This is a genomic window from Chitinophagales bacterium (assembly GCA_041392475.1).
Taxonomy (GTDB): domain Bacteria; phylum Bacteroidota; class Bacteroidia; order Chitinophagales; family UBA2359; genus JAUHXA01.
Window position 1 is genome coordinate 1,350,857 of record JAWKLZ010000002.1, and the last position, 57,671, is coordinate 1,408,527.

The 57,671-nt window shown below is 40.0% G+C and carries 35 protein-coding genes (2 of these 35 running past the window's edge); 18 read left to right on the forward strand and 17 right to left on the reverse strand.

What is annotated here, in order from left to right:
• A protein-coding gene (locus tag R3E32_18795) for a TerB family tellurite resistance protein (GenBank protein MEZ4886783.1) crosses the window boundary here: on the reverse strand, nucleotides 1–645 show its 5' portion. It extends 39 nt beyond the left edge of the window; 645 of the gene's 684 nt are visible here — the first part of the coding sequence; it begins with the start codon at nucleotides 643–645; its stop codon lies off the left edge, out of view.
• Between the two features lie 443 nt (nucleotides 646–1,088).
• Between R3E32_18795 and R3E32_18800 the strand changes: the two genes are divergently transcribed.
• From R3E32_18800 to R3E32_18810, 3 genes are all read left to right on the forward strand, one after another.
• Entirely contained in the window at nucleotides 1,089–3,575 is a 2,487-nt protein-coding gene (locus R3E32_18800) for a T9SS type A sorting domain-containing protein (protein MEZ4886784.1), read from the forward strand.
• 105 nt (nucleotides 3,576–3,680) lie between these two features.
• Nucleotides 3,681–4,691: a hypothetical protein gene (locus R3E32_18805; GenBank protein MEZ4886785.1), complete on the forward strand. Its 1,011-nt coding sequence runs from the start codon at nucleotides 3,681–3,683 to the stop codon at nucleotides 4,689–4,691.
• Between the two features lie 154 nt (nucleotides 4,692–4,845).
• A complete protein-coding gene (locus R3E32_18810; GenBank protein MEZ4886786.1) occupies nucleotides 4,846–5,175 on the forward strand; it encodes a four-helix bundle copper-binding protein in 330 nt (109 codons plus the stop codon).
• Nucleotides 5,176–5,333: 158 nt separating this feature from the next.
• Here the strand turns inward: R3E32_18810 and R3E32_18815 are convergent, their stop codons facing one another.
• Nucleotides 5,334–6,041, reverse strand: coding sequence for an outer membrane beta-barrel protein (locus R3E32_18815; GenBank protein MEZ4886787.1), 708 nt, complete (start codon nucleotides 6,039–6,041; stop codon nucleotides 5,334–5,336).
• Between the two features lie 37 nt (nucleotides 6,042–6,078).
• Entirely contained in the window at nucleotides 6,079–9,936 is a 3,858-nt protein-coding gene (locus tag R3E32_18820; protein ID MEZ4886788.1) for a T9SS type A sorting domain-containing protein, read from the reverse strand.
• Between the two features lie 367 nt (nucleotides 9,937–10,303).
• Here R3E32_18820 and tatC point away from each other — a divergent pair, with 367 nt between their 5' ends.
• Together tatC and R3E32_18830 are read left to right on the forward strand one after the other, a co-directional pair.
• A complete protein-coding gene (gene tatC / locus R3E32_18825; GenBank protein ID MEZ4886789.1) occupies nucleotides 10,304–11,134 on the forward strand; it encodes a twin-arginine translocase subunit TatC in 831 nt (276 codons plus the stop codon).
• A gap of 69 nt (nucleotides 11,135–11,203) precedes the next feature.
• Complete coding sequence (locus tag R3E32_18830; GenBank protein ID MEZ4886790.1) at nucleotides 11,204–11,587, forward strand: RidA family protein; 384 nt, start codon at nucleotides 11,204–11,206, stop codon at nucleotides 11,585–11,587.
• Between the two features lies 1 nt (nucleotide 11,588).
• On the opposite strand, the gene R3E32_18835 is transcribed toward R3E32_18830, so the two are convergent.
• From R3E32_18835 to R3E32_18845, 3 genes are all read right to left on the reverse strand, one after another.
• Nucleotides 11,589–12,173 (reverse strand): TIGR00730 family Rossman fold protein, encoded by a 585-nt coding sequence (locus tag R3E32_18835; protein MEZ4886791.1) that lies wholly within the window; start codon nucleotides 12,171–12,173, stop codon nucleotides 11,589–11,591.
• A 190-nt stretch (nucleotides 12,174–12,363) separates the two neighbouring features.
• Nucleotides 12,364–13,455, reverse strand: a complete 1,092-nt coding sequence (locus R3E32_18840; GenBank protein ID MEZ4886792.1) for a mannose-1-phosphate guanylyltransferase — start codon at nucleotides 13,453–13,455, stop codon at nucleotides 12,364–12,366.
• A gap of 136 nt (nucleotides 13,456–13,591) precedes the next feature.
• Nucleotides 13,592–14,566, reverse strand: a complete 975-nt coding sequence (locus R3E32_18845) for a KpsF/GutQ family sugar-phosphate isomerase (GenBank protein ID MEZ4886793.1) — start codon at nucleotides 14,564–14,566, stop codon at nucleotides 13,592–13,594.
• 261 nt (nucleotides 14,567–14,827) lie between these two features.
• Here R3E32_18845 and recQ point away from each other — a divergent pair, with 261 nt between their 5' ends.
• The 4 genes from recQ (at nucleotide 14,828) to R3E32_18865 (ending at nucleotide 25,714) form a co-directional block, all read left to right on the forward strand.
• Nucleotides 14,828–17,038 carry a DNA helicase RecQ gene (gene recQ / locus R3E32_18850; GenBank protein ID MEZ4886794.1) on the forward strand — a complete coding sequence of 737 codons (2,211 nt, stop codon included), beginning with the start codon at nucleotides 14,828–14,830 and terminating at the stop codon, nucleotides 17,036–17,038.
• A 188-nt stretch (nucleotides 17,039–17,226) separates the two neighbouring features.
• Nucleotides 17,227–18,051, forward strand: coding sequence for a prohibitin family protein (locus R3E32_18855; protein MEZ4886795.1), 825 nt, complete (start codon nucleotides 17,227–17,229; stop codon nucleotides 18,049–18,051).
• Nucleotides 18,052–18,539: 488 nt separating this feature from the next.
• Nucleotides 18,540–19,271: a T9SS type A sorting domain-containing protein gene (locus tag R3E32_18860; protein MEZ4886796.1), complete on the forward strand. Its 732-nt coding sequence runs from the start codon at nucleotides 18,540–18,542 to the stop codon at nucleotides 19,269–19,271.
• Nucleotides 19,272–19,345: 74 nt separating this feature from the next.
• Nucleotides 19,346–25,714 carry a fibronectin type III domain-containing protein gene (locus tag R3E32_18865; protein ID MEZ4886797.1) on the forward strand — a complete coding sequence of 2,123 codons (6,369 nt, stop codon included), beginning with the start codon at nucleotides 19,346–19,348 and terminating at the stop codon, nucleotides 25,712–25,714.
• A gap of 269 nt (nucleotides 25,715–25,983) precedes the next feature.
• Here the strand turns inward: R3E32_18865 and R3E32_18870 are convergent, their stop codons facing one another.
• Entirely contained in the window at nucleotides 25,984–28,917 is a 2,934-nt protein-coding gene (locus R3E32_18870; protein MEZ4886798.1) for a tetratricopeptide repeat protein, read from the reverse strand.
• A 363-nt stretch (nucleotides 28,918–29,280) separates the two neighbouring features.
• Here R3E32_18870 and R3E32_18875 point away from each other — a divergent pair, with 363 nt between their 5' ends.
• The 3 genes from R3E32_18875 (at nucleotide 29,281) to ybeY (ending at nucleotide 33,879) form a co-directional block, all read left to right on the forward strand.
• Complete coding sequence (locus R3E32_18875) at nucleotides 29,281–32,652, forward strand: DUF4175 family protein (protein ID MEZ4886799.1); 3,372 nt, start codon at nucleotides 29,281–29,283, stop codon at nucleotides 32,650–32,652.
• A gap of 195 nt (nucleotides 32,653–32,847) precedes the next feature.
• Nucleotides 32,848–33,285 carry an ATP-binding protein gene (locus R3E32_18880; GenBank protein ID MEZ4886800.1) on the forward strand — a complete coding sequence of 146 codons (438 nt, stop codon included), beginning with the start codon at nucleotides 32,848–32,850 and terminating at the stop codon, nucleotides 33,283–33,285.
• Between the two features lie 138 nt (nucleotides 33,286–33,423).
• On the forward strand, nucleotides 33,424–33,879 hold the full coding sequence (gene ybeY / locus R3E32_18885) for an rRNA maturation RNase YbeY (protein MEZ4886801.1): 456 nt from the start codon (nucleotides 33,424–33,426) through the stop codon (nucleotides 33,877–33,879).
• Nucleotides 33,880–33,967: 88 nt separating this feature from the next.
• On the opposite strand, the gene R3E32_18890 is transcribed toward ybeY, so the two are convergent.
• Together R3E32_18890 and R3E32_18895 are read right to left on the reverse strand one after the other, a co-directional pair.
• Nucleotides 33,968–35,650, reverse strand: coding sequence for a sodium:solute symporter (locus tag R3E32_18890; GenBank protein MEZ4886802.1), 1,683 nt, complete (start codon nucleotides 35,648–35,650; stop codon nucleotides 33,968–33,970).
• Between the two features lie 190 nt (nucleotides 35,651–35,840).
• A complete protein-coding gene (locus R3E32_18895; GenBank protein ID MEZ4886803.1) occupies nucleotides 35,841–36,698 on the reverse strand; it encodes an alpha/beta hydrolase in 858 nt (285 codons plus the stop codon).
• 232 nt (nucleotides 36,699–36,930) lie between these two features.
• Here R3E32_18895 and R3E32_18900 point away from each other — a divergent pair, with 232 nt between their 5' ends.
• Nucleotides 36,931–38,052 carry a sorbosone dehydrogenase family protein gene (locus tag R3E32_18900; protein MEZ4886804.1) on the forward strand — a complete coding sequence of 374 codons (1,122 nt, stop codon included), beginning with the start codon at nucleotides 36,931–36,933 and terminating at the stop codon, nucleotides 38,050–38,052.
• Between the two features lie 46 nt (nucleotides 38,053–38,098).
• Here R3E32_18900 and R3E32_18905 read toward each other — a convergent pair whose 3' ends face one another.
• From R3E32_18905 to R3E32_18925, 5 genes are all read right to left on the reverse strand, one after another.
• Nucleotides 38,099–39,589 (reverse strand): HAMP domain-containing sensor histidine kinase, encoded by a 1,491-nt coding sequence (locus tag R3E32_18905; GenBank protein MEZ4886805.1) that lies wholly within the window; start codon nucleotides 39,587–39,589, stop codon nucleotides 38,099–38,101.
• A 134-nt stretch (nucleotides 39,590–39,723) separates the two neighbouring features.
• Nucleotides 39,724–40,614 (reverse strand): hypothetical protein, encoded by an 891-nt coding sequence (locus R3E32_18910; GenBank protein MEZ4886806.1) that lies wholly within the window; start codon nucleotides 40,612–40,614, stop codon nucleotides 39,724–39,726.
• Nucleotides 40,611–42,293 carry a class I SAM-dependent methyltransferase gene (locus tag R3E32_18915; protein ID MEZ4886807.1) on the reverse strand — a complete coding sequence of 561 codons (1,683 nt, stop codon included), beginning with the start codon at nucleotides 42,291–42,293 and terminating at the stop codon, nucleotides 40,611–40,613. Before R3E32_18915 ends, R3E32_18910 begins: the two co-directional genes overlap by 4 nt.
• Before the next feature lie 54 nt (nucleotides 42,294–42,347).
• A complete protein-coding gene (locus R3E32_18920; protein ID MEZ4886808.1) occupies nucleotides 42,348–43,547 on the reverse strand; it encodes a phospholipase D family protein in 1,200 nt (399 codons plus the stop codon).
• 55 nt (nucleotides 43,548–43,602) lie between these two features.
• Nucleotides 43,603–47,067 (reverse strand): lamin tail domain-containing protein, encoded by a 3,465-nt coding sequence (locus R3E32_18925; GenBank protein MEZ4886809.1) that lies wholly within the window; start codon nucleotides 47,065–47,067, stop codon nucleotides 43,603–43,605.
• Nucleotides 47,068–47,627: 560 nt separating this feature from the next.
• Here R3E32_18925 and R3E32_18930 point away from each other — a divergent pair.
• Nucleotides 47,628–49,010, forward strand: coding sequence for a reverse transcriptase family protein (locus tag R3E32_18930; protein ID MEZ4886810.1), 1,383 nt, complete (start codon nucleotides 47,628–47,630; stop codon nucleotides 49,008–49,010).
• Nucleotides 49,011–49,041: 31 nt separating this feature from the next.
• Here R3E32_18930 and R3E32_18935 read toward each other — a convergent pair whose 3' ends face one another.
• The 3 genes from R3E32_18935 to uvrA form a co-directional block, all read right to left on the reverse strand.
• Nucleotides 49,042–50,205 (reverse strand): DUF3095 family protein, encoded by a 1,164-nt coding sequence (locus R3E32_18935; protein ID MEZ4886811.1) that lies wholly within the window; start codon nucleotides 50,203–50,205, stop codon nucleotides 49,042–49,044.
• 130 nt (nucleotides 50,206–50,335) lie between these two features.
• Entirely contained in the window at nucleotides 50,336–51,394 is a 1,059-nt protein-coding gene (locus R3E32_18940) for a tetratricopeptide repeat protein (protein ID MEZ4886812.1), read from the reverse strand.
• A 102-nt stretch (nucleotides 51,395–51,496) separates the two neighbouring features.
• A complete protein-coding gene (uvrA, locus tag R3E32_18945) occupies nucleotides 51,497–54,280 on the reverse strand; it encodes an excinuclease ABC subunit UvrA (GenBank protein ID MEZ4886813.1) in 2,784 nt (927 codons plus the stop codon).
• A gap of 799 nt (nucleotides 54,281–55,079) precedes the next feature.
• Here uvrA and R3E32_18950 point away from each other — a divergent pair.
• The 4 genes from R3E32_18950 to R3E32_18965 form a co-directional block, all read left to right on the forward strand.
• The gene (locus tag R3E32_18950; protein MEZ4886814.1) at nucleotides 55,080–55,658 is read left to right on the forward strand and encodes a sigma-70 family RNA polymerase sigma factor; all 579 of its coding nucleotides are present in this window, start codon (nucleotides 55,080–55,082) and stop codon (nucleotides 55,656–55,658) included.
• Between the two features lie 112 nt (nucleotides 55,659–55,770).
• Nucleotides 55,771–56,013, forward strand: coding sequence for a hypothetical protein (locus R3E32_18955; protein MEZ4886815.1), 243 nt, complete (start codon nucleotides 55,771–55,773; stop codon nucleotides 56,011–56,013).
• A gap of 206 nt (nucleotides 56,014–56,219) precedes the next feature.
• On the forward strand, nucleotides 56,220–57,542 hold the full coding sequence (gene murF, locus R3E32_18960; GenBank protein ID MEZ4886816.1) for a UDP-N-acetylmuramoyl-tripeptide--D-alanyl-D-alanine ligase: 1,323 nt from the start codon (nucleotides 56,220–56,222) through the stop codon (nucleotides 57,540–57,542).
• 26 nt (nucleotides 57,543–57,568) lie between these two features.
• A protein-coding gene (locus tag R3E32_18965; GenBank protein ID MEZ4886817.1) for an NAD-dependent epimerase/dehydratase family protein crosses the window boundary here: on the forward strand, nucleotides 57,569–57,671 show its start. Its footprint extends 875 nt past the window's final position; the window shows 103 of its 978 coding nt (coding positions 1–103); its start codon is at nucleotides 57,569–57,571; its stop codon lies beyond the right edge, outside the window.

The following is a 57,671-nucleotide window of genomic DNA, read 5'->3' on the forward strand; positions in this document are numbered from 1 at the left end:
CAATTCACTCAACATAAGGGCTTCACTGCTATCAATATTTCCATCTGCTTGTGCAATTGCAAATAAATATTTAAAGATCAGTAACTTCCCCTCCTCGTTCAATACATCATTGAGTATCACCGCCAAGTCACGAATAGATGGTACATCTTTCTGTTCGTTCAGCATCATTCTAAATTTGGCTTCATCGAAGTCTTTAAATATTTTTTCACCAATTTCTTCTGCTTGTTTAATCTCCGATTCCTCCACTTTTCCATCTGCCTTAATCATGCTGATAGCCAATGCATAACCAATTTGTGTCAAATTAATGGATTCAAGGTTTTCGGGAATTCCAACTTCCTTCAGTTTTGCTTTCACCTTTTGAGGATTGTACTTCAAAAATGCTGCTTGTATCAAATTATAGACAATCAAGAAAGGATTGATAAGGAAGGCTGTAATGCTAAACCAACCTATCAAGGCAGAAATACCTGCCTCCCCCAACAATTTTTTACGAACACAAGGCACGCAGCCAATAAACGAATTGTGTCCAATCTGATAAGCCAATAAAAAACCACGCACATAAGGAGCTGTTGCAACAGTTTCTAATTTTTCCTTTTGACAATAAGGGCATTTATGTTCGGATTTTGTAGTGTAAGTTTCTTGACTCATAAAAAATATCTTGGTTTACAGTTAAAAAAAAACGAACAAATGTAGTTTTTAAGATAATATTTACAAAATACTGATTGTCATTTTTTTTTACGCTATTTGTAAAAAAAAAGATAGAAAATGCCGCAAGGAAGGAAATATTTGGTTATAACAAAACCATACACTGATGAATTAATATTTTTTAACAAAAATTTAACATAAAAAAGTCTGTTAAAACCTAAAAATTTACAGACTAAGGAAATTTTATAACCGCTAACAATTCACGTGATTGCATATAGATTTTTACTTAAAAAACAGCACATATCTCTCTTTTCAAATTTAATTTTTGTTAAAAAACTGCTCTAAACTCTTTTTAACATTAGGTTACATTTGCAATAGGAGATAAAACAAGCTATTCAGTTATTTGTACTTAATTTTATTTTTAATCAACAAAACCTTCTAATTACATGAAGAAACTTTCTGCCCTTTTATTAGTAATTTGCTGCATGGTATGCAGCAATACTGAATTGTTTTCCCAAACAACTCGTAATTGTGGAACGATGGGTCATCTCGAAATGCTTCAACAAAAGCACCCAGAGATTGTCAAAAACATGCAACAAATCGAAGCCCACACCAACAAAGTACTACAGAATAACAGTAGCGAACAAAAAGTAAATGGTGTCATCAACATTCCCGTAGTCGTTCATGTATTGTACAGAACATCAGCAGAAAACATCAGCAATGCCCAAATCCAATCTCAGATTGATGTATTAAATGAAGATTTTCGTCGTTTGAATTCAGATGCGTCCAATACACCTTCTGACTTTCTGGGAGTTGCTGCAGATTCACAAATCGAATTTTGTTTGGCAACAACAGATCCGAGTGGAAATTCGACCACTGGCATTACTCGCAAATCAACTACCAAAACTACTTGGGGTACCAATGATGCAATGAAAAAAAGTAGCCAAGGCGGTGTAGATCCTTGGAATACTAGTAATTACCTCAATATCTGGGTATGTAATATTGGTGGCGGTATATTGGGTTATGCACAGTTTCCTGGTGGTCCTGCTGCAACAGATGGTGTTGTCTGTTTGACTACTGCATTCGGAACAACAGGGAATGTAAATGCTCCCTTTGATCTTGGTAGAACAACAACTCATGAAGTAGGTCACTGGTTGAATCTTCGCCACATCTGGGGTGATGGTGGTTGTAGTGTAGATGATTTTGTATCAGACACTCCAATTGCAGGTTCAGCTAACTATACAGGCTCACCTTGTAACTATCCTGGCCCTAATACCTGTAATAGTGGTAGTGGTGATCTTCCTGATATGTTCCAAAACTACATGGATTATTCTGACGATGGCTGTATGAATCTTTATACAACTGGTCAAAAAAACCGTATGCGTGCTTTGTTTGAAGTTGGTGGTGCAAGAGTGAGTTTACTTAGCTCAAATGGTTGTGGTACACCTGCTCCTAACCACTGTACAAATGGAACACAAGATAGCGATGAAACAGGCGTTGATTGTGGTGGTGCTGATTGTCCTGCCTGCCCAACAGTTTGTACTGACAATGAAGTGACTTTGACTATTGTACTGGACAATTACCCAGAAGAAACAAGCTGGTCATTGAAAAATGCAAGTGGAACAACAATAGCATCAGGCGGCACTTATGGCAGCTTGGCAGACGGTTCTACAGTTTCTGAAACATTCTGTTTGGCAGATGGTTGCTACGATTTTACCATCAATGATGCGTATGGTGATGGTATCTGTTGCTCTTATGGCAATGGTTCTTATAGCATTAGTGGAACTTCGGTTTCTGGTGGTTCTTTTGGATCTTCTGAAACCACTAATTTCTGCTTGGGTTCTGGTCCTGCGCCAACTTGTAGTGATGGTGTTCAAAATGGCAACGAAACAGGTGTTGATTGTGGTGGTTCTTGTACTGCTTGTCCAACTTGTTCTGATGGTGTTCAAAACGGTAACGAAACAGGTGTTGATTGCGGTGGTTCTTGTACTGCTTGTCCAACTTGTTCTGATGGTGTTCAAAACGGCAACGAAACAGGTGTTGATTGCGGTGGTTCTTGTACTGCTTGTCCAACTTGTTCTGATGGTGTTCAAAACGGTAACGAAACAGGTGTTGATTGTGGCGGTTCTTGCGCTCCTTGCGGCGGAGGAGGTTCTTGTACTTATGGTACTATTGACTTCGATGACTTTGAAGCGGGATGGGGAATCTGGAACGATGGTGGTTCTGACTCTTATCGAGGTGCCAGCAGTTATTCTTATAGTGGCAGCTACAGCATTCGATTGCGAGACAATACCTCTACCTCTGTGATGACAACCGATAATTTGAATTTATCTGCTTACGACGAATTGACCGTTTCCTTTATCTTTCAAGCCGTAAGCATGGAAAGTGGTGAAGATTTCTGGTTGCAGATTTCAACGAATGGTGGCTCTACCTATACAACTGTTGCAGCTTATGCACAAGGAAGTAGCTTCAATAACAATACCTACTATACAGATGATGTGGTTATCTCAGGTCCATTTACTTCTAATACAAGATTGCGTTTCCGTTGTGATGCTTCTGGAAACAATGATTATGTGTATATTGATGATGTATTGATTGAAGGTTGTTCTTCAAGTGGAAGTAGAAATGACGGCAATGCAACTGAATTAGCAGAAAACATTGAAACCATCCAAACGACTGCTGATTTGGCTATGAGATTGTTCCCCAATCCTGCTAAAAATATTTTGAATGTAGCGTTTGACAATGTTTCTAAAGAAGCTATGTATATCACCGTGTACGATTTAACAGGACGAGTGGTATTGCAGCAGGCTGTAAATTCGCCTACTATCAACAACAAAATACAATTGGACATCAGCAAATTGCAGAAAGGTTCTTACCTATTGCAGTTGAACAGTGATACACAAAACACTGTTCAAAAGTTCTTTGTATATTAAACGAAATGTGTAAATAGGTTCTTTTAAACAGCAATTTTTAACATTTAGTGATATAACCTCCTTTTTTCAGCTTGAAAAAGGGAGGTTTTTTAATATTTTTACTACATGAAAAAAATCATTCTTTCTATCTCTTACTGTTTGTTAATAAGTGCTTGTTTTATGATGGGCATCAAAGGCAAAAAAGGCATTGAATATGTATTGCAGTTATCGGATAATGGCAATATCAATCAGTTACAAGAAAAAACCATTGAAATTCTATCTGAAAGATTAACAGGCTATGGTTATGCGGCAAAGCAATTTACCTTCAATTCTGTGCCAAACAATCAATTGAAGGTGGTTATTGAAACCGTAGATGACTCCGAAAGGGTCAAAAAGTTGCTCACCGAGAGAGGGTATTTTTCGATGCAAGAATGTTTTAACAAAGAGGAAATTTTTACCGATAATTCTGCTGAAACAATTGACAAGTTGCTGCAATCCGAATTTCAAAGAAAAGTCGATGCCCTTCAACAAACAGGTGACACACAGGCGGCGGCGGATGTGGAGAAAAACGTTCAAACCTTATTCAGTCGATTGTTTGAGGTGAGTAAGAAGGGTGATTTTGCAGAATTAGGTTTAGCTTCTGCAAAAGATACAGCACAGATAAATCGCTATCTCGTGAACACTCATATCCGAAATTTATTCCCAAATAATGCCACCTTTATATGGAGTCGTTCGCCCAATCAATATTCAGAACATAAAAATCAGTTCACCCTTTACGCTGCAAAAGTGCCTGCTAATGAGGATGAATACTTAAACAACAACGATATTTCGGAAATTCGCTCAGACAAAGACTATAACAATCTTCCTATTGTCAGTTTGGTCTTCAAAGAATCGGGCCACAAAAAATTGGAAAAATTGTCTGATAGGAACATAGACAAAGCTATTTTGATAACTCTTAACAATCAAGTTGTTTCTGCTCCCATTGTTCGAGAAAAATTGACTGGCGGAGCAGCTCAAATAAGTGGCAACTTTACCGAAACTGAAACAATGGATTTGGTGAATATGCTCAGCAAAAAACATTTGCCTGTCGAGATTGAATTGTTGTCGGCGAAGGTGAAGGATGCTAAAGAAAAATAAATGACGAGGTGAACATAATTCTTTTGGTTACGTTTTAATTCAACTTATATACATCTGATAAATATAGTTATTACCTCATTCAAACTCAAAAATGGGGTAAATATATTTTGTTGGATTTATTTATTTCTTGAACCTTATAAAACAGCTAAAGACCATGAATAACCAAGAATTATCCAGAAAATTGGCGGATTGTATTGCCGCTTGTGAAAACTGTGCTACTCAGTGCTTGAATGAAGAGAACATACAGATGCATGTGAAATGTATCAAAACCGATCGTGACTGTGCAGATATTTGTGCTTTGACCTTAAAGCTGGTCAATCGCAATTCTCATCAACTAAATGAAATATTGAAAGTTTGTATAGTGACCTGTATTGCTTGTGAGCAGGAATGTCGTAAACATGATAGAGGACATTGTCAGAAATGTGCGGATGCGTGTCATACTTGCCATCAAGCTTGTGAAGAATATCTATCTGTTGCAGCTTAAGGATTGCTAATAAAGTAAATTCTGTTTTACAACATGGCTCAACTTCTTTCAACGTTTAGTACTGGACTGGATAGAGTTTGAATGTTGACTTTTAAAAAAAGGAGCGTATTTTTTAATACGCTCCTTTTTTTTTAAATCACTTCAATTTCATTGATTTTCTATCCTCCAATATTGTAGCTAATGCCGATATCCACTCCACCTGTTACCGCTCGTCCATCAGGTCTGTCTGATAGCCAATGATTGTTTTGGTCTTTGTTTTCTACATCTCCTAAAGAACCATCAAAGCGGAAGGAAGTGTTGAGAAACAAATTTTCGGCAATAGTGAAACGCGCTCCAATGCTCATCACTGCGCCAATATAACTTTGCTCATACAAGTCTTTCAGCGTATAACCATTGAAGGATTCTGCAATATCATTGACGGTTGATTCCGCAGATGTCAAGAAAGCAAGTTGAGGACCAATGGTGAACAAAAAGGCTGTTCCTGCATCAGGATTAGAGTTGAATTTCAATAATAAAGGGATTTTTAAGTAGGTTAAATCCACGACTCTATCTGTACCTATCCAACTACTCGGTAAAGCCGAACCAAATGCACCACTTCCATCTGAATCATAGTCCTGACCTTGTTTAGAAATGATAAGACCTGTTTGTAAGCCTATTGTATTACTGAAATTGAAACCCACTTTTGCTCCATACGCAAACGAATATTTTGGCACATAATCCAAGCGTGCGCCTTGATCTGAGTCGTCTTTATTGAAGACCCAAACTGATTGTGGCATCACAAATACGCCTAATTCAATTCCTGCCTGACTAAATGCAGGTAAACTCATTAACAATGCAAAAAATGCAAATACTGTATTTTTAATCATAGACATAGTTATTGATTTTTTAAGTTATATACTATGGTTATTCTTTCACAAATTTTTGTGTTTGAACAGCTTCTCCATCAGAAATACGCACGAAGTAAACACCCATTGGATAGCTACCGACGTTTACCTCCGCATGATTGATTCCTTCTTTGCTCTCTGTTGTTTGACGGATTAACTGCTGCCCTGTAATGTTGTAAACACTTATCTCAACGGTTCGTTCTGTATTTATCGTAAAGTTGATGTTCAATCTGTTTTTAGCAGGATTTGGATAAACTTCAATCAATTCAAAGCCTCTTTCTCCTCTTTGAAGAGAAATCGTATAGGAAGTTGTACTGAGTCCATTCAAATCGGTTTGACGCAGGCGGTAATAGCTAACCCCTTGCAGTGCAGTTCGATCCAAGAAATCATACGACTGCAAATCAAAGCTGTCTCCTTGACTGTTTATTGTAGCAATCGCTTCAAAAGCTTTTCCATCAATCGAACGCTCCAAAGTGAAATAATCATTGTCTGTTTCGGAGGCTGTTACCCATTGCAGCAAGTTCCCTTCTCCCAAAACCTCACCTTCAAAGGATAGAAGTTCGATAGGGTTTTTAGTACATACAAAAGGATCCCCCACTACATCTGCATTACAAAAACCATCCGTTACGTGAAGTTCAAATACATCACCGTCATTCAGCATAAAATTGAATGAACCCCCTACATTTTCTATTACCCCATTGAAGGTGCCATTCTCGAATAAGTAAAAACCCTCTGCTGCAAAGGCTGGATAACCACCAAATACTTGCCCCGCTAACATTCCATCACCAGTAGTCTCGTCACAAGAAATCTCCAGTACCAGTTCAATCGGCTCTAAAAATACCACAGGTGTACCCGCTGCTGCCAAAGTACATTCATTGTCCGAATCAGGAATACCATCGCTGTCATTGTCTGGCCCAGCTACTGATGAAATGTAATAGACCGTATTGGTGAGGATATTCATGCCCGAAGTTGCAGTAAAAACACCTGCATCCGTATTGACTGCCAACACATTGCCCAACTCCGATGCTGCATTGTCGTGCAATACATAAATCAATACGTCTGCCTCACCCAAGTTAAAGCCTGTGCTGTTGAAGTTCGTTGCATCACCATCACAAATAGGGTGCGTTTTATCCAATTGAGGCATCGTTCCTGGATTGGCAAAACAAGGCAAAGGACAAGGGGAAGTACCCTGCACAATTTCAATCAGCGTGCCGTCAGAAGCTTCAAAAGAGAAAGGTTGTCCACAAGGAATTGGGTCGCTGACAAATGTATTGCCATCCACAGGATTACCGTCAATAGTATAGTCGCCACTGCCACCAGACATTGTAATCGTCACTGTATAACTCAAGCCATCTGCTGCCACTGTAATATCAAAATCCACAACAAATGGGTCGCCTACACAAGAAGGATGATCGGCAGGTAAAACCGTTACAACAATAGGTGTTGCAACTATCTCAGCACACAGTTGGTTGTTATCAATCAAGTCCAATAAGTCTGTAAAAATACCATTCAAAATCACCTCATTGATTTTCAATTCATCCTCTTCTAAGAAATTGATGGCGTAAAATTGAAGTGTACCAACTGGTAAAACCTGAACTACATTGTCTTCAATGAAGGCAGAAATGGTCAAATCACTTGGAAGCACCCCTAAAAACTGTGTATTGAAGCCCGTGCTAGTATTGTCACCTTCTACTTGAAAAGTTAGTGCTTCTCCAAAACAAATTGTCACATCTGTTGGAGGATTCACCACTGTCCCCACATTTGCTTCACACACAAAACACGCATCATCGGTAGTCGGCAAAAAGGTGACAGTCGTTCCTTCAGCTTCAATCATTCCACAAAAACTGCCATTGTCAATTAAGGCCTGCAAGTCATTGACGGAAGCCCCTGCTGCAATTTGTGCAATGATATTGGTCTGTGCTGTTTCCACAAAATTGAAGGAGTAGAGTGTGTAAGTGCCTGCTGCAAAACAAAAATCTCCTACCGAAGCGGTATCAATAATAGCTGTTGTGTTATCGCCTTGCGTCACCAATAAAAGTGTTTTGAAACCTTCATTTTGATTGTCACCTGCTACACTCACTGCAATGCACTCGCCCTCACATATAGTGCTGATGGACACCGAAGAATTGCCAGCACTGGGGTCGCAAGCCACACAATCGGGATTGTCAGCAGGTAATACCGTAATAGACAAAGGCGTAGCTACCATAGCTGCACAAATTTCGTCAGAAGTCACAAACACTGCAATGTCTGCTCCTGCATTGATGGCATCTGTCAAGGCAACTCTATCTCCCACAGATACATTGACTACAAAAATGGTAAAATCGCCTCCGCTAAGGCCCAAAAGTAGAGGGTCAAAAACGATGGCGGGAACATTTGAAGGGAAAAAACCGCCGAAAGTAAGGTTGCCATTTTGCTCATAGTACCACACATTCGCAAAACCGCTGCCTGTATTTGCACCGTTTATCGTAATAGTCAAACTTTCACCCGTCACCGCACAAACGGTTGTGTTTTCTGCTGAAATAGAAGTAATTGCAGCTTCACAACAATCTGGAGATCCGTCAAAAAGTACGGTAATCGTTGTGCCTACTTCCTGTATAGCCGCACAAACATTGAGTCCATTCAGTTCTTCAATTGTCGTTGCACCATTGACTGCATCCGTATCTCCGTTGTCAAAATTAATCGCATAAATTGTATAAGTGCCTGGTGCTAAATTTATATCTCCTGGAGCTACAATGTTTACAATTATACCCATTTCGTTTACCACCACAAAACCAGAAGTAAAGCCATTCGTTGAAGCCCCCGTAAGGGTGAAATTGAAGCTCGTGCCTTCGCAAGTTGTGGTTTCTCCTGCAAAGTTGACCGTACCAAAATTGGCATCACAAGGCGGTGCGGTTTCGGTGATTTCCATGCAGAACTGACCTGACTCATTGTTAAAGCCATCCACCATGATGAGGTAAGTTGTACCTTCAATGGTTGGAAATTCGGTGATGCTTGACAGCAAATTGCCTCCACCAATGTCGTCATTACAAGCCACTTGTGTCAAACCATTGCAGCCGCCCGTGTAAATCGCCATTTGACTATCCGAAATCAAAGCATTTGCAGCTGCACAAGCATTGACGCTAATGGTGTATTCTCCGCCTGTTCCTTCAAAACTGAACCAGACAGTATTTGCGGTATTGTTATCCAAAAAGCAATTAGGTACTTCCAATTCGCCTTCTCTCGTTGCACAAACATTGGAGTAAACGCTATCGGCTAGGGTTGGAAAGACAACTGTTCCTGCTTGTAGTGTCAATGATATTGCGTCTATACATTCGTCATTGGCTTCAAAAGCATCGCAATCGCTATCGCATTGAGTAGGATTGTCTTCTGGCACTAAAAAGGTGATACAAGGGTAATCCAAACCGACTGCAATGCCTGTGCAATCGTCTTCAATGGCCAAACCACTGGTATCGCCGTCAATAATGGGTACTAAGCAAACAGTTATTTCCGATTCGCCAGGACTCGGTAAGTTGGCAAAACTAAAGTCTGCTTCTCCTCCTCCAATGATGACATTTCCATCGGGATCTCGCAATACTACAGGGCGTTTGCAGGGATCACTATCAGGATTCATGGTGGTAGGTTGACAATCATAGACTGCCCATATAATGCCAGGGTTGGGTTGTCCGATACCTGGCTGAAAATTTAGATTGGGAAGGGTTACTGTTTGGTTGATACAAACGGTTGCATTGTCACCAATGGTAATGGTGCCATCAGGTGTGTCAATCGTAAAATTAGAGAAATCTATCGTACATTCCTGTGCCATGATTGCATTGCAGCTAAGGAATAAAAAGAGGGACAAGATAAATCTAAGGACAGCATAAGTAGATTTTGGCTTCATGAATGTAATTTTTAAACTAATAAATAGTTACTTTGCAGAGATAATGATAAGTGCTGAATGATGCGAAAGATCATTCTTTAACCTATAACGATAAAAGGAATTGAAACGAATAGCATTTGTAAGAAAAAAAATACTTTTTATTGCTTTTCGCTACTAAATTTCATTCTTGGTGTTTAGTCGACTATATGATTTTTTTCAATAACAAAAGTAGTTATTTTTAGTGTCTATCAGACGATTTAACAAATCCAAAACACAGTTTCGTTGTTCATTTCTTATCGTTCCTAAAAAGATGCAAGTTACTAATGTTTTTATGAAAATAAAGTGCAGGGTTTACTTTACTATGACCGTTTTAACAATATAGCATTATATGAGCAAACAAGCAGAAATGTCTTTTATCGAACACTTGGAAGAACTGCGGTGGCATATTGCACGCTCATTGGTGGCAATTTGTGTTTTTGCTGTTCTCGCATTTCTTGCCAAAAGTTTCATTTTTGACACCTTACTATTTGGCCCCAAAGAGGCTTGGTTTCCTACTTATTCAGCACTTTGCAAGGCTTCACACTACTTTGGCATGGGAGAAAGTTTGTGTTTTTCTCCACAGCCTTTCAAGATTATTGTAGTAGAACCCATGGCGCAGTTTTTATCCCATATCAAGGTGTCAATAGTCTTGGGACTGATTCTTGGTTTTCCCTATATTTTTTATGAGATGTGGAAATTTATTGCGCCAGCTTTGTACGACAATGAAAAAAAATATACCAGAGGAATTGTATTCATTAGTTCGCTCTTGTTTTTGATAGGTGTTGGGTTTGGTTATTTTGTGTTGTGTCCTTTTTCGCTTAACTTTTTTGCGAGTTATTCGGTGAGCGAGGAGGTTACCAATACTTGGGGATTAACGGATTATGTTTCATTGATAGCTACTTTGGTTTTGGCAGCGGGGGTAATGTTTGAATTGCCGATGGTCGTGTATTTTCTCTCCAAAGTCGGTATTGCTACGCCCGAAAGTATGCGTGAATACCGCAAACACGCTTTTGTAGCTATTTTGCTTTTGTCCGCCATCATTACCCCGCCGGATGTGGTTTCGCAATTGTTGGTCGGATTGCCTGTCTATATGCTCTATGAAATGAGCATTTTTATTTCGGCTAGTGTTCAGAAAAAGGAAATAGCCTTGGAAAAAGCGGAGGAGGCGAAATTGAAGTAAAACATTGAATAGTGGTTGCTAAATTTATTGACGGATTATTGGTTTCTCAAAACTTTAGTTATCAAGTAAATGAAACGACAAAATATATCTTCTAATACGAAATGGGAAAGCATAGTTGGTTATTCGAGAGCTGTAAGAGTCGGCAACATCATTGAAGTGGCTGGCACGACTGCTTTGGACGGCGAAACGGTGATTGCTCCAAAAGATGCGTACGAACAAACCAAATTCATTTTTCAGAAAATAGAAACTGCCCTAAAAGAAGCCGGAGCGGGGCTTCAAGATGTGGTTCGTACTCGAATGTTTGTGACGGATATTGGGTATTCGGAGGGGGTCGGACGAGCGCACAGTGAATTCTTCCATGACATTCGTCCTACTGCTACGATGTTAGAAATCTCGAAATTGGTGGATGAAAATTTAGTAGTAGAGATTGAAGTTACTGCGATTGTTCAGTAATTTAAGTCCTTGTCCTATCCAACCATTTTTCTTGCTCTGCAATGGGTTGATAATTGAGCAATTGCTTCAATAAAACATCAGGCTTGGGAGAAGCATGCAACATTTCATAGTTACTTTTGCTCAAAAATCGCTCTTGTACCATGTTTTCAAAGAAAGCCAATAAGTGGTCATAATATCCTCCCACATTCAAGATGCCAAAGGGTTTGGGATGCAAACCCAATTGTCCCCAAGTGAAAATCTCGAAAAACTCCTCCATCGTTCCGATTCCGCCAGGCATGGTGATAAAAGCATCCGATAAGTCTGCCATCAACTCCTTACGCTGGTGCATGGTTTTGACCAGTTTCATTTCGGTCAAACCTGTATGGCCTACTTCTTTATCCATCAAAAAATGAGGAATTACCCCAATTGCCTCTCCTCCTTTTTCAAGCACTGCATCTGCAATGATGCCCATTAAACCCACATTGCCGCCCCCAAAAATGAGGCGGATATTGTTTTCAACTAATAAATATCCAAATTGCTTGGCTGCCTCTATATATTCAGGCTTAGTTCCTGCATTGGAGCCACAAAAAACACATATACTTTTCAAAATCAATAATTTTAGAAATGAATTCTTTTAGTTTACCAAAGATTTTGGCGGTAGTAGCCTTTCAAGTTTATTCCAAAAAAGTCGAAGAATTCTGAAGATTCAGGCATTTTCTTAAAAAAAACTTCAAAAGTCTTCACCATAAAATCTATTACCCATAACTGTTCATCTTCCTGCGTCAAATATTCACCGTTTACAAATACAGTGTTCCTTTTGTGTCTTTAATATCCGCATTGATTTGTTTGATTTTTTGCTCATCCTTCATCTTACAAATCATCAATACATCTTCCGTATCTACTACACATAAGCCTTTCACTCCCTGCAATACCACCATTTTCTGATTAGGAGCCATCACCACACAATTTTGGGTATCATATAGCATTACATTCTCGCCCTCTACGGCATTGCCGAAGTAATCCTTGTCGTGATTTTCCCAAAGCGAAGTCCACGTTCCTAAGTCATTCCAACCAAAACTTGAAGGCAAAACATACACATTTTCAGCGTGTTCCATAACGGCATAGTCAATCGAAATGTTTTTGCAGAGAGAATAGGTTTTATGGACAAAATCCGTTTCTTTGTCTGTATTGTAAACCGCCTCTTTTACTCCGACTTCAAACAATTCATTGATCTCAGATGCATAATTTCGGAAAGAAGCAATGATATGCTGTACATGCCAAATAAAAATACCTGAATTCCACAAAAAATCTCCACTCTTCAAAAATGCCTCTGCAAGCTCCAGATTTGGTTTTTCGGTAAATGTTTTCACTTTATACAGTTCGTCAACTTGCTTATCTTCATCGTATTGAATATAGCCATAACCCGTATCAGGGCGGTGTGGCTTGATCCCCAAAGTCACCAAAGCATCTTTATTGGCTGCAAAATTTAGTGCCTTGTGAATATGCGCTGCAAAAGCATCTGCTTCAAGAATCAAATGATCCGAAGGTGCTACAATAAAAGTCGCATTGGGATTGATGGCAGCCAATTTATAGGCAATATAGGCGACACAAGGCCCAGTGTTTCTTCGAGCAGGTTCTGCCACTATTTGAAAATCTTGAATAGTAGGCAGTTGTTTTTTCATTTCCTCCACATACATTTCACCTGTAATAATGTAGATATGGTCTTCAGGAACAATTTTGGCAAATCGCTCATAGGTCATTTGAATGAGGGTTTTTCCTGTTCCCAAAATATCCAAAAACTGTTTAGGACGGTGTACTCGACTTTGAGGCCAAAAACGACTGCCGATACCACCAGCCATGATTGCCACATAAAAATTATTGTTATCCATTGGAATTGTTTGTTTTAGAAGATAAGTGAGTTGAAAAAAATAATTTATATGCTAAAAAATACGCACTTAATAGGTTCAACTCAAAACAAGTTAGATTTGTTTAAACTCGTACAAATATGATACCTTAGTCTGTTTTCTAAACCAGTCCTTCTCGAATTAAATCGTGGATATGTACAATACCCACATACTGACCTGCTTCAACAACTACCAATTGTGTGATTTTGTGTTGTTTCATTCGTTCCATTGCTTCGACTGCCATTGCTTCTTTTTCAATCGTTTTCGGATGCAGCGTCATAATGTCTTGAGCCGTGAGTTCACCAAGCGAGGTATATTTTTGAAGTGTGCGCCGCAAGTCACCATCTGTAATTACCCCCATCAATACGTCTTGTTCATTTACAACAGCAGTTGCACCCAACATTTTTGAGCTGATTTCGATGATAACGGATTTAATATCTGCCGTATGAAGCACTTTTGGAGGAGTATTTTGGGCATATACATCCGATACACGCAGATAAAGTTGTTTTCCCAAAGCTCCACCTGGATGAAATCGGGCAAAATCTTCGGTGCTAAAACCCCTCAACTCCAAAATACAAACCGCCAGAGCATCTCCCATTGCCATTTGGGCAGCGGTGCTAGCCGTTGGAGCGAGGTTATGAGGACAGGCTTCTTGTTGGACTGTTGTATTAATAGCAAAATCGACCTGTTGGGCAAGGTAAGACTGCATATTTCCTACCAAAGCAATCAAAATACTACCCACGTTTTTAAGCAAAGGAATCAGCACTTTAATCTCGGCAGTTTCGCCACTTTTGGAGAGGCAAATCACCACATCCCCTTTTCGGATCATTCCCAAATCACCGTGGATGGCATCTGCTGCATGCATAAACAAAGCAGGCGTACCAGTCGAATTGAAGGTAGCCACTATTTTTTGGGCAACAATTGCACTCTTTCCGACACCTGTAAAAACAACTCTTCCCTCGGTGGCTAAAATGGTTTGAACGCTCTGGTAAAAATTTTCTTCAACAAAACCCTTCAATGTTTCGATGGCTTGCGCCTCAATTTCAAGGGTGCGTATAGCAATTCTGTTAATTTTTTCGTTAAGTAACTTATTCAATGAGGTGATTTTTTGCTTTACAATAAAATATTCGTAAATTTAAGAAAACTATAAACAGTACCCATTTTTTAGTTTTTAAAAGCAATACAAGTCCGCAAAGTTTTGCCAAAGAACAAAGTCTCTATACCGTTGTTTGGCTTATCTGCACTTCAAATGATTTTATGAGTTATTTGGATGATTGCAGTTTTTGCAGTAATTTCACTTTTTGTTTTGAACAGAAAACACATTAATTAAAGAATTAAATTATTCAATTGCCCAACTATGGAAGCAGTAGTAGTAGCAGACAGATTGCAGCAGGCATTATCAGAGTATTTTGGCTTCGACTCATTCAAAGACAACCAAGAATACATTATTCAAAATATTTTAGATGGCAGAGACACGTTGGTTATTATGCCTACAGGTGGAGGAAAGTCTCTTTGTTATCAACTACCTGCCATTATGAGTGAAGGAACAGCCCTTATCATCTCTCCGTTGATTGCTTTGATGAAAAATCAGGTAGATATGATGCGAGGTTATAGTAGTATAGACAGCATCGCACACTTTATGAACTCTTCTCTCAGTAGAAGCCAACTCAAAAAAGTGAAGGAAGATCTACTAAATGGGGATACTAAAATGTTGTATGTAGCTCCCGAAACCCTTACCAAAGAGGATACCATTGCTTTTTTCAAGCAAATAAAAATATCTTTTGTAGCAGTGGACGAAGCGCATTGTATCTCGGAATGGGGTCATGATTTCAGGCCTGAGTACCGTCGTATTCGTGAAATGGTGGATGCCATTGATAGTAGTGTACCTATTGTAGCCTTAACAGCTACCGCTACTCCAAAGGTTCGAACGGACATCATGAAAAACCTTCGATTGAAAGAACCATACACTTATATTGCTTCTTTTAATCGTGACAATTTGTATTATGAGGTACGTCCTAAAGGAAAAAAAGAGGAAGTTCTAAGACAAATCATCCAATTTATCAAAAGTGATGATCCCAAATCAGGCATCATCTACTGCCTGAATCGAAAAACGACTGAAGAAATTGCAGAAAGCTTAATCGCCAATGGTATCAAAGCAGGTGCCTACCATGCAGGTTTAGACTCTGCTACACGCTCCGAAAGACAAGACCAATTTTTGCAGGAAGACATTCATGTGATTGTTGCAACGATTGCTTTTGGAATGGGTATTGATAAGCCCGATGTCCGTTTTGTGATTCACTTCAACATGCCCAAAAGCCTTGAAAACTACTACCAAGAAACAGGTCGTGCAGGTAGAGATGATATGGAGGGACAATGCATTGGTTTCTTCAATTATGCAGACATGACCAAATTGGAGAAATTCATGCGGGACAAACCCGTGGCAGAACGGGAAATTGGAGGCCAACATTTATCTGAAGTCATTGGTTATGCCGAATCAGCAGGTTGCCGCCGACAATATCTTTTGCATTATTTTGGTGAGGAATACAACACAGAAGAGTGTAAGGGAATGTGCGACAATTGCCGAAATCCAAAAGAGAAGCATGAAGTCAAAGACTTGATGAAACTCATGCTCAATGCTACTTCTGAGCTGCAAGAAAATTATCCAAGTAAATACATCATTGACTTTCTGATGGGCAGCAAAGCACAAGAACTCATCAACTTCAAACATGACGAACTTCCGAGCTTCAATAAAGGAAAAGACCATGATCAAACATTTTGGAATTCGGTCATTACCCAAGCATTGCTCAACAACTTGCTGCGAAAAGACATCGAAAATTATGGTTTGCTCAAAATAACAGAAAAGGGACACAATTTTATTAAAAAACCTTTTTCTATCAAAATAGCGGTCAATCACAATTATGAGAATGTCAATTCAATGATATCTGAAAACGATTCTCATAATACTACAAGTGTTCTTGACCCTGTGCTTATCAAAATGCTGAAAGACCTTCGTAAGAAAGTTGCCAAGCAAAAAGGCATTCCTACCTATGTCATTTTTCAAGACCGTTCACTCGAAGAAATGGCAACGTATTATCCCATCAAGAAAGAGGAACTGGAAAACATCACAGGCGTAAGTCGTGGGAAAGCTGCTAAATATGGTCGAGAGTTTTTGAAACTGATTGACAAATATGTAGAAGAAAACGAAATTGAACGTGCCAATGATTTTGTGGTCAAAACAACGGGCAGTAAATCGAAGGATAAAATCTACATCATCCAAAACATTGACAAGCGGATTCCATTAGATGCAATTGCAGATCACTTGAATCTCAATATGGAGGACTTGCTCATTGAAATCGAAAAAATGGTGGATGCAGGAACTAAATTAGACCTGAAATACCATATCAACAATATTCTGGATGAAGGACAACAAGAAGAATTGTTTGATTATTTCATGGAAACAGAAAACCCTTCCATCAAGGATGCCATGACCGAACTAGACGATGATGAATATACCGAAGAAGATATTCGGTTGATGTACATACAATTCATGGCGAAAATGGCACACTAATATCTGCCTTTTCCATTTCTAAATCTACGATACTAGCAAAAGGTAGTTGAAGATATCAACCTTCAACTACCTTTTTTTGTTAGCTCTACAATAGAAGAAAGTTTAAAGTAAATAGCATTCTAACTTTAACTCAGATAAGCTATTTACAATCAACCTGCATTTTACATTCAAAATAAATAAACATTACTATGGATCCTCAAAAACAGTTTATAAAATACGCCATAATAGGGGTAATTGTATTCGTTATATTATTACTCTTTACAAATAGCACCTTCATCACCATCAAAGCAGGAGAAAAAGGCATCTTATTCAAAAAATTTGGTGGTGGATTGGACAATACCAAAGATGAAGTATATGGACAAGGTTTTCACGTCGTTGCGCCATGGAACGAAATGATTGTCTATGATGTACGTGAGAAAATCAAGGAAGAACAAATGGACGTACTTTCAAGTGATGGACTACCCATTGAAGTAGATGTTTCTGCTCGCTTTCACCCCGTTGGTGATAAAATTGGCTACCTACACAATGAAATTGGGAAAGAATATGAGAATATTGTCTTGAAAGATGTAGTGCGCTCGGCCGCTAGAGAAGTCATGGGAAAATATACCCCCGAAGAACTCTACTCTAACAAACGAGATGCTGTACGTGAAGAAATTGAAGAAATCGTTCGTACTCAACTGCAAAAAAAATACCTTCGATTGGAAGCAGTTAACATCCGTTCTATCAAACTCCCAAAGACCATCGAAGATGCTATTCAAACCAAATTAGTGCAGGAACAAGAAAAAGAACAATATCAATTTAGGTTAGAAAAAGAAACGAAGGAAGCAGAACGTCGTAAAATTGAAGCAACGGGTAAAGCCGAAGCCAACCGCATCATCAGCGAAAGTTTGACCGACAAAATCCTTCAAGAAAAAGGCATTGAAGCTACCCTTGAACTTGCAAATTCTCCCAACGCAAAAGTAGTTGTAGTAGGATCAGGCGATAGTGGATTACCATTAATTCTAGGGCATTAAACGATGCCCCCTCTACCAAAATACAGCAAAACACAAACAAACCCTCTGTTGGATTCTTAAAAATCCAACAGAGGGTTTTTGTTTTAAAACATACACAAATGCACTCGGAATAAAACACCCAAATGAGCATTACCCTGTGTGTAAAATAAATCTTCAATGAATGAAAAGACATTGCGAAAATTTTCATAATCAATAGTTTACTAAAAATAATGTGTTTACCTCGCTTCTTCCAATTGATTTTTTGATTGAGAAGCACACATATTAGAATTGTCACAAAAATGCAATAAAAAAGGAATGGTTTTTGTGTGTGTTCTTCAATATTACCATAAAGATAAAATTAACCCTCCTCTTTCACATACCCCTCCCAGATCTATTAATTGTGAAGTAATTTCCGTTGCTAATGCAACTCTATATACATACCCTACTCCTCAAATTACTTAATAATTAACGACTTACAACTCAATACCATGAATTTAAAACTATTACTCATGTTCTTATGTCTATTTGGGATTCAAATAACAAACGCCCAAATTATAGACATTCAAGAAGTTGCCCAACTGCAATGGTATGGCAATGACAATTTTCAGTTCAAAACCATTGAAGACCAAGATTTAGAGGTATCTATCAACAAATTTCCATGGGAATCCTTCACCCTTGACCTGGGCGAAATAGACATTTACCAATACCCCAAAGTCACCGTTGAATTATCTGCTAACCGTACCCTCCCTCTCCGAGTCGATTTGTACGACACTCAGCATGAATACCCTCTTACCCAAAACATCGAAGTAGCCGATGAACGAATGATACTTAGCTACGACTATAGCCAAAGTTTTGAGCAAACAATAGACAAAAACAACTCTTTGTATTTGCTATTTTATGCAGCACCAGGAGAAAAATTTGCAGGGAAAATCCAGATTCATTCAATTCGTTTTGAAGCATTAAGCACAGATATTGAAGCAGTGACACAAACCGTAGACGACTATGTGCTGCGTGCTTTCCCCAATCCCACCAAAGATATTTTCTTTGTTAATCTACCCTTGAAGCCACTTCAATACATCAACCTCTACAACACATCAGGACAAGTTGTATTTACCCAAGATATTTCCCAAAGTGCGGGAGATAGAATCAATATCGAGGTTGGTTTTTTCCCTGCGGGTAACTACATATTGCAGCTCGAAGGCGAAACTATCAGCTATACACAACAAGTAGCAATTGAATAAGGCTATGCCTGAAACCATTTTTTCCAAAAAAACCAAACCTTTTGTACACTTAATATTTTAGAAATCTAACCAACATGAAAGCTAAAACGCTACTCAACATAAAATTTTTCAGTGCCTTCCTAACCCCGCTACTTCAAAAAAAATACAACCTTCAAAAGTTTTCAAAACTTTTGAAGGTTACTATAATAATTACCTTTCTCATACAAGGAGGTCTTGTCTCTGCTCAAACCCTGATTCCACTCACCACCGACATGATTACCAATGAGTCAGGTGTAGGCAATGCCACTCAAATTGTGGACGAACAAGCCATTGCAGGAGATCCTGCCAACAATGCAGGTGGACAACCCTTTAGCACTTGGTACACAGGCTTTAATCCCAATACATATCCCGCAAGTACTTATATAGACTTGGGAGCCTTGTACGATTTGACCGATATTTACGTATTTGATCTAAACAGTAGTGGCAACCTCATCATAGAATACGGCAGCCCTGGCAGTTGGCTACCTTTGGCATCTTTCAACCTCAATAAATACCTCAAATGGCGTGGACAAAGTGTCAATGCCCAAACCCAATACGTGCGAATTACCCGTGAAAGTGCAGGTGCAATTTTTTCAGAAATCGTGATTTATGGAAGTATTCCCTTACCCCCAGCACCCATCCCTCAAAAATTGGTACTCGAACCCTCTATGATGACCAATGAAATGGCAATCGGCAATCCAGGTTTGTTGGTAGATGAACAAGCCATTGCAGGAGATCCCACCAACAATGCAGGAGGAAATCCAACAACTACTTGGTTCACCAACTGGAATCCCTCTTCTCACCCTGCAAACGCTTACATTGACTTAGGCGAATTGCACCAAATTAGCCAAGTTTATTTGCGAGATTACAACAACAGTGGGAATTTTGAAGTCGAATATGGCAGCCCCGGCAATTGGACGCTCTTACTAACAGACGATTTGAAAAAATTTGGCAAGTGGAAAGAACACAATGTAGATGTGCAAACCCAATACCTTAGATTTAGACGAACAACCGCAGGAGCCAATGTTAGTGAAGTTGTCTTATATGGTTATCCAGTTGAAAACGATATAGATGCCATTCCACCAGCCGCCGTTAGCAATCTAATTATTTCCGACATCACCGAAAACACCATCGCCCTTCAATGGACTGCCCCAGGCAATGATGGCAATACAGGAACGGCAAGCACCTACGATTTGCGGTACAGTCCAAACCCAATTGACAACAATAATTTTGATGCGGCAATTCCTATCACTACTTCACCCCCTTCTATCGCAGGTACAACCGAAACAGCAATGTTGGACAACTTACCTCCAAATACCACCTATTACTTTGCCCTCAAAAGCAGCGATGAAACAGGAAATACTTCTCCACTCTCCAATATTTTGGCGGCTACAACAGACGAAAGCACATTTATCCCCCTTCCTTCCTTCAAAATTCCTATCAACCCTTCAATGGTCATCAACGAATCGGGTTTGGGAGATGCAGGAAAATTGGCAGATGAACAAGAAACCTCTGGCGACCCTATCAATAATGCAGGAGGTACACCAAATAACTTGTGGTTTACGGGCTGGAATCCAGCCGACTATCCTGCTCATGCTTACGTGGATTTAGGTAAAGAATATGTATTGACTTCCATATTTTTATTTGACACCTACAATGCGGGCAATGTGACCATTTCTTACGGTAGCCCGAGCAATTGGATTCCACTTTTTACAGACCCTATGCCTACTTATCAAACATGGAACCAACACGATACACAGATTAAGACGCAATATTTGAGGGTTAGTCGCAGCAGCGGAGGATCGAATGTAGCAGAAATCGTATTGTATGGTTATGAGGAAAATCCTGAAGTTACAGCACCCGATGCCATTGCAGATTTAAGCACTTCACTGCCCACACCCTATTCACTTCAATTGAAGTGGACTGTTCCAAACAATGCAGGCGAAAGCGCACCTACGAGCTATGAACTACGGTACAGCACTGCCCCTATCAATGAAGCCAACTTTGAAGCGGCAACAGCTGCAAACAATTTACCAACACCTGCAAATGGTGGTGAAACCGAAACTTTTACCCTCAACAATCTTTTATCCAATACACTCTATTATTTTGCGATTAAAAGTGCCAACGAAGATAACTTGATTTCTGAGATCTCCAATATCGCAACAGGCACAACTTTGGATGTATTGACCAACAATCAATTCATCATTCCTGTGGACATCAATGAAGTGGTCAATGAATCGGGCTATGGTAATGCCCAACTTCTATTTGATGAAGCAGAATTGGCGGGTGACCCTGCCAACAACAACAGCGGAGGAGCAAATACCTTGTGGTATCCTGGTGCAGAACCCTTTCACCATCCTGCAAGTGCATACATAGATTTGAAACAGACCTTTTTAATTGATGCTATTTATTTATTTGACATCACAGGCACCGACGATTTCATTATCGAATATGGTACACCCGGAAACTGGCAAGAATTGACAACGGTTGTTTTAGACAAGTTGTTTACTTGGAAAAATATACAAACACATGTTGAAACCCGTTACCTCCGATTCACCAGAGCAGGCGTTAATTCCAATACCCGTGAAATCGTTTTGTATGGTTCGGCAGCAGGTTTAGACCCAGGTCCACCCGCCAATATAGTAGATTTATCGGTTATACCTTCCTCCACTTTTGCAACTTTACAGTGGACAGCACCAGGAGATGATGAAAATACAGGAACAGCAGCAGAGTACGACATTCGGTACAGCACTACCCCGATTACCTCCGAAAACTTTGAAGATGCTACACCAACAGAAGCACCAACTCCCGCCATGGCAGGAAGTAGTGAAAGTGTAGTTGTTTACAATTTGATGCAAAGCACTACCTATTATTTTGCAATGAAAACGACGGATGAAATGACTTATACCAGTAGTATTTCCAATGTTGTTTCCACGCTTACCACTACCGATACAGACGAAACACCTCCTGCTGCAATTATTGATTTGACAGCAACCAATATCACTGCCACTTCTGCAACTCTTCAATGGACAAGTGTAGGTGATGACAATCACACTGGAACAGCACGTATTTACGACATACGCATGAGTCTGGAAAACATCACTCCAAACACCTTTTTTCGTGCGATAACCATTGAAGGAGAGCCTATTCCAATAGAGAATGGTTTAATACAATCCATGACGGTCAATCAGTTGCCGCCCAATACTACCATTTGTTTTGCGATGAAAACATGGGATGAAGTACCGAATATTTCGGATATATCCAATGTGATTTGCATTGATACAGAAGACCTCGAAACAGAAAGTAAAATACCGCTTTTTCCTTCAATGATCACAAACGAAACCAAATACGGCGATGCCAGTAATTTGGTAGATGAGCAAGCTCTGTCAGGTGAACCTGCAACAAGTCCCGGGGGAAGTCCTGCAACGACTTGGACTACACCGTTTAACAACGATGTACCCTATCCAATTCACGCTTATATTGATTTGGGCGAACCTTATATTGTCACCAAACTATTTTTGAGGGATGTCGGCGGACAAGCCCCGATGACTGTTTGGTATGGTTATTCTGGCCATTGGACAGAATTGTTTACCGACAATCTTTCAGGCTTTTTTTCTTGGAATCAACACAATGTGTTTGTCAATACCCGTTACCTTCGAATCAGCAAATCCGACCCAAGTGCAAATGTAAATGAACTGATAGCTTATGGTTATCCAGTCGATTTGACCAATATAGATACAACTCCACCTGCTGCAATCACCGATTTGACTGCAACTGCTGACGGTGCAAATGCAGTAGATGTGACTTGGACATCGGTAGGAGATGATGAAAATACAGGAAATTCTAAAGTATATAACCTTAGATACAGCCCAAAACCCATCACACCCAAAAACTTTTATGAGGCAAAAGAATGGGAGGCAATGCCTGCTCCTGCAATAGCTGGTACACAGCAAACTGCTCACATTGAAGGACTTTGGGCCGCAACTACCTATTATTTTGCGATTCAGTCCTTAGACGAAAACCACAATATTTCGGACCTTTCCAACATCGTTACTGCAAAAACAGATGAAATCATTGGAGGAAACATTCGCAGAATCGGTTTATCTCCCGATATGATTCTAAACGAATCGGCCTTGGGCGATGCTCGGTTTTTGGTGGATGAACAAGTAGAGGCAGGAGAACCCATTGAAGAAGAAACGGGTAGTCCACAATTGTTTTGGACAGCAGGAGTCAATCCGTGGTTTTACCCTGTGTATGCCTACATTGACTTGGGGGCAGAACACGAATTATCTCAAATATTCTTGTACGACGATTATGCCGAAACGACGACGGGTTCTATTTCTATTGAAGTAGGAACTCCCTTCAATTGGACACCTTTGCTGACCGATGATTTGGAAGGAGAAAACGTTTGGAGTGAGCACGATTTGACCACAGGCACGCCTGTAACAACCCGATACATCAGGGTCAAACTCCACAATTCACAAACCCGCATGTCAGAAATTGTCCTCTACGGAACGGCCACCGAAGCCATTGAAGTAGATGAAACCGTTGAAACACCTCACGCTTTTGCAGCAATGGACGACTTGATGGGGTTGAATGCTTTTATCAACGATCCATTGGGGAGAATGCAAGCAACGAGTACAGTGCGAGAATACCATCAATGGCGTTGGGATGAAGGGAATCTGGACAATACTTACCCTGGCTACCCTGCCAATGAAAACGCCTTCAATCCGAGCTATGTCTCAAACTGGAATTTTGACCGTTTTTATGAAAATATCCAAAATATGGGCTTGCTCAATACGCCTTCTGTGACAGGTAGCGCACATTGGCTAAACCCACCTTTCAACGAAATATTGACCCGTCCACATGATGTAGGCGATGATTCCGAAGATCCATTTTCATACATCGAACATGCAGATCATATGTATCAGTATGTAGCCAGATATGGCAACAATGCGGTAAATGATGGATTGTTGAAGTTAAAGGCGGACCAACCTGTGGTAAGCGGCTTGGGAACGATTCAATATTTTGAGCATTGGAACGAACCTGATGCATTTTGGAAGGACGAAAATGTGTATTTCACTCCTTATGACTATGCGGCAATGAGCAGCGCAGACTACGACGGACATCAAAGCGCAATGGGTACAACCGTAGGTGTAAAAAATGCCGATCCAAGCGCAAAAATGCCAATGGCGGGGATTACAAGTTTGAATTTGGACTATGTGAAGGCCATCAAATTGTGGGCGGATGAATACCGAGGCGGTTCTGTTCCTTTTGATGTAATCAATTTGCACCACTACTGCAACGATGCTGGCAAACAGCACGCCAATTCAACTACAGGCGTTTCACCAGAGGAGGATAGATTGAAGGAAAGATTGGAGGAGTTTGTTACTTACCGAAACAAGTATATGCCTGGCAAGGAAATTTGGCTGAGTGAATTTGGCTACGATACCAACCCTACTTCCGCTCAACGTGCGCCTCAAATTGCGGGCTACTCGAATGAGGAGGTACAGGGTCAATGGTTGGTGCGCTCGTATTTGGCGATTGCAGCGGCGGGCATTGACAAAGCGCAAATGTTTATGCTTAGAGATGTGAATGCTGCCGACAATACGATTTTCCAAAGTTCGGGTCTAACCCAAAGTCCTGCCAATCAGTGGGCTGCAAAACCTTCATGGTACTACGTTTATACCATGAAAAACCGATTGACGGGCATGACCTTCGATAGTGAGGTGACTTCTGGAAATCCCAATGTGCTAATTTACAAATTTACACATCCTGACGGCGATGCTGCTTATGTAGTTTGGTCACCTACTGCGGATGGCACAATAGTGGAGGACTACGATTTATCTTTGGCAGGTGGTGAGAATCAAGCGGTTTTGGTGGAAATGGCGGAAGGGGATAGAGATGGTACGGAAACGGCCTTGACCATCAATAGCGGCAATGTGAGCGTTGATGTAAGCGAGCGTCCTGTTTTTGTGTTGGTGAACGATGGCGTTGGAGCGATTCCAAAACGCTATACTTTGGAGGAACAAATTGCTTTGACTCCTTCAATGGTGACGATTGAAACGGGTGTGGGACAGTCTGAAAGATTGGTGGACGAACAGGCATTAGTCGGGAACCCCGACCTCGGTAGCACGACTGCTCCAACGACTATTTGGATTTCAAACGGCTCGGTTTCTTCGGCTTACATTGACCTCGGTGCAGAATACGACTTGACCAAAATTTACCTCTACGATTCGGTCAATACTGGTGATTGTACGATTTCGATTGGTGAGCCTGGCAATTGGACTCCGCTGTTTGTGGATGACCTTCGCTACAATGGTATTTGGAATGCGCATGTGGTGAATGTGACGAGCCGATATGTGCGGGTGACGATGGATACGGCGACTTCTTTTATTGGAGAGGTAGCGATTTATGCGAAATAGGGAAGTGAGAAGCAAGACCGCTTCGCTGTAAGAAGTGGGATTTTTGAGATTTGAATGAATTTGGAATACCCAAATTGAAGTGTAGGCTTTGGTTTGGGTATTTTTTTGATGGTGAGAAAACTCCACAATGAAAGTGAAAACTTTGCCAACAATTTCCAATTTTGGCAACAGTTGAACGGGTTCCTGCAACATCGCTTAACTGTTGGCAAGGTTTCCAACCGTTGCCAAAGTTTTCGCTATCAAAATTCGCCGACATTTGAACGAACAACCTACTTCATCAAATCCTCTGGATTCAATCCCATTTGCTGCATTTGAGCAAACATCTTAGCATATTGAAGATTCTCTCCAATGGTCTGGGTATTCGGATGTTCTTCTCCCAACAAACGGGCATACAAATCATAGGCATCTTGCAACAAGGGAATTGCCTTCTCATATTCATTGGTAGAGAAATAGACCATTCCTAAATTCGATTGGCTCACGGCAACGTTCGGATGGTCTTTTCCAAAGTTCTTTATCGCCGAAGCTAAAGCGATTTCCAATAAACCCGCTGCTTCAGCATACCTGCCCAAATTCAGATACACAGTCGCCAAATTCGATTGACTCCCGGCAACGGTCGGATGGTCCTTGCCAAAGTTCTTTAGATTCGAAGCTAAAGCGATTTCCAATAAACCCGCTGCTTCCGCATACCTGCCCAAATGCAGATACACAGTCGCCAAATTCGATTGGCTCACGGCAACGTTCGGATGGTCCTTGCCAAAGTTCTTTATCGCCGAAGCTAAAGCGATTTCCAATAAACTCGCTGCTTCAGCATACCTGCCCAAATCGTTATATACATTCGCCAAATTCGATTGGCTCACGGCAACGGTCGGATGGTCCTTGCCAAAGTTCTTTAGATTCGAAGCTAAAGCGATTTCCAATAAACCCGCTGCTTCCGCATACCTGCCCAAATGCAGATACACATTCGCCAAATTCGATTGGCTCACGGCAACGGTCGGATGGTCCTTGCCAAAGTTCTTTATATCCGAATCTAAAGCGATTTGCAATAAGTTCGCTGCTTCGGCATACCTCCCCAAATCTCCATAGACAGTCGCCAAATTCGATTGTTTGTTAGCAACTTCTGGATGATTATTACGAAAGTTCTTTAAATCCGATGCTAAAGCAGTTTCCAATAAATTCGCTGCTTCAACATACCTCCCCAAATCTCCATACACATTCGCCAAATTCGATTGGCGAACAGCAACCCTAGGATGGTCCTTGCCAAAGTTCTTTATATCCGAGACTAAAGCGATTTCCAATAAGTTTGCTGCTTCGGGATACTTACCCAAATTCAGATACACATTTGCCAAATTTGATTGACGAACGGCAACCCTAGAATGGTCCTTGCCAAAGTTCTTTAAATCCGAAACTAAGGCGATTTCCAGTAAGTTCGCTGCTTCGGGGTACCTACCCAAATTCAGATACACACTCGCCAAATTCGATTGACGAACAGCAACTATAGGATGATCTGTATCGTAGCAATAAAGGGCTATTTCCAAAGCTCTTTCATTGAAGTAGGCTGCTACTTGATATTGTCCATATTCATCTTCTAAATTCCCAATATTTCCCAAAAGCATTATCAAACTTTCATGGCTTTGATGGAAAAACAAATCACTCAACCGCTCCGCCAAAAAGGTGTATTTGTTTTTTTCTATCAATTGGTGTTCGGGATTGAGCTTGTCGTAATGAATGAGATGGGTAACCCTCTGAATGTATTTTGCTGCAAAATCTACCTCAACCGCCAATTTTTCTACACCAACTTCTGCAATCAAGGGATGGATTTTGTATTGAATCCCTTTTTGTTCGGGGTTTTCTTTTTCCTTCGAAAAATCCTTTTTTTCGAGCCACGCTCTTTCCACCAAACTCTCCAAATCGTTGTACAAATCCTCCGATTGCAGCCCCATCACTTCAAAAAAACTGTCCAAAAATTTTTCTCCAAAAAAAGTGGCAGTCGGCAGCAGCACAAAGGCTCGAAGGAGTTCTTTTGCAGTAGGAGCTAGGTGCGAAATCTTTCTGAAAATGAACCAAATATAATCGGCGACTTTGGCTTGTTTGGGGCGGTTTTGCTCTGCATCCGCCCCTGCCCCTGCGTCTATCTTTCTTCTGTTGAGCTTCTTAGAGCGAATGTATTCTTTCTCAATCAAGTCTTCCAATTCCTCAAAAGGGATGGCAGATTTTTGAGCAGATTTGGCGACCAATTCTATGAGTAGGGTGTGGAAGGCCAAATTTGTCAGTAGGCTTTCTATTTGTTGGTCGGTGGCGGCGACATCGGGATGGTGCTGACGAAAGAGGGCAATCGCTTGTTGGGGAGGCAGGGTTTCGACTTCGACGGTCTGCCAGTTATCGGGTCGGGTGCGGGAAGTGATAAGGATGTGGCAGTTGTGGCTGCGTTCAAATAGTTGTCGGTGTTTAAGGAGGTCTTGCAGTTGGTTGGCATTGTCTATCACTAAGAGCGTTTTGTCCAAGTCGTTGAGCCGCTTGAAGACCATTTGAAAGGCTTGTTCGGGGGCTTTGGCTTGGAGTAGTTCGTTGATTTCTTGGGTAATGCCGAGGCTGTCGAGTAGGGGCAGGTTGGAGGTGAAGGTGTCGGCTATGCTGTAAAGAATGGGATTGTCCTTGTTGCTGCTTTGGACGGTCAGCCATGCAAAATGTTGGTAGTCTTGCAGGTGTTGGGCGATGTATTTGGTGGCGACTGCGGTTTTGCCAATGCCGCCCATCCCATTGACGAGGGTAGTGGGTTTGTGGTTTTGCAGAAAAATGTGCGTTTTTTGCAGTTCGTTGTCTCGACCGATGATGTTTTCGGCTTCGGTCGGGATGTTGTTGGTGAGTAGGCGGGGGATTGCTTTTTTTTCTCCATTGAAGTAGTAGTTCACTACATCGCCTATGTACATGTTGCCGCTGACGGTGATTTGACTGTTGACAATGGCATTTTTGATTTCGTTTTGAAAGCTCGTAGGGCTGAGTTCTTGGATGTCCAAGATTTTTTCTCCCAAGACAAAGGTTTGTTTATTGAGTTCTTGGAGTAGGTTTCGGAGTTCGTTGAGGTCTTTGCGGAGGGTTCTGTGTTCACCGTCTATTTGGAGGGTAATGTGGCTGTGGCTGACTCCTTGAAGAACGATGTTGTGGTCGCCTTTGATGTGGGACTTGTTTTTGTTATTGTTTTGCATGTGGATTGGCTTGGATGTGTAGGTATGATAACAAATATAGCAAACACTTTCTTCTACTTTTTACATAGAAGGTATTTTTTTTGAAGTAGTCCTTGCCAACAATGTCCAATTTTGGCAACAGTTGAACGCATTACCTTCTTAACCGCTTCGACTATTGGAAGGGTATAAAACTGCTACTAAAGTTTCTACAATCAAGTGTTAAAATTCACCCCAAAAGAAACAACGAAAGACCTTAAAACGTTAATGGGAGGCAAAATAATGTTAAATAATAAACACTTACCTTTGTAGGGAATGTTTTTTTTGCATAAAAGACTAAAATATAGTATTTTCCATCCTTCCGAAAAAAGACAGGAGTCCACAAATATGAGCAAAATATCCGCAAATTATCAATTGTTAATCGCCAAATTAGACGAATTTATACGCAAGTATTATGTCAATCGTTTGATTAAAGGCACTCTATACAGTATTGGCTTGATACTCATTGCAGTATTGGCAATGACTTTATTGGAGTCTCGGTTTTACTTTCCGACCACTGTTCGAGGAGGTTTCTTTTTTGGTTTCATCGCTTTGAGTGCTTTTGTGTTGATTAATTGGATCATCATTCCCTTGATGCAGTTTTTTAGATTGGGAAAAGTGATTTCTCACGAACAAGCAGCCAACATCATTGGCACGCACTTTACAGATGTCAAAGATAAGTTAATCAATATTTTACAACTTAGACATCAAGCGAACCAGCTATCCGATGCTTCGTTGATTGAGGCGAGTATTGACCAAAAAATTGAAGACATTAGACCTGTTCCTTTTGCAGGAGCAGTCGACTTGAGTAAAAACAAGCAGTATGTAAAGTATGCACTCGTGCCGTTTTTGATATTCATGGTCTTGTTGTTCGGTGCGCCTAATTTACTGACAACGAGTGCTAATAGAATTATTGACTACAAAACCCACTACGATCCTGCTGCACCTTTCTATTTTGAGGTGGTAACAGATAACTTGCAGACCGTTCAACATGAAGATTTTACAGTAGAAGTAAAAGTGGTGAAAGGTTCAGCATTGCCCAATGAGGTATTTATCCACTACAACAATTTTCCCTACAAACTCAAAAAGAAAAGTCCTACGGAGTTTTACTATAAGTTCAACAAACTTCAAAAAGATGTAGATTTCTTCTTGGAGGCCGCTGGTTTTGCATCCCAAGAATACAGCATCAAGGTGATTCCAAAACCTACTATGTTGAGTTTTGATGCAGTGTTGGACTATCCTGCTTACACAGGCAAAGAGGATGAAGTATTGCGAAATTCGGGTGATATGGTGATTCCTATGGGAACGAAGGTGACTTGGCGTTTTGAAGCAGAAAGTACAGATAAGGTAGAAATGGCTTTTGGTAAATCTGGTGAACGGATTGAAGCGACTCGCAAAGGTGAAAGTTTGTTTAGCTACAACAAAGGATTCCGCAGCAATTCGGGCTATTCGGTTTTCTTGTCCAATGAACAATTGCCCAATGCAGATTCGATTAGCTACAATGTTTCGGTGATTCCCGATGTGCATCCTACTATTTCGGCGGAGCAAATGCAAGACAGTACGAATGACAAACACCTCTACTTTTTGGGGGAATCAACGGATGATTATGGTATCAAAAGCATCAACTTCAAATACAAAATCGAGTCGAAAGACAAAAAAGGGAAATTGATAGCAGGTTCATCTGACTATCAATCTTTTCCGATGAGTGTTGGAGAAAATAAACGAGCTACTACCTTCAATCATTTTTGGGATTTGGAGAGCATGGGTTTGAAACCTGGTGATAAGTTGACCTACTACTTTGAAGTGTGGGACAACGATGCTGTAAATGGTAGCAAATCGGCACAAACGAGTATGAGAATCTTCGAAATGCCTACTATCAAGGAATTGGATGAAATAGCAGACAAGAAGAACGATGAGATGAAGGATGATTTGAAGGATGTGATGAAGGATGCCCAAGAATTGAAGAAGGACGCAAAGGAGATGCAAGAGAAATTGGTGCAGAAAAAAGAGTTGAGTTGGGAAGACAAGGAGAACATTGAAGAAATGCTGGAAAAGCACAAGAATTTGGAGGAAAAAATCCAAAAAACACAGAAAAACTTCAATGAGAACTTGGAGCAACAAAAGGAGTTCAAACAGTTCAACGAAAATATCCAAGAAAAACAGGAGAAGCTGCAAGAGTTGTTTGAAGAGGTGATGACCGATGAATTGAAGGAATTGATGGAAAAATTGGAGTCGCTTTTGGAGGAGTTGAACAAGGAGGAATTGATGGAAGAGTTGGAAGATATGGAGATGACCGACGAGCAACTTGAAAATGAATTGGATAGGTTGATGGAATTGTTCAAGCAATTGGAATTTGAACAAAAAATGAACGAAACCATCGAAAAGCTGCAAGAGTTGGGCGAGGAACAAGAACAAGAAGGCGAGGAAACAGAAGATAAAAAAGAAGGAGAAAGCCTTGAAGAACAAAAACAAGACCAAGAGGAACTCAACGAAAAATTTGAGGACATCAAGAAGGACATGGAGGAACTGCAAAAGATGAATGAAGAGTTGGAAAAACCTTCCGAAGACCTGCAAGAACAGACAAAAGAGGAGCAGGAAGATATTTCGCAAGAGCAGCAAGAAAGTGGCGAGAAGATGGAACAAGGCGAGCAAAAAGATGCTGGTGAGAAGCAAAAGAATGCGGGTAAAAAGATGCAGGAAATGGCGCAAAAAATGCAGATGATGCAGATGGAAATGCAAATGAAACAGGCGGGTGAAGATATGCAAGCGATTCGCCAATTGCTCGAAAACTTGATTGACCTTTCTCATGATCAGGAAAATCTGATGGACGACATTGCTTCCTCTACCATCAATACACCTCAATATGTCAGCCTTTTGCAGAATCAATACAAATTGAAGGATGATGCTGAAATCATTCAAGATAGTTTGGTGGCATTGAGCAAAAGGGTCTTTCAGTTAGAGGCTTTTATCACCAAAGAGCTGGCAGATATTAACCGAAACCTCAACGATGCGATTGATGAATTGGAGGATCGGAAAGTGCCACGAGCGAACGCCCATCAACAATATGTGATGACTAGCACCAACAACCTTGCACTGATGCTGAGCGAAACGATGGAACAGATGCAGCAACAGATGGCACAACAAATGCAGGGCAATCAATCGTGTCAAAAACCTGGGCAAAAACCTGGTATGAAGGGCATGAGTGATATGCAAAAGCAACTAAATGACCGCATCAAAAAAGCGGAGGATGCTATGAAGCAAGGGAAAATGTCGGGTAAACAGATGAGCAAAGAAATGGCTCAAATGGCTGCAAAACAAGCTGCACTGCGTCAAGCCATGCAAGAAATGGCAAAAGAACAAAAAAATGATGCGGGGAAAAACGGTGATGGACTGGGTAAAAAATTGGAGGAATTGGCCCGTGAGATGGAGGAAACCGAAACCGATTTGGTCAACAAACGATTGACCTCCGAAATGATCAAACGCCAAAATGATATCATGACTCGCCTACTCGAAGCCGAAGACGCTATGCGACAAAGAGAACTCGACAAAAAGCGGGAGTCGAAAACGGCTCAAACAAAAGCGAGAAATGTGCCTCCAGCCATTGAAGAATACCTCAAACAACGACAGTCGGAAGTGGAACTCTACAAAACGGTTCCGCCTTCACTCAAACCCTATTATAAGTCGTTGGTAGAAAAATACTTCAATGCCATCAGCTTTTAAGGAAAATCAAAAAAAAAACGAGCAATAGTTAACTTTTGTTAAAACTTATTGCTCGTTTTTTCTGTTAATAAAAACCTCTTTTGAAAAACAAAACATCATAAACCTACTACAACTTCTTTCAGCTCAATAAAACAACCATTAGAAGCCTATACTTATGCAACTATCCATCTAAAACCATCTATAAAAGACAAATTTATGTTTGCTAATAAAGAATTTTACCTTCAATTAAGTTCACATCCTCAAAATATTCGATTGGTAGAACCTTATGTGTTGAAAGTAAAAAGGCGATTCGATATTAATGACGAAATTTACTTCAATATTTTATTGGTGTTGACAGAAGCTGTAAACAACTGCATTCTACATGGCAATCAAGCCGATCCCCGCAAACATGTCCACATACGTATGCACCCACACCGCAATGCGCTTTATTTTGTAGTAAGAGATGAAGGAGAAGGTTTTAACCCCGAAAGACTTCCAGACCCTACACAGCCTGATAGACTGACCTGTACAAATGGTCGAGGTGTATTTTTGATGCGTGAACTATCCGATAGTGTACAGTATTCTAATGATGGTCGGCAAGTAGAAATTTCTTTTCAGCTACATCCATTAGAAACAAATGAAATTAAAAATTAATGCCACACTTCAAAATCACCTTTTTATGAGTTTGATGTTGTGAAGTTATTTTTGGAGTGTTCCTATCCAAATTCTTCCTTGTTTTAGCGGTTAAATGGTTATCTTGCCCTTCTATATCAACCAATAAACAGACAAACATTGGAACCATCAACCGCCGAAATCAACATCTTCTTCCACACCGAACCTCCACTTGCGTTTGAGTTAGTACCTACCAAGGAACACAACTACCGTCAATGGCTCTCCGATGTCATCACCACAGAAGGCTATGAGCTATTAGAACTCAACTATATCTTTTGCAGTGATGAACACCTCCACGAAATGAATATGCAATACCTTCAACACGATACTTTAACAGATGTGATTACTTTTGATAATTCGGATGAGGAATGTCATATTGAAGGAGATATATTCATCAGTGTGCCACGTATTGAAGAAAATGCCGAAAAATTTGGTGTGCGTTTTTTGGAGGAATTGAAGCGAGTGATGGTGCATGGCTTGTTGCACCTGATAGGTTATGGCGACAAAACCGAATCAGAACAGTCGGTAATGCGGGAGAAAGAGGATTATTATTTGAAGGAAGGGGTTGACAAATAATTCTTTTCAAGAACTAAAAAAGCACCAAACCCAAACACTATATTGAGTTTGGATTTGATGCTTGAAATTGTATTTTTAAAATATTTTCCTACCAAAAATACCCCACAATTATCGCCGTTACAATCAACAAAAGAACGGATAAAATACGGAAATTCTTGTACCACGGCAAGCCTTCCAAAGACTTGGTATCTTCATCAAACAACTCCTTCGTGTAAATATAAGAACCAATTTGAGCTGGATCAGGCGGAGGAGTCATCAAACTTACCGAAATATGAACCATTGAACACAAAATGGTCAAATAAGCAGTCATGTGCAAAAAGTGAATGTCATTGAGGAAAGGAACAAGCTCCATAGCCTTAGACAACAACAAGAACACTGCAAACACAAAACCCGTCAATAGGGCTGCAATCGAACCTGTACTGTTAGCACGTCTCCAGAAAAGTCCTAAGATAAACACTGCAACGACTGGCGGACAGATAAACGATAGGACGATTTGAAGGTATTTGAAGAGTGAGCCAAAACGTTCAATTTGAGGAGCCCAAGCCGAAGCCAAAACCACCAAAACCAACGTTGCTATCTGACCTACTTTCACCAATTGTTTGCTCGTCAAATCGGGTTTGATTTTCTGCACAAAGTCCATCGTAATCAGCGTTGAAGCAGAATTGAAGGTAGCCGAAACACTCGACATCATTGCCGCCAAAAGCCCCGCCAATACGATTCCCAACAGTCCTGTTGGCAATAAATTGAACAACAATACAGGATAGGTCATATTCGGACAGTCAGCTAGATTGGTACAAACTGCGCCACTCGGAAGGTGGTAATTCAATGCGGTCAAATCCAAATCGGAATACAACATAATCGCCAATACGCCAGGCATAACCATGATAAAAATAACAGGCAACTTCAACAAACCTGCAAACAAAGCTCCCCAACGACCGTGATTTAAGTCTTTGGCTCCCAAAATTCGCTGTACCATAAACTGATTGTTTGCCCAAAAGTAAAAACCCAAAATCGGTACGCCAAAAAACAATCCTGTCCACGGCATAAATTCATCACTTGCAGGTCTGACCAGACTAAATATCTCATCGGCATTCAGCGCCAATTCACCTGCCGCATTTTTAGCATTCAGTCCGTCCAACAATGCTGTCCAACCGCCCACTTCTTGAAAGGCGAAAAAGGTGAGAATACAAGACCCAATAATCAGCAATATTGCCTGAATCACCTCTGTTTGAATCACAGAGTTCAGTCCCCCAGGAATCGTATAGGCTGCTGCTGCAAATGCCAAAATGACGATAATCATCCACGTATCCAATTCGGGAAAAATGATTTTGAGAACCAAGTTACCCACATACAAACCTGCTGCGGTATCAATAATTACATTCCCAATGATGGTGATAAACGAAAAATAGTATCTGGAACGGCTGTCATAACGTCTTTCCAAAAATTCTGGCATCGTATAGACTTTCGAGCGCAAATAAAACGGCAAAAAGAAAATGGAGAAAAAGATCAGAACTACGACTGCAAACCATTCATAATTATAGACATGTACGTTAGTCATATAGGCATCTCCCGCCAAACCAACCAAAGTAGAACTGGAGATGTTGGCGGCAAACAATGAAATTCCTACAATGGGCCAGGTCATATCCCGACCTGCCAAAAAATACTCTTCCGAACTCTCCCGTTTGGCATGGTACAGCCCATAACCAATAATCAAAACACCGTACATAATCATAATGCCGATGTCAATGTAACTTAGTTGAAATTGCTCCATAGTGTTTGTGTTTTCTTTGTTATTTAGTTCAATGATATGGTTTTGTTAGGCTAAAATATTTCAAGGTAGGGTGTATTTACATAGAGTCAAAAAACAAAGGTTTGTACCTTTGAAGTAAAGTTTATTTTATGCTGCAAAATGAGATTTTGGGTATTTTCATACCCAAAACCTTTGCATTTTTTTATTTCAATCAACTCAAAGTCAAAGTCGTATCCAATTGTTTTTCCATCCAATCCAGCGCATATTGCAGCACCTCCAATTTTTCGGGTTCATTGTGGATTTCATGGTACAAGCCAGGCCACTCTTTGTAAGTTGCAATCTTACCTGCCTTTTTCGCAAACTCCCTGCTACCTTCATACCCCGTCAAAGCATCGGCAGTCCCATGCATCAGCAACATAGGAACGGTAAGCATTGCAGCATTGTCCATTGCTTTTTGTGCTTGTTGGAAACAACTCAAAAACAGTCGTCCCGAAACTTGGTCGTGTACCAAAGGATCCCCTTCGTAAGCTATTGCCACCGATTTGTCTCTTGAAAGTTTGTCCAAAGGAAGTTTGTTGGGTTGCGTTAAACTGCCTCCAAAAAAATCTGCAAATTTTGCCAAACGCACCTGACCTTTCGTTGGAGGATTCGGCAAAGTCAGCCACGGCGCACTCGCAATGACTCCTTCCACAGCAGGTTTTCGTTCCAAAGCGTGATTCACCACAATATTGCCGCCCATGCTGTGACCATATACAAACTTGGGTTCACCAGGAAAACGTTTGGTCGCTTCCGCCAAAGTTCTATCTACTTGATCCAGAAGAATTTGATAAGAGGAAACATGCCCTCGTTTGCCTTCTGACTGCCCATGCCCCCGTAAATCACAAGCAATAACCGCATACCCATGAAGGGTGAAAAAATCTGCAACATGCTCATAACGCCCACTGTGTTCGCCCATTCCATGAATCAAACAGATAACAGCTTTCACCTTTGACGAATCATCGGGTTGCCATGTTTGGGCAAAAACCAATTTACCATCGCTTTCGTACCAATTGAAGGAAGTGTGTTTCAAAGTCTTTTCATTTTAAATGGCAACATTGTTTTGTGCTTAAAAAAATTTAGTTCACAATCAACTATTTATGAGGCAATTTAACCATCGAGCAATTCAACAATTTTACCATTTTACAGTTAAATATTTATCTCGCCGACCAAGATAATAAAAAATCTTCTATTCCAATTCTTCAAAACATTTGCTTGCTTCAATTGTCTTAATTTTGTTTCTTTCGTTAAAAATCATCATTATCATGAGGTATTTATTGTTATCAATTACCACTGTCATCCTATTTTTCGTTTTCGTCAACTGCTCGGTATCTGTTCCTATGAAGCCTGTTGAACGAGATATTGCAGAAATTACTTTACCCGAAGGCTTCAAAATCAGCTATTTCGCCAAAGACATCGAAAATGCCCGTTCACTTTGTAGAGGCGACAAAGGAACTATTTTTGTAGGTACTCGAAGTGTAGGAAATGTCTATGCAGTGACGGATGAAAACAATGACTATCAGGCAGATAAAATCATTACCATTGCAGAAGGATTGAACATGCCCAATGGTGTAGCCTTCAAAGATGGCGCACTCTATGTGGCGGAGGTCAACAAAGTTTGGCGGTATGATGACATCGAAAATAACTTGAACACTATTCCTGAACCTGTCTTGGTGCGAGGTGATTTTCCCGAAGAAACCCACCACGGTTGGAAATTCATTCGATTTGGCCCTGACGGAAAACTTTACATTCCCGTAGGCGCACCCTGCAATATTTGCGAAAAAGAAGAAGAAATATTTGCTTCCATCATGCGAATGAATCCCGATGGTAGTGATTTAGAAGTGTTTGCTCATGGAGTCCGCAATTCAGTGGGTTTCGACTGGCATCCAACTACGGGCGAACTTTGGTTTACCGACAACGGAAGAGATTGGCTCAACGATGACGAGCCTCCTTGTGAACTCAACCATGCACCCCAAAAAGGAATGCACTTTGGCTATCCCTACTGTCATGGAGGAACCATCAAAGACCCCAAATTTGGCGACAAAAGACCTTGCAGCGATTTCACCGCTCCAGCCCAAAATCTTGGCCCACACGTTGCGCCTTTGGGAATGAGGTTTTACACAGGACAAATGTTTCCCGAAAAGTATAAAAATCAAATTTTTATTGCAGAACACGGTTCGTGGAATCGAAGCGACAAAATTGGTTATCGCTTGACCATGGTGACACTCGACGAAAACTACAAAGCGACTTCCTATAAGCCTTTTGCAGAAGGATGGCTCAAAAATGGTGATGTTTCGGGGCGACCTGTTGATATCATGCACCTACCTGATGGCTCATTGTTGGTATCAGACGATTTTGCCAATGCTATTTATCGGATTAGTTATTAGCGAGTTAGTATATCAGTAGCTTGTGGAGTAATCACTGGCCAACTTCCTATCCATAAACAGGCAATTGAAACGAAAACCTTGCGCCCTCTTGCAGTTTACTCGTCACCATTGGAGTTGTATCATGCAACTCCAATATCTTTTTGACAATCGCCAATCCCAAACCAAAACCGCCAATGGTATTTTTTTCACCATTCGTTCTAGTATGGGTTTGATAACGTTCAAATACATAAGGTATATTTTCGTTTGCAATTCCCACTCCCGTATCTGAAACCTGTACTTCAATAGCCTTTTCCTTTTTGACCAGTTTGATAAAAACCTCCCCCCCTTCTGGAGTAAATTTGATGGCATTATCCAGAAGATTCTGCAAAACCCGTTCAATCAAAGAAATATCACCTAAAACCATCGGCATTCCATCTGTAACAACCGTTTTCAGCTCCACCCCTTTTTCCCTTGCCAAAACATCGTATTTATAATACGCATCTTGCACCAACTCTTGCATAAAAAACGGTTCTTTTTTGGGTTTCACCTGTTTTGCCTCCAACTTCGATAACTCAAACAATTCCGACACCATTTTCTTCAATTTTGCAGTACTCTTCATGATGATTTCGATGTAGCGTTTGCGCTCCTCATTCGTCAAAGTTTCCTCCTTCATCATCAATGTTTCGATATAACCATGAATAACTGCCAAAGGTGTGCGTAAGTCATGTGAAATATTGGCAACCAACTCTCTACGCAAGATGTCCGCCGATTTCATATCTTCAATATTTGCCAAAATCGTATCTGCCATATCATTGAAGGCACTCCCCAAATCTGCAATTTCTCCGCTTGAAGGCAAATGCACCCTTGCAGTCAAATCCCCCTCTTGGAATTTTTTAACGGTACTAATAATATTTCGCAAATTGCTGGTCAAAAGCCAAATAGCTCCCAACCCAATTACAATGGCTGCAACAATGGTAAACAAAATTGAAGTCGTTCCCAAATGATACAAATAGCCCCACAAACGGCTGTCCATCACCACATGGTATTCTTCGCTCGCCAAAATCACATAGATATACCCCTTTTCTTTCCCTTTCTCCCCGACTGCTGTTGCAGAAAAAACCTTTTTCATCATCTTGTTTCGAGGATCTTCACCCAGTACAAAAGTCTTTCCTTTTGAATCAATGAATTTTTTGATGGGATCCAAATCCACCATGTTCAGTTTTAGTTTATCAACAGGAGCTGCATAACCCAAAATTTCTCCGTTCGGGCTAAGTAAATACACTTCAATCATGGGATTAATAGCCTTCACATCTGCCCTCAGTTCAGCCAATTCTTCTTCCATGACCATTCCGCTTTTAGAAAAAGAAGGCAACTTTTCGCTGATGCTTTGGGCTACATGGGAGTTGACTTGCTGTGTCACCTCACACGCATATCTATTTGAAGAATAAGCAGCTATGGCTATATAAGCAAAACCAATGATAATCAACATCACCAAAAAAATAGCCGATATTTTCCAATACAAACTATCCCAAACCTTTCCCAAAAAACTCTTTTGCATATCTGTAAGATTTATTTTACACAAAGGTATAGACTTGTTCGACTCCCGAAAATTGAATGTCTATTTTTTGAAAGATACGGCGGTGTAACTTAGGTTGTTGTCTATATTGTGACAGTGGTCGCATTACAAATTATTCAACGGCGTTTTAGTTTCTTTACCACCTTCTTCTCAAATTTTTTAAGCAGTTTTTTTTCGTAGTGTTTTTTGCTCTTGTTCATAGAAGCTGTGCGGAATTCTTCCAAAAAAAATAACTGTAAATTCGATTTCTTTTCATTGCCATCCACTACTACTTTTAGGATATGGGTGTGCCAATCGGGAAGCATTAGTATTGGCACTAAATAACTTGTTTGAAATTCCAGATAAGTGGTGTCTTGCAGATACATCTCACGGAATTTGTCAAAGGGCATTTCTGTATGCGGACTTCCATATCGAATGTTTTCAGGAGTTTCAAGGAGAGCGTTGAGGTCATAATTTTGATAGAGCTTAAAAATTCTATTTTGCAGTTCTTCTTTGGAGCAGTCAAATTGGTAGGTTTCATTGTAGATAATCTCCATTTGTTTGGTCTTTGGGGCAACAGAAGTAGCCAAAAATGCAAAACTGCTCACCAATACCATTCCCAACCGCACATATTTTACTACAGAGGGCGACAAACAATCTTTGAAGGAAGATGAAGGCCGATAAAAATAGGCAAGAGGCAAAACCAACAAAGCCCACAAATCGGTGTAATCCACTATTCTTGCCAATGGGAAAACTCCTAAGTTGTTCCATGCTTCAATAAAAACCTGACTACAAGGGCTTTTCCACCATATAAATGCACAGGCGACAAATACAAAAACCTGTTTTTTGAAGCGAGGAAAGAACGCCGCCCAAAACAAGGGAAAGACAAACAAACCTGCAAAATCGGACAGTTTACCCGTCAAAAAATTGCTGTAAGCGTCTTTCCAAACCCAATCGTTGGCGCACAATAGCAACAAAGCAAGGACAAAAAACGGAGAATTGAAGATGGAGAAAGAGGATTGTTTCATGGATGTTGTGATAGAGGATGATTCATCTCTGAAACGCTGAAAATAGAATTGGGTATATGTTTTTGCTTCGATTTCTTTCCTCGATTCATGCGTCTATCCGACAATTTTAGCCAAATACTATTAGCAATTTTAATATCTGCATTTGAAAAACCAAAACTTTCCTTCAATAATTTTTCATTTGTATAAGCCAAAATTTCTTCAATGCTTTTATCCAATCGCATCATTTCGTCAATAATGATTACCAAGTCTTTGTGACTTTCTTGGTAAGGAATCAATATCTGTTCCACCTCACTCGGCATTAACTCCAATACGCCTCCGCCATAACTCCGCCCCGAAATTTCTGCAAAAGCAAAGGACAAAGAATTATAAAAACTCGCTGCCAAAGCCTCCACATTTATTCCTTCTTTCATGCGTACTCGGTGCATCGTGTCCGTAGTGTAAGCCTTTGCTTCATTCACAATCAATTTGGGATAACGATTGCTCCGTCGAATAAACAAAGCATCTGGCCCCCAAACAGAAGGCACAATCTGCCATTCTTCTCGAATTCTGCATTTATAGCCTTTGTGAATCTTCAACTTTTCACCATATTCCAAATACGCCATTGCTTGCAGGTTTTTTTGCAGTTCCTTCAAAAGTGGAAACTCCAAAAAGTGCGCTTTTGCTAAAGATTGACTGTTCAATTCCCAATCATCTTCCGTAAATCGGATACTTTTGACTTGCACACTCCGACCAACCATTGGCTTGGAATAGTCTTCTAAATGGTATTTTTTGACGGTCGATAATGGAACAGTGAAAAAATTATTTGCTCCCGTAGTAATGCCCACTTCCACTTTCGCAAAATCCCCGATTGAAGGAACAATTTTTTCTTTGGTCAATCGCTCCAAAAAATCTATTTCTCTTTGCTCCAAAAAATAAAATGTCCACTTATTCGACTGAAAATCAATCTTTTTTTGTGGTTGCTTCAATATGGTTAAATCTATCTCCTTCAATACACTTGCATCCTCTACTTCAATGTGTTCGATTAAGTGTTGCGTGCTTCCATTGCGTTCACAAAGCAACAAAACCACTTCTTGTTGAATATCGGGAAAGACCAGTTTTTGGAAAGAAACAATGTTGATTTTATTAAAAAAATGGGCTAAAAACTGCCGCAAAGGTTTGGCATAAGAAACCTGCAATAATTCGGCAGGCACCACAAAAGCAATCTTGCCTTTTTCTTTCAATAAAAGCGAAGAACCAACCACAAAAGACACCCACGCATTGGTCAGTTTGGAGTACTTCAAGTCCGCTTTTTTGAAAATTTCTTCTGCTGCAATTTGTTGGATGCTGTCAAAAAACTGATAGCGAATATAAGGAGGGTTGCCAATCACCAAATCAAATTTCTGCTCGGTCGTATTGCAGAAATCGTGAAAATCCGTATTCAAAACGATTGTATTCTTCAATTCAATGGCATTTGCTTTTTCGACTTCTATTTCATCCAGTTCTATTGCAGTAAGGGATTGAAAAGCAGTATTTTTCTCCTTCATTTGCCGCAAAAAAACACCATCTCCACAACTCGGTTCTAATACTTCATAGTCCGTTGCCCCATTGATTGCCCAATCCAACATAAAATTGGTAATTGGAGCAGGCGTATAAAAACCACCTCTTAATTTTTGTTGGGATTCGTTTTTTGCGAGTTTCATTTAGTTGCTATTTGTCCTTAAAATTAGGCATTTTCTATCAAAAACAGTAAAATACTAATGAATTTCAATAAAGAAAGGCTCTTTCCTTCCCTTTGAAGGCGCATATAAAAACAAATCCTTTCCTTTTAGGTTTCCATTTTTGATAATATCTCCAACACTGCCCCAAGAAAGTGAAGTAGTGTAATTTCCTTGATTGGCAACTCCACTTGGCTTGTGCCTCACCTCTAAAGTATGTATGCCTTTATCCTCTCCATTTATCTTGATACTAAATTGAATAATGGCTCTTTCTACAAGCGGTTTGGCTCTAATCACTCCCCATTCAAATTTTCCCCACAAGGTATTTCTAAAGTAACTTGTTTGGTCAATTACCTCCCCATTGATTTGCCATTTTGCCTGTGTCAATCGCAAACCTCCTGTTGGGTTCGTACCTTCTCTACTGTATTGGACATCAGAACCTGGTAGTTTTATTTTGCGCCATACCAAATTTCCCTTGTTGATAGGAGATGAAATAACAGAAACTACTTTTGAAGCTTCCTCTACTACTTTTTGTTTCTTTTTTTGAAGCAACTTCTTAACAAAATTATCGGGAACTTTAGACAACTTTACGGCAGGAAACAACTCCTTAATCTCCTTGATAATAGATTGATTTTCGGATTTGACAACAGGAGTTTTTCGATAACTCGCTTTTACTTTTTCTTCATTTGGAACAATCCCCGCCTCATATAAATTATTGATTAATCGATGACTCAATCCTTGTATATTCACATCTTCTCCACTCAAAAAATCCTTGTAATAACTTTTGATTTGCTGCAACAACAACCTACCTTTTACATCAAATACTTCAAAATCAACAACCAAAGAAGCTTCCAGATTTCTAAATAAACCTTGCACTGTCAAATTTGAAGACCCCACAATGACTCGGCATTTTTCTTTTCCTTCAAATAAATACAATTTGGGATGAAATATAATGGGCGAATTAGTGTAGTAAACTGCGACTTTTGCACGTATCGACAACAATTCTTCCAGTGCCTCCTTTGGTGTTCCTTGCTGATCAATTCCAACATAAATCGTTGTTTTAAGATTGGGGTTCGTTTCCATCAATTTTCTCAAACCACCTACTCCTTTTTTACTCGCAAAAGCAACAATACACAAGAAACTTTCAAAACTCGTATCCTTCAATGTATTCATTATCACATTTCCTGCAGAATTTTCAGGCTTGTCGGGCAAACCTTGCCCTATAAAATTGATTTCCATTTTGTTGTAATTTTTCTCAAATTAATTAAAGGATTCATTAATATAAGATTATGCCCTACTTCAACCTCCCCCCAACAACCACCGTCTCCTTCCAAACTTCCCGATTACCCTCCAAATCATACGCCTCCACAAACACAATGTAAATCCCCAACCGAGCCTTCTCACCATTCTCCAAAATACCATCCCATTTAAAACTACCACTATTGCCCGCCAATTCACTCTGCACCAATTGACGCACCTCCTGCCCTCGACTATCAAAAATCGAAATATTTAGGACAAAACCTGGCTGGTCAAATTCGTATTGAATCGTGGTGAAATCCTTAAAGCCATCACCATCGGGCGAAAAAGACGAGGGTTCAATGCTAATACTTTTACCGCTATCAGTTGGAGCAAAAAATTGAGAATTTTGGTAGCCAGGAGTAGCAAAACAAACACCTTCCGCCGCCGATTGCCAGTTGTTTGGATCTTGCGAAGGAGCATTGACATCAATGCGCTCCAAAGACACCCCATTTTCGTTCCGCAGAAGAGAATAGTGCCAATCGGCAAAATAATGCACTTGATCCAACACAATCGTTCGGAAAGGTTCAGTAATCGCCACAACGCCCTCTCTATCATCGTAAGTCGGCAAATCGGCGGTTAAAAAACTGCCCATCGGCAAATTATTGCAGCGACCGTAGTAGGTGCGAACTTGATTCACATTTTCGGTCAAAACGAGGTACTGATTCGGATAGAGTGAATATCGTTCTTCAACAATTGGAGAAACATTAATCAAGGAATCGGGGTTTTCCTCAATGTCTACATTCGCTAACAACCAACCAAACAACTGAATGATTTTGTTGGACTTATTGTAGATTTCCACAAAATCTACACCTCCACTTACTGGATTAAACAAAATTTCGTTGATGACCAAATCGCCCACTTCTGGAGCTTTCGCAATGCCCAAAGGTACTTGATTCAATCCGCCAATTGCATTTCCCGCACAGTCCGTAATGCCTTGAACCGTCATCGTATAAATCTGGTCTTGCTGCAATGGATTTGCCAACAAAAGCAAGACACTGTTGAAGTTAGGGGCTTGAAGTAGGGCAATAATGGGCTGACCAATTCCATCACTCACATTGAAGTAAGACAAATTGGTGGCATTGTTGGGGTTTAGGGTTTCGCTGAAAAAAAGCTGTATTTGGGTCGCTGTAATCGCTTCTGCCCTCAGCAAATCGGGAAAAGTCTGGTCGGGATTGGTCGCAAAGATGGAGTTTTGAAGACCAGGCGTTCCACCAATTGTTGCATTTGAAGCCCGCCAATTGTTTGCGCCTTCGCAGGGGTTCGCTGGGTCTATCATTTCCAAAGTCCAGCCACCTTCTTGCTTCACCTCATCTCTGTACCAAAAATCTTGATAGCTTACCGTATGAATCAAGTTTTGGGAAGGATTCAACAGCGTGATGGTTTCGCCCGAATTGGTTAAACTCGGAAAACCAGTGACTCCCAAAGTTGGCGCACCTAAAGCCAAAAAATCAGCGACTTTGCTCATTGGACAAAGCACGACATATTGCTTGGGCAACAGCAAATAATTGCCTAAAACTGTGCTGTCACCACTATCTCCCAAGTACCAACCTCCGAGATTGATGGTTTTATCGCTTCGGTTGTAGAGTTCCACAAATTCGGATTCAGGCAGGTTCAATTGCGGAACATTGAAGACTTCTGGAATGGTGAAATCGGTGTAAATCTCGTTGATAAGTACATCAAAAATATCGGCAGCTTGGGGAATTGCCAGTTGAATTTGAAGGTTTTGACCCACATTTCCCACGCAATCTTCGATGCCATTGATGGTCAGCGTATAAAGCGTTCCTTGCTGCAATGGGCTATCTAAAAATAGTGTTACCATCTGCAAATCTTCTACTACGGATTGAACTCCAATGCCATTGTTCAGGCTGTAATTGGAGGGATTTGAAGCTGAAAATAAGTCAATAGCTTCGTCAAAAGTCACTTCAATCGCTTGGTCGCCATCGAGGTTGGCAGATACGATTTTTGGGGCTTCATTGTCGGGAAACAAACCCAAAACGCTGTTCGCCTGTCCAGGTGTGCCGCCTTTCGCATCCAAAGATGCTATCCAATTGTTGGCAGTTTCGCAAAGATTCTCGGGATTGATGATTTCCAAAGTCCATCCACCATCGTTTTTCATATCATCTCTGTACCAACTGCTACTGTAATTGACTTGGTTGATAGTCAATCCTGTATTGGATGTAAGGGTCAATTCATCGCTGGTGTTGTTCAGAGAAGGCAAAGAACTGACCGTTGCCACGTTGCCAAAAGGCTGGTAGGCAGTAGCAACAGTTCCTTGAGCACAGACAATCAAGTAGCTCTTGGAAGGAAGCGTAATCGGTGGTAAGGTAGCTGAAGTGCTGGCATCCGAAATCGTCCAATTGGCAAGCGGAATGTCAAAGTCACTTCTATTGTACAATTCAACAAATTCAAATTCAGGCAAACCAACGGGCGGTGCTGGGTCGGGAAAAAATTCGCTGATGATGATGTCGTTTTCTTGGGCTTCAAAATAAGCGATTTGTCGGGTTGTTGTTTCTATTTCGTTTCCTGCCAAGTCTGCAATGTTGCTGATTTGGAGTTCATTTGATACACTTGATTGCAGTGGGGTATCGAAATTGAGGCGTACTAAAGTGGGATTGACGAGGCTAGCCATTGAAGGAGTTTCGCTGTTGTTGAGGAGGTAATTATTTTCATCTTCAGATGTTTCTGCACTAACCGCTTCGTTGAAAACGACTTCAATAACCGTGCTACTGATAGCATTTGCGCTCACAATTTCGGGGGCTTGGGTATCCACTACAATGTCGCCTACAAAAAAATCATCGAAGAAAAATTTGGCAGCATTGGTTTGACTATACCGAATCAATACGCCAAAATGGGTGCTATTGGTGTGAGTCAAATCCGTGGCTGTTCCTTCAATGCTGAAAATCGAACCTCCTCCAATAGCCGTCTGCAAAGTCCACAATCCTTCGGCAGTACGAGTTACTTTTACACTAACAGGATTGTTCGTACTACTGCCAATCGTTCCGCCCAAACCATTGATAATCTTAGTTTCTTCGCCATTGTCTATCCGAAACAAACTGACATCATCCGATGTATCACCAATTCGTACAAAATAACCATTGGGGGTTTCCTTCAAATTATTGGTGTCGGACACCAAAAAAATATCCATGTAGTTATTGGAAGAAGTGCTGAGTCGGGGATTGGCGAAAAATTGCCATTCGGTGTTGTTGATAGCTGTGGAAGGGGTGGTCAGTTGCAGCAAAGTTCCTGTAATGGCTGGGCCGTTGGATTGCAGTTGTCCATCGGCTATTATCCAATCGGCTGTATCACCGCTCCAGGTAGGGTTTTCGGTAAAATTTCCGTCATTGAAGTTTTCGCAAAGGAAATAGGTATCGGGATTGAGTTCGGCACAATTGAGGGCGTTTTGTGCGAAAGCATTGAAGGAAAATAGGCTGAGGAAAATGTATATTGGGAATAGACGCATGATTGCAGGTTTTGTTTTTGAAGCATGAAGGCTAAAATTACTATTTTTTCTGCAAGTTGAACACAGAGAAACAGAGGCACAGAGCTTTTTTAACTCACTTGGTTTTGGTTTTGAACGGAGAGACGCAGAGATAGGGAGAGGAGGTTTGGGGGATTTTGCAGAAATTTTGGTGACACGCTTTATGAATTGAAACGAAAATTGAACACAGAGAAACAGAGGCACAGAGTTTTTTTTAGCTCACTTGGTTTTGGTTTTGAACGGAGAGACGCAGAGATAGGGAGAGGAGGTTTGGGGGATTTTGCAGAAATTTTGGTGACACGCTTTATGAATTGAAACGAAAATTGAACACAGAGAAACAGAGGTACAGAGTTTTTTTAGCTCACTTGGTTTTGGTTTTGAACGGATATGAGAAAGAAAAAAACTAAAAATAATCGCATTTTAAGGAATTATTTTAGCAAAAAGAATGTTCTTATATTGTGACATCGATGAAGGTAAACCTACCTTCAAATGTTGGCTAACTATCTCAAAAAAAATGTTTTAACTATCAACATAACACATCTATGAGTACTACAACCACTGAAACTTGGCGTGAACGGATGCGCCGATTGGGTAGAGAATACACCGAATTGGAAGACATGGTTCGGACGGGTTTTCTTCAACTGACCAACGATGATTTGGAAAAATTTAAGGAAGCACAAAAAGAATTGAGAAGCCTTCAAAGCAAGGTTGGAAAGATTGACGGTGAGATTGGCAAGCTAAAAGATGTGGAAACGATTATCAAACACATTCGCAAACTCCGAATCGAAAGGGTGAGGGCAGAACGGGTTGAGCGCAAAAAACAAAAAGCGATTGAACTAGAAGAAAAACGCCAAAAAGAAATTGAACGCAAGCAAAAAACGCCTACTTACCTCGGTGATAAAGTTTCAAAAGGGCTAAAATATGAAGGTGGCAATGAGCAGACATTGAAGGAACTGCAATTGCCGATTATCCGAAATGCGGAGGACATTGCAAATGCGATGCAATTGACGATGGGCAAAGTTTCGTGGTTGAGTTATCATCGAGTCACCGCCAAAACAGATCACTACCACCGCTTTCAAATCCCCAAACGCAAAGGTGGCTTCCGCAGCATTTCTTCTCCAAAACCGACCTTACGCACTGCACAATCTTGGATTTTGGAGAATATCCTTTCTAAAATCACCGTCCACGAAAATGCAATGGCTTTCCGCAAGAATCGCTCGATTGTCGACAATGCCGAACCGCATCAGGGCAAAGGCGTGGTAATTCGCATGGACTTAAAAGATTTTTTTCCTTCCATACAGTTTCGCCGCATCAAGGGTTTGTTTCAAAGTTTTGGCTACAATGAAGGTGTGGCTACTATTTTTGGGTTGATTTGTACGGATGCTTTTCGGGTAAATGCAAAACTGGACGGACAGGATTTTTATGTGGCATTGAGTGAACGCTATTTACCGCAAGGGGCTTGCACTTCACCCGCTTTGACCAATATCATTTGCCGCAAATTGGATAGTAGAATGACGGGGCTTGCTCAAAAATATGAGTTCACTTATACCCGCTATGCAGACGATATGATTTTTTCGCATCCCGACAAAAACAATAAGGCTGTTCCGTGGCTATTGAAGTGTTCGCAAGAAATCATTGAAAGAGAAGGTTTTGTGATTCACCCCGATAAAACGGCTGTGATGCGCTCGCATACCCGACAGGCGGTAACTGGGATTGTGGTGAACGAAACGATGAGTGTTTCTCGGCGTGATTTGCGAAACTTTCGCAGCTTTTTGCACCACTATGAACAGGAGGGTGCGGCTGCAATGAGTGAACGAATCGGTAAGGATGCTACGCAATATGCCAAAGGCTATTGGGCTTTTGTGAATATGGTGAATGAGGAGAAGGCGGGGAAGATATTGGAGCGATATGGGTGGTTGAGGTAGAAATATTTATTCTTCAAAAAGCGTTGGTGAACTACTGGTTTATCAACGCTTTTCCTTTAAACATTTCAGCGGCAGCAGTATAACCTCCTTCTGTGCCATCCACAAAATGGATATGTGCTTCTTTTCTATCTTCTACATAACACGACATAATGGAAGCATGAGTAGTGTGGATGCCATATCTGATTTTACCTTTGGCTTCCAATTTATCCAAAAAAACCACCAATTCATCAATTTCTTGTTGTGTACCAGAAATAACATTGTTCAGCGTTCCGTCAATCATGAGTGTATAAGACAACTCACTCACTTTTTGCAGATAAGCCCGTCCTTCTTCAAAATAAATGAAATAATATTTACCGAAAATGGTAATCAGCCAGTTTTTGATGAGGTAAGCAAAGTTGTATTTACCGATGCGGGCATACATTTCCTCTTTGATTTTTTGGAGGGTTAAGTCCAACTTGAGTTTAATCGTTGAAATCGGTTGCCGTTCTTCATAAGTGCCGAAAATAGCGTTAATTTTAGCAATAATGTGCTGATACACTTTCCCTTGTAAAACATCATTGGGGCAGTTGACCAATAAGCAGACTATTCTTTCTTCGGGATAAGGCGGGTCTATTTCCTGCCAACGACATTCCATTCCTTCCAAATTTACAGGAGTAAGTTGTTTATGATTTTCTGTTTCATCGACAAAAAGGGACTTAATAATTCCCTCTGCATACTTCAATCCTGTTCCTAGTACGATTGGAACGGTGAGTTGAGCGTTTAAGTCAAATTTAGCAATTCGTATAGTCCGATTTTGTCTATATACTTCTTTGACTGGAAAAGAACCTATCTTCAAATTCAGGTGCATGTTTTTCTTAACATGGTGGCGGTAGTTCTCCAAAACAGCCAAGATTTCTTCTAAAAATGAATTTGGGAGAACGAAAGTAGCTCCATCTCCACCAAAAAAATAAGGAATTTTTAAGTTTTTGTCAATGGTTTTCAGTTTGTTCAAAACGACGATGATACCGCCCGTTGCAGTTAAATTGACATCTTTGTGAAAACCATTTTTCACTGCTTGAGTTGATTTTTCTATATCCAATACCACCATGTGCCAGTCTTCGGGAACTTGGCTAAATAAGTGTTCGTTGCCCAATAAGTTTACCAAAGACATTGAATGTTTGGTCAGGTTTTTATAGAAAAAGTGATTGTTTGTCATGTATTCATTTTTATTACAAAGATTCAATACGTAGGACATAGTTCTGCCTGTAGAAGTTTATGGCGTTTTAGCATCAGTTCTTTTTCGAGTATTTTAACTTCTATTTGTTGTAGTTTCAAGAAAATCAAAACTACTCCACATACTCCGTTCGTACCAAAAAACTCTGTGTATGAATCCTTATCGGATGAGTCAAATACCAACTCATAAAATTCTGAAAACCCTTTTTTCCTTCAAAAGTCTGTATCCAAAGATTGTAATCCCGAATATTTGCTTGATTGAATAGCCAATAGTTATAGGATTCAAAATTTCCTGCGTTTATCAATTCTTGGTGATAGGTATATAGTGGAGTAGGATAGGTTTTGTCAAAACCCTGTTGCCACAATTCCAAAAAGCGTTCTCGGTAGTTAGTAACAGATTGAATTTGATCAAAATAATCAGAGTTATCTACTTTATTATTCTTCAATGCATTTTGCAGTTCATTGTGTGCGTTTTCAAATGAATTGCTTTTCGTTCGCTCCAATAAAAGTTTGGGTTCAGGAAGGGTATCATTTAGGACACACAGATACGTGTCAAGAACAAGTTTACCCATTTCATTGAAGCGGTCGCCACCATTTCGCTCAATGTTCATAAACAGTTCACCATACAGCAATGTCCACAAAGGTTCATTGGAAGTAGCATACACTTTTGCCGCCCAAAAGTAATTGTCGGGATAATTGGGGTCAATTTTGATACCTTGTTCCCATTTATCCAAAGCTACTTGTGGCTTTTTTCGCAGCCACTCTATCACTCCCCAATCAAAATACAATTCTGCTTCGGTTGGGTATTGCTTCAATGCCTTTTGCAAAATTTTAGTACTTTGTTCGTAGTCACCCTTTAGGTCATAAGCATTGGCGAGTAGGCGGTAATACTCCAATTTTTCGGCGGGTTGTTGAATGATGGTTTGTAGGTATTCGATGGCATCCGCAAATTTGCTTTGGCGGTAATAGGCCAGCGCAAGTTGGTAGCAATACTCATCATTTTTTTTATCGTTTTTTAGGGCTTTCTCATAGTTTTTTGCAGCCTCTTTGTATTCGCCCTTTACCATGTGCTTTTTGGCAGTATTGGCATATTCTATTGCTTCGCTCGATTGTGCAAAATTTAGAATTGGTAGTAAAAGTAAGAACCAAAAGAAGATACATTTGAAGGACATGGGCTTATTGCTTAAAAAGATCTAAATGTTGTTACTTCAAATTTACACTTTTGTCCATGAATTTCAAAACATATATTTTCGTCCTGTCAGACTGCTTCCCAATCAAAGTTTCTCCTTCAAATACTCAGCCGTATAAGAATTTTCTACCATAAGCAGTCCTTCTGGTACACCTTGATAGAGGAGGTATCCGCCTTCGTCGCCTCCTTCAGGGCCAAGATCTATGAGCCAATCTGCAGATTTGATGATGTCCATATTGTGTTCGACAATCACAATGGTATGCCCACTTTCGACCAAAGCATTGAAGGCAGCCAAGAGTTTTTTGATGTCATTGAAGTGAAGCCCCGTAGAAGGTTCATCAAAAATAAAAAGGACAGGATTGTTAGAGCGACCTTTGCCGAGGTAAGAGGCCAATTTTACCCGTTGGGCTTCTCCTCCACTCAAAGTGCTGGAAGATTGCCCCAGTTTGACATACCCGAGTCCTACATCTTGAAGTGGTTGTATTTTATTGACAACATCAGGACGGTCTTCAAAAAAATCAATCGCTTCATCCACACTCATTTCCAAAACATCGTGAATGTTTTTGTCTTTGTATTCTACTTCAATGACTTCTGGCCTAAACCGTTTGCCTTCACATTCTTCGCATCGCAAGCGCACATCTGCCAAAAACTGCATTTCGATGGTGACATATCCTTCTCCTTTGCAGGTTTCGCAGCGACCACCTTCTACATTGAAGGAAAAATGCTTGGCTTTGAAGCCATTTATTTTTGACAAGTGCATCTGAGAATACAATTCTCGAATAGCGTCATAAGCTTTGATATACGTCACAGGATTGGAGCGAGAAGAACGCCCCAATGGATTTTGACTAATCAGTTCTATTTTGGATAAACTACTCAAATCACCGCTGATTTCTTTGTGTGTACCAGGCGCATCACCTGCTCCTTCAAAATGTCGCTTGAGGGAAGGATACAAAATATCCTTGACCAGCGAAGTTTTGCCCGAACCACTTACACCTGATACCACCGTGATGACATTGAGCGGAAAAGTAACAGATATATCTTTGAGATTGTGGTGCGTAGCATGGTGAATGGTGATGGCATTGATGACTTTTCGACGGTGTTCGGGAATGACGACCTCCTTTCTACCCAACAAATAATCAGCGGTAAGGCTGGTTTGACTATTTAATAATTCTGAGGGATCTCCTTCAAAAACCACTTCACCGCCAAGATGTCCTGCCATAGGCCCCATATCAACGATATAATCTGCATTGCGAATGATTTCTTCTTCGTGTTCGACAATGACAACTGTATTACCCAAATTTCGCAATTCCTTCAATACCCTAATCAACCGTTGTGTATCTCTCGGATGTAAACCAATGCTGGGTTCGTCCAAAATATACATAGAATTGGTCAAATTGCTTCCCAAACTTCGAGTGAGGTTGATGCGCTGGGTTTCTCCTCCCGAAAGTGTGCTGGATAGACGGTTAAGGGTCAAATACCCCAAACCTATGTCTTTCATTATTTTGAGGCGATTTTGCACCTCCAATAAAATGCGGCTGGCAACTTCCTGATCGTAGTCTGTTAGTTGGATTTGTTCAAAGAAATAATGCAGTTGCTTGATTGGCATCAATACCAAATCTGCAATAGATTTGCCATGAACTTTCACATATTGAGCATCTTTTCGCAATCGAGTGCCTTTGCAGTCTTTGCATAAGGTACGCCCTCGGTAGCGAGAAAGCATGACTCGGTACTGAATTTTGTGGCTGGATTGTTCCAACATCACAAAAAAATCATTCAATCCTTGAAAATATTTATTGCCTTTCCACAATAAATCGTACTCCTCTGGAGAGAGGTCTTTAATCGCTCGGTGAATTGGGAAGTCAAACTTGTGGCTATTCGTGATTAGTTCCGTTTGGTACTGACTCATTTTTTCGCCACGCCATGCAACTACTGCACCTTCATAGACAGAAAGATTGCGATTGGGAATTACCAAATTTTCGTCAATATCTATTACATGACCAAAACCCTCACAACGTTTGCAAGCCCCATAAGGATTGTTGAAGTTGAAAAAGTGTGCGTTGGGTTCTTCAAAAAGAATGCCGTCCATTTCAAAACGATTGTTGAAGATACTGGTTTCACTACCAATTACTTCAACAATACAATCCCCCATACTTTCCGAAAAGGCAGTCTGGGCAGAGTCACCAGCTCGTACTCGGGTATCTTCATCGTTGTGAACAACAAGGCGGTCAATCAATACTTGAATGTTGGTGACAGCAGCATTTTTTCGCAATTTCACTTCTTCAATGCGTGTAAGTTCACCGTCGATTGCTACTCTCGTAAAACCTTTTTGCAGTAAAATAGATAGCTGATTCTGTGGTGTTCTGCCATCTTTTACTTCAAAGGGAATGAAAACTTGAACTTTGCTGCCTTCTTCTAAAGAGGTGATATAGTCGACAACATCCGAAACGGTATGCTTTTTGACAAGGTTTCCAGAGATAGGAGAGTAAGTCTTACCGATTCGGGCAAATAAGAGACGGAGGTAGTCGTAAATTTCAGTAAGAGTACCAACTGTAGATCGGGAAGTTCGAGTGATGACTTTCTGTTCGATAGCGATTGCAGGACTTATTCCTTTGATGTAATCTACATCGGGTTTATCCATACGCATCAAAAATTGGCGAGCGTAAGAAGATAAACTTTCCACATACCGTCTTTGTCCTTCGGCATAAAGGGTGTCTATTGTCAAAGATGATTTTCCTGATCCACTCACACCTGTCACAACCACTAATTTATTTCGTGGAATGATTACGTTTACGTTTTTCAAGTTATGTACTCTTGCACCCTTTATAATAATATTTTTTTTGGGGTCAGCAGTTTCAATATCTTTCATCATATATTTTAGAAAATTGGAGGGACAAAGTTACCTTAATAAAGTTCAAAATCAATGATAAAATCACACATCGTCATTAAAATACTGTGGATAGTATGAGTTGATTAAATTGATAAATTACATTGATCTCACACTTCGCACCCTTTTTTTCAAAAAAGCAATTAACTCATTTTTGCAATTCATTTAATAATATTGAATTATAAGTATCAATAATTTTTAACTTATTTTTTTATAAATTCATTATTTGGCATCGACCTCCAATTTTAAGCAAACACTCTATGTATAATAAACATTCTTTAACTAAGAGAATCAAACTGTTTTTTGACTTTTATTCTACAAACAATTGATTTTTAGATTTTTAAAATTGAATTGTATTATTTGTTAAGGGTGAACTGTAAAAAAAATGAATTATCCAAAGATTTTTAAAGAGGTGCGGAACATAAGTTGATTTAAGTCATTGTCATCAAAAAACGCAAAAGTATTTCAATGCTTATGCAGCCTTTTGGTCTAAATGACAGTCTTTGAAATAAGGAAATTTCTTTTTTAATAAAAGTTGAAAAAAATCCCTTAAAAAGTCCAAAAACTTTCATTTTTTTAAAAAACAATAGGCAACTGTTTTTGATTCCAATGAAATATTTTTACTTTTGTTTGGAACTTACAACAAATAATTCATTTCTTCACAAATAAACGAATGCTTATAGACTAGAAAACTCTACACTAATTTTTAAACTGTACTTGTGTAAACTGAGAGGAAAGAGTTGATATTCTACTCTTTACCTTCACCCAAAATAATTGCTTAACTATGGATTTGCACACAATTAGTGATAGAGCATTGGTCAAGATGTATATGGCCGGTAATGAGCATTCTCTCGCCGAATTAATTCGCCGACATCAGGAAAAGGTATATACTTCCATTTTTATGTTTGTTAAAGACGAAGTATTGGCTGAAGATATTTTTCAGGACACCTTTATTAAGGTAATAGAAACACTTCGTAGGGGAAAATACTATGAAGATGGTAAGTTTTTACCTTGGGTTTTGCGAATTTCCTACAACCTTTGTATTGATCACTATCGAAAGGTAAAACGTACACCAACGATTACCAATAGTGAAGGGTATGATATCTTCAAATTTTTGAAATTTGAAGAAGATTCGCCTGAAAAGTCAATGATAAAGAACGAGACGCATACAAAAGTACGTAAGTTGGTAGAACAACTGCCTGACGAACAGAAAGAAGTCGTTATTTTGCGACACTATGCAGACCTAAGTTTTAAAGAGATTGCTAAAATCACAAACGTTAGCATCAATACAGCGCTAGGTCGTATGCGTTATGCGCTTATTAACATGCGTAAAATGATTACAGAAAAACAAATTCTGCTTTAGCAGAAATTCTTGGGCTTATTAACAATAAAGAGAGATTAGCTTGCGTTTTATAGGCGATTATGTAAATCGTAATATACAAACTTAAGTAACCCCCTCTAAATTAGTAACGCCTATGTACGAACAGTTTACACAAGAAGATCTCATTCGTTATAGTTATAACGAAACCAGCCTTACAGAAAGTAAAGCCATAGAACAAGCAATAGAAGAAAATTGGGAAATGAAAGAACAGTATGAAGAGATACAAGCAACTTTTGATATTTTGGACAAAGTTGTGTTGCGATTTCCCAACCCATCTTCTATCAAAATAATCATGGATTATAGCCAGAAAACCCATACAATGGAAACTCCCTGCTAACTCTGGATTCTGTGCATTATTTCCCTATTTTATACAAGTATATAAAGGCTGTAAAGTGTTAAATACAACTTTACAGCCTTTTTGTATTATTATCCAACTATTTATCCAAATAATGGTTTAAACTTAATTAAAACCCCAATAGAAAACAGTAATTGAAATTGATACATTAAAAACAGATTTCCTAGTACCCCCTAATTCAAAATAATATGCCCTTAACTACTAAAAAACTCTATACTTATTTTAGGAAGAATAACCATGTATGTACAGATAGCCGCAAAGTACAACCAAATGATTTGTTTTTTGCTTTGAAAGGCCCCAATTTTGACGGTAATGTGTATGCAGATGATGCTCTAAAAAGAGGAGCTACTTATGCAGTGATTGATAACCCCGAATTTCAGAAAAGCGATAGACACCTATTGGTTCAAGATACGCTTACCGCCCTACAAGACTTAGCTACTTATCACCTTAAAGAAGTCAAACCTATATGCATTGCAATCACTGGATCCAATGGTAAAACAACTACCAAAGAATTGATAACAAGTGTATTAGCAACTACCTTCAATACACAAGCCACTATCGGCAATTTGAACAATCATATTGGAGTGCCGCTTACTTTATTATCCTTAGTAGACGATACCAAAATGATGATAGTAGAAATGGGTGCAAATCACATAGACGAAATTAACTTTTTGTGTAGCATTGCTCTACCTAACTTTGGTTTGATCACTAATATTGGTAAAGCACACTTAGAAGGTTTCGGCAGTGTCAATGGGATTGTGAAAGCCAAAGGAGAACTATTTGATTTTTTGGATGCCTCTGGAGGACATTCTTTTCTGAATATGAACGATTTTCGAGTAGCTAAAATTGGCTATTTTATTCAAAATGCTTCCACTTACGGAAGTGGAGAATGGTACAAAACAGATGTAAGGATGGAAGGTGCAGAGCCTTTTTTGAAGGTAAATTGGTATCCTAAAGTTCAAACAGGTAAAAATAAACGAGCTATTTTAGACCCCATTGATATTCAAACACAATTAATTGGGGCTTATAATTTGGACAATGTGACTGCTGCAATTGCAGTTGGAAGTTACTTCAATGTTTCTGCTGAAAACATCAAGCAAGCCATTGAAGCCTATAAACCTAACAATCAACGCTCACAAATACTTGAAAAAAATGGAAATACAATTGTACTCGATGCCTACAATGCCAACCCCACAAGTATGGAAGCAGCACTACAAAATTTTGCAAAGATGAAAGGCGAAAATAAAGTAGTCATATTGGGAGATATGCTTGAAATGGGAAAGGAAAGCGAAACGGAGCATCTGAAATTGTTGAAAATGCTATTAGAAATGAAAGTATCTCAAGTAGTGTTGGTGGGGAACGAACTAATGAAAGCGGATAAAAAACGACAATTTTTACACTTTCAAAATACAAAAGATGCACGTAATTGGTTTGATGAGCAGCATTTTCAAAATGCACTGATACTTTTGAAAGGATCAAGAAGTATTGCTTTAGAGAAAATTGTTGAGTAAATTTAGGCCTATCAAAACAGCATACTATGATTCTCGTTACAGGTGGTACAGGTTTGGTCGGAGCACACCTGCTTAGGCAATTGATTGAACAACAGAAGCATCCTATCAGGGCTATCAAACGAAATTCAA

Coding starts and splice junctions, on each gene's coding strand:
- R3E32_18805 (MEZ4886785.1), top strand. CDS start 3,681: ATGAAAAAAATCATTCTTTCTATCTCTTACTGTTTGTTAATAAGTGCT.
- R3E32_18880 (MEZ4886800.1), top strand. CDS start 32,848: ATGTTTGCTAATAAAGAATTTTACCTTCAATTAAGTTCACATCCTCAA.
- R3E32_18915 (MEZ4886807.1), bottom strand. CDS start 42,293: ATGAAACTCGCAAAAAACGAATCCCAACAAAAATTAAGAGGTGGTTTT.
- R3E32_18815 (MEZ4886787.1), bottom strand. CDS start 6,041: ATGATTAAAAATACAGTATTTGCATTTTTTGCATTGTTAATGAGTTTA.
- R3E32_18875 (MEZ4886799.1), top strand. CDS start 29,281: ATGAGCAAAATATCCGCAAATTATCAATTGTTAATCGCCAAATTAGAC.
- R3E32_18820 (MEZ4886788.1), bottom strand. CDS start 9,936: ATGAAGCCAAAATCTACTTATGCTGTCCTTAGATTTATCTTGTCCCTC.
- R3E32_18905 (MEZ4886805.1), bottom strand. CDS start 39,589: ATGCAAAAGAGTTTTTTGGGAAAGGTTTGGGATAGTTTGTATTGGAAA.
- R3E32_18920 (MEZ4886808.1), bottom strand. CDS start 43,547: ATGGAAATCAATTTTATAGGGCAAGGTTTGCCCGACAAGCCTGAAAAT.
- murF (MEZ4886816.1), top strand. CDS start 56,220: ATGCCCTTAACTACTAAAAAACTCTATACTTATTTTAGGAAGAATAAC.
- R3E32_18830 (MEZ4886790.1), top strand. CDS start 11,204: ATGAAACGACAAAATATATCTTCTAATACGAAATGGGAAAGCATAGTT.
- R3E32_18950 (MEZ4886814.1), top strand. CDS start 55,080: ATGGATTTGCACACAATTAGTGATAGAGCATTGGTCAAGATGTATATG.
- R3E32_18860 (MEZ4886796.1), top strand. CDS start 18,540: ATGTTCTTATGTCTATTTGGGATTCAAATAACAAACGCCCAAATTATA.
- R3E32_18865 (MEZ4886797.1), top strand. CDS start 19,346: ATGAAAGCTAAAACGCTACTCAACATAAAATTTTTCAGTGCCTTCCTA.
- uvrA (MEZ4886813.1), bottom strand. CDS start 54,280: ATGATGAAAGATATTGAAACTGCTGACCCCAAAAAAAATATTATTATA.
- R3E32_18935 (MEZ4886811.1), bottom strand. CDS start 50,205: ATGACAAACAATCACTTTTTCTATAAAAACCTGACCAAACATTCAATG.
- R3E32_18870 (MEZ4886798.1), bottom strand. CDS start 28,917: ATGCAAAACAATAACAAAAACAAGTCCCACATCAAAGGCGACCACAAC.
- R3E32_18800 (MEZ4886784.1), top strand. CDS start 1,089: ATGAAGAAACTTTCTGCCCTTTTATTAGTAATTTGCTGCATGGTATGC.
- R3E32_18840 (MEZ4886792.1), bottom strand. CDS start 13,455: ATGGATAACAATAATTTTTATGTGGCAATCATGGCTGGTGGTATCGGC.
- R3E32_18940 (MEZ4886812.1), bottom strand. CDS start 51,394: ATGTCCTTCAAATGTATCTTCTTTTGGTTCTTACTTTTACTACCAATT.
- R3E32_18855 (MEZ4886795.1), top strand. CDS start 17,227: ATGGATCCTCAAAAACAGTTTATAAAATACGCCATAATAGGGGTAATT.
- R3E32_18955 (MEZ4886815.1), top strand. CDS start 55,771: ATGTACGAACAGTTTACACAAGAAGATCTCATTCGTTATAGTTATAAC.
- R3E32_18890 (MEZ4886802.1), bottom strand. CDS start 35,650: ATGGAGCAATTTCAACTAAGTTACATTGACATCGGCATTATGATTATG.
- R3E32_18900 (MEZ4886804.1), top strand. CDS start 36,931: ATGAGGTATTTATTGTTATCAATTACCACTGTCATCCTATTTTTCGTT.
- tatC (MEZ4886789.1), top strand. CDS start 10,304: ATGAGCAAACAAGCAGAAATGTCTTTTATCGAACACTTGGAAGAACTG.
- R3E32_18930 (MEZ4886810.1), top strand. CDS start 47,628: ATGAGTACTACAACCACTGAAACTTGGCGTGAACGGATGCGCCGATTG.
- R3E32_18910 (MEZ4886806.1), bottom strand. CDS start 40,614: ATGAAACAATCCTCTTTCTCCATCTTCAATTCTCCGTTTTTTGTCCTT.
- recQ (MEZ4886794.1), top strand. CDS start 14,828: ATGGAAGCAGTAGTAGTAGCAGACAGATTGCAGCAGGCATTATCAGAG.
- R3E32_18925 (MEZ4886809.1), bottom strand. CDS start 47,067: ATGCGTCTATTCCCAATATACATTTTCCTCAGCCTATTTTCCTTCAAT.
- R3E32_18810 (MEZ4886786.1), top strand. CDS start 4,846: ATGAATAACCAAGAATTATCCAGAAAATTGGCGGATTGTATTGCCGCT.